The sequence below is a fragment of the Curvibacter lanceolatus ATCC 14669 genome (assembly GCF_000381265.1).
GTDB classification, from domain to species: Bacteria; Pseudomonadota; Gammaproteobacteria; order Burkholderiales; family Burkholderiaceae_C; genus Curvibacter; species Curvibacter lanceolatus.
In genome coordinates this window covers 1-56,101 of record NZ_KB906262.1, presented here as the reverse complement: position 1 = coordinate 56,101, position 56,101 = coordinate 1, and the positions used below count along the sequence as shown (strand labels likewise).

The following is a 56,101-nucleotide window of genomic DNA, read 5'->3' as shown; positions in this document are numbered from 1 at the left end:
ACGATGGTGTCACCCAGATAGTCTTCGGCCAGTGCTTGCGCGTCAAAGGTTTCGAGCTGGCCCGGGCCGGCCGCGAACTCGAGCTTGTCGAGCAGGCGATCGACCTGCAGGCTGGCATCGGGGTTGCGGATCGATTCGGCGACCGGCACCTCGTGGGTGTTGACCAACAGGCGGGTGCGACCGCGGCGCACGGTCTGCAAGGCCTCGGGCGAGGCGGCGACGACGATGTCGCAGGCCAGCACGGCATCGGCCTGCTGGGTGTCGATGCGCACCTGGTTCAGGCGCTCGGGCCGATCGGCCAGGCGCACGAAGGACAGCACCGAGCCGCCCTTTTGCGCAAAGCCCATGAAGTCGAGCACGCTGGCGCTCTTGCCCTCGAGGTGGGCCGCCATGGCGATCACGGCGCCCACGGTGACCACACCGGTGCCGCCCACGCCGGTGACCAGCAGGTCATAGGGAGCATCCCAGACATGGGCCGCGGGCTGGGGCAGTGCGGCCACATGCTGCTCGAAGGCCGCCGAGGCGGCTTGCAAGGCCCCCATCTTGCGCCTGGGCTGAGCGCCGCTGACGCTGACAAAGCTGGGGCAGAAGCCCTTGGCGCAGGAGTAGTCCTTGTTGCAGCTGCTCTGGTCGATGCGGCGCTTGCGCCCCAGCGGGGTTTCGTGCGGCAGCACGGCCACGCAGTTGCTCTGGGCCGAGCAGTCGCCACAGCCTTCACAGACCGCGTCGTAGATGAACAGGCGACGCGACGGATCGACCAGTTGGCCCTTCTTGCGGCGGCGGCGTTTTTCGGCGGCGCAGGTCTGCTCGTAGATCAGCACGGTGACGCCCGGGGCTTCGCGCAGACGGCGCTGCACCGCATCGAGCTGGCTGCGGTCGTGGAACTCAGTGCCGGCCGGAAAGCGCTCGCGCTGTGCGTCGTACTTGGCGATGTCGTCAGACAGCACCACCACCTGCTTCACGCCCTCGCTCTCGACCTGGCGGGCAATGGCATCGACGCTGATCACACCGTCCACGGGCTGCCCCCCGGTCATGGCCACGGCATCGTTGAACAGGATCTTGTAGGTCAGCGTGGCCTGGGCGGCCACGGCCTGGCGGATGGCCAGGTAGCCCGAGTGGTAGTACGTGCCATCGCCCAGGTTCTGGAACACATGCGGCGTGCGGGTGAACATCGAGTGCGAGACCCAGTCCACGCCCTCGCCCCCCATCTGGATCAGGCCGGCGGTGTCGCGCTCCATCCAGTTGGCCATGAAGTGGCAGCCGATGCCGGCCCGCGCGGTCGAGCCCTCGGGCACCACGGTCGAGGTGTTGTGCGGGCAACCCGCACAGAAGTAAGGCAGGCGCTTGACGCTGTCGGCGCTGTTGGCCAGCAGCGGGGCGGGCACGAAGTCGACCACGTGGCGGCGGTGGTCGTTGAAGGTCGTGTTGTCCGGGAAATGCCGCAGCAGCCAGTCGGCCATCAACTCGATCAGGCGCGAGGGGCGCAGCTCGCCCAGGGCCGAGACCAGGGGCCGGCCTTGCGCATCGTGCTTACCGACCAGGGCCGGGCGGGCTTCGGGCGGGGCGTTGTAGAACAGCTCGCGCAGCTGCTGCTCGACCACCGCACCCTTCTCTTCGATCACCAGGATCTCGCGCAGGCCCTGCGCAAAGGCACGCACGCGGGTGGTCTCGATGGGGAAGGACAGACCCACCTTGTACAAACGCACGCCGGCGGTGGCAAGCATGGCGGGGCTGATCTCGAGGCGGCGCAGCACCTCCATGAGGTCGTAGTGGGCCTTGCCGCAGGTGATGATGCCGACCTGGGCATGGGGCGATTCGATGATGTGCCGGTCGATGCTGTTGACCTGGGCAAAGGCGGCCACCGCAGCCAGCTTGTCGGCCAGGCGCGACTCGATGCGCAGCGAGGGCAGATCGGGCCACCGGTAGTGCAGACCGTCGGCGGGTGGCTGGTGGCCGGTGAGAGCACGCACCGCCTCGGCACCCTGCCATTGCGCCACGCGGGCGTTGATCTCGTCGAGGTTGACGGTGGCGCCGCTTTCCACCACCTCGGACAGCGCGGTCAGCCCCACCCAGTTGCCGCTGTAGCGCGACAGGGCCCAGCCATACAGGCCGAACTCCAAGTACTCGGCCACATTGGCCGGCGAGACCACGGGCATGTGAAAGGCCTGCAGCAGCTGATCGCTCTGGTGCGGCATCGAAGACGACACGCAGCCGTGATCGTCCCCCGCCACCACCAACACCCCACCCTGTGGCGACGAGCCATAGGCGTTGCCGTGCTTGAGGGCATCGCCGGCGCGGTCGACGCCGGGGCCCTTGCCGTACCACATGGCGTAGACGGCATCGACGGTGCGCTCGGGGTCGGACTCGACGCGCTGGGTGCCCAGCACCTGGGTGGCGCCCAGTTCTTCGTTGATGGCGGGCACGAAGCGCACCCCATGGTCGGAGAATTTTTTTCCGACCTTCCAGATCGCCTGGTCGAGCATGCCCAGGGGCGAGCCCCGGTAGCCGCTGACAAAGCCCTGGGTGTTCAGGCCCTGGGCCGCGTCACGGCTGCGCTGCATCAGCAGCAGGCGCACCAGGGCCTGGGTGCCGGTGAGAAACACCTGGCCGTGCTCAGCCCACAGGTTGTCGGACAGTTTGAAATCTGGGCGCAGCGCAGGGGCTTGCGGCGCCATCAAGGTGGCTTGTGTCTCCATGTTCTTCTCGCGCCTCGCAGGGCCTTGGGGAAGCCATGAGCTTGCCGCACCGGCGTGAGAATTTGGTTCTTCATTTTTGGGGGAATCCGCTGTTTCGAGATTTCCATTCCTAAAATCAGCCATGAACGAGAATTTCACACTGGATGCTGCCAGCCTGTTGATCCTGCAGGAGCTGCAGCGCGATTCACGCCAGACCGTGCAGCAAATCGCCACCAAGGCCGGGCTGTCGACCACGCCCTGCTGGAAGCGCATCAAGGAGCTGGAGGCGGCCGGGGTGATCCGCGGCTACACCGCGCTGGTGGATCGCAGCAAGGTGGGGCTGAACCTGCTGGTGGTGGTGGAGGTGAACCTGAGCCAGCACACCGAGACCACGGTGCGCCAGTTCGAGCGTGAGGTGGCCGTGTCGCCCCACATCGTGCGCTGCCTGAGCACCACCGGCCAGGCCGACTACATCCTGACCGTGATGGCGCGCGATGTGGCCCATTACGAGCAGCTGTTGCACGGCACCATCTTCCGGCTGCCCGGGGTTTCGCAGGTGCGCTCCAGCATCGTGCTCAACGAGGTCAAATCAGAGGTGCGGTTGCCGGTGGGCGAGGTCTAAGAGACTGTTCACGATCTCCCACGAGCGCGAGATCGTGAACAGGCTCTAACAGCCCGGCGCTTGCGCCACCAGATCACCACCCCGGTCACACTCAATGTGGCCACCACCAGGCCCATGGCCGAGATCAGCACCCGCCCCGGCAGGCCCAGGATGCGGCCCGAATGCAGCGGGAACTGGGCCTGCACGAACAGATCGGCCGCCGTGCCTTTCCAGGGTTCGCGCTGGCCCAGAACGCGGCCGTCGCGGCTGTCGATGTACAGCTCGCGGTGGCCCACGCCACCGCTGCCGTGGCCGTCCTCGGGGCGGAAGAACTGCACCCCATACACGCCATGGAAGCGCGCGTGGTACAGCGCCCCGGCCGGCTCGCGCCAGCCCAGGCGAGCCGCCTCGCGGCGGGCCCGCGCCAGCGCCTCGGCCCAGTCCAGGCGCGGCGTGATGGCCGCCCCCGGGATGGCATCCAGGGGCGAAGGCGTGCGCTGCGACACCAGTGAAATCGCGGGCAGGAACAGCTCGCGGTAGAAGTTGAGCGAGAACGCGGTGAAGGCCAGCGTCAGCAACAGCGCCCAGGTCCAGAGGCTGCCCGCACGGTGCAGGTCGAAGTTGAGCTTGTAGGCGCCAGCGCCCCAGCGCAGCATCCAGGCGGGCTTCCAGCGCAGCCAGAAGCCGGGGGCCGCCCGCACGGGTGCGGCACGCCGACGCGGCGGCAGGGTGAGCACCAGGCCGGTGAAGCAATCCAGCGTCCAGACAGCGGCGATGAGGCCCATCAGCCACACGCCCCAGCGGTCGATGCCCCAGGCGGCGGGCAGGTGCAGGCTGTAGTGCAGCACGTAGAGGAACGAGATCAGGTTCTCCCGCCCCAAAGGCCACAGGGCCCCCCATTGGCGGCGGCCCAGCTCGGCCCCCGACACCGGGTCGACGAAGACCTGGTTGAAATCGGCGGCCACCGGAGCCCCCGTGGCGGGATCGATGCGCGGCTGCACGCCCAGGGCCAGGGCGTGGCCAGGCTCGGCTGCCAGGGGCAGGTAGCTGACTTCGACCTGGGGGTGGCGGGCCTCGACGACCTGGGCCAATGCCAGTGGTGATTGAGGCGAGCCCTCGGCCGTGGCCTGGTTGAACTGAGGGTTCAGCCACTCGTCGAGTTCATGGTCCCAGGAGATGACCGCGCCGGTGACGCCGGCCACGAACAGAAAGCCGGCCATCAACAAGCCGGCCCAACGGTGCAGTCGAACCAGCCAGGCGCGCAGGCTCGGGGCTTGCGCTTGAGCCTGAGCCCTCGGCGCGACGCGCTCAGAAGCGCCACTGGACACTGAGCTTGGCATTGCGAGGCGCCCCATAGAAACCTTGCGCCCAGTACAGGCTGTTGATGTACTTGCGGTCGGTCAGGTTGTCGATGTTGAAGGTGGCGCTCCAATGGGCGTCAAAGTCGTAGCGGGCCATCAGGCCGACCAGGGCATACGCGGCCTGGCGCGTGACGATCTCGCGCCCCTGGGTGTCGGTCATGCCCTGGTCGCGCGAGATCTGGCTTTGCCAGCGCAGGTTGGCCCCCAGCTTCAGGCCGGGCAGTCGGTCCACCTTGTAGACGGTGGACAGGCGCAGGGTCTGGCGTGGCACATAAGTGCGCGCATCGGCCCCGGTGCTGTCGTTGCGGATGCGCATGTGGGTGAAACCGCCACTGAGCTCCCAGGCCGGTGTCAGGCGGCCGCCCACATCGAGTTCGAAGCCGGTCGAGGTGGCGTCCACCGTGCTGTAGACCAGGGTGCTGCCCACATAGGTGGCGGTGGCTTCGGCGGTGTTGTTCTGCTGGGTGCGGAACACCGAGGCCGATGCATTGAGTCGGCGCTCGAACCACTCGCCCTTGGCGCCCACCTCCAGGTTGCGGCCCTCGATGGGCGGCAGGGGTTGCAGGTTGGCGCCCACCTCGGTCTGCGGGTTGAAGATGCCCGCATAGCTGGCGTAGAGGTTGTGCTGGGCATCCAGCGCATAGGTGCCCCCCAGGTAGGGCAAGGCCTTGGTCTTGGCGTACTGGTGTTGCACGCCATAGTTCTGGCCGCTGCTGTCGACCTGGGTCACATTGCCCCCGGTGAACAGCTTGAGCCGGTCGGACAGGTTCCAGCGGGCCGTGCCGTACACGCTTTGGCGCCGGATCACAAAGCTGGCGCTGTTCGAATAGGCGTCGAAACTCGGTTGGGTGTAGTTGCCGGTCCAGTGGCTCAAAGAGGGCAAGGCGGTGCCGATATCAGCGCTGTACCAGGACAGCTGCTGGGTGTCGCTGCGCGCCGTGCTGGCCCCCAGCACCAGTTCGTGACGGCGCCCGGCCAGATCAAACGGGCCGCTCGCATAGACGTCGACCAGGGTCTGCTTCTCGCGGCTGCGGTAATAAGAAGGGTAGCTGTACAGGCCCAGACCGGTGCTGGCATCGGGTGTGCCATAGGCATAGAACAGATCGCCCTCTGAGCGCAACAGGCGCTGACTGAGCACACCCTTGATCTGCCAGCCGCTGTCGAGCTGATGGGCCAGCTCGACAAAGCTGCGGGTGTCGGAGGTATTCCAGTTGCTCCAGTTGGCCGCGGTGCTGGTCGAGACGGGGTACTGGGTGGCGCTGCCGTCGGTGTTGTAGAGCGGCAGGGCCCCCCACATGCTGCCGCGTGGCTGGTTCTTCTGGTAGCTCAGGCCTGCGCTCAGTCGGGTGCCGGGGGCCAGGTCGGCCTCCAGCACGGCCGACAGCACCTGCTTGTGCAGGGAGTAGCGGTCGAGGTAGCTGTTCTTGTCCTGATCGGCCAGCACCAGGCGCCCGCGCAAGGTGCCGGCGGCGTTCAGCGGGCCGGCGATGTCGGCGTCCAGGCGGCGGTTGTTCCAGCTGCCCAGGCTCAGGCCAGCCGAGGCCTGGAAGTCGGTGGTCGGGCGCTTGCGCACGAAGTTGATGGTGGCAGAGGGGTTGCCGGTGGAGGACATCAGCCCGTTGGCGCCTCGCAGCACTTCGACGCGGTCAAACAGCGCGGTGTCCATGTCGCCCTCCTGCCCTCCGTTGGTGAAGGGCAGGCCCAGGCCATCGACCTGGAAGTTGCTGATGTCGAAGCCACGGGCGCTGTAGTAGGTGCGGTCGGTCTCGATGCGCTCGACCTGGATGCCGGTGGCGTTGTCCAGCACCTCGTTGACGTTTTGCAGCGCGAAGTCGTCCATCTGCGAACGCGTGACCACACTGATGGACTGCGGCGTGTCCTTGATCGACAGGTCGAGCCGGGTGGCAGTGCTGGTGGCGCGCGTGGTGTAGGCGCCGGTGCCTTCGGTGCTGGCGTCGGCGCCGGCCGACACCGTCACCTCCTTGAGGCTCTGGCCTGCCGGATCGGCCGCCTGTGCCTGCAGTGCGGGCACGCCCACAGCCATGGCAGCCACCAGGGCACGCAGGCTGAAAGCGGAAGAGGTGGCCGGTTTGAGCGGATGGAGGGGGCGCCGGCGCAGGCGCCTGGCAAGCAGGGAAGAGGATGGTGCGGTCGTCATTCGCCGGATTCTAATGCGAATGATTCTTATTTGTGAATCAAGTTTGCAAAGGTAACGCCCCCCCGACAAGCACCCGCTCAACACAAGATGGACAATGATCGACTTGTCCAGCCTGCGGGCCCGGCGCGCTTTGGTAGCGCAGGCCCCTGCCCCCCCATGACCACCCTCACGCCCGATGTCACCCCCTACCTGGGACAGTTGATCGGCTTTCGCCGCGACCTGCATGCCCACCCCGAACTGAAATACGAAGAGCAGCGCACCGCCGCCCGCGTAGCAGCCTACCTGGAGGCCCTGGGCCTGCCGGTGCACCGTGGCCTGGCCCAGACCGGGGTGGTGGCCACGCTACACGGGCGGGGTCACAGCGCCGCCAACCCGGGGCCGGCGGTGGGGCTGCGCGCCGACATGGACGCGCTGCCGGTACAAGAGATCAACACCTTCGGCCATGCCAGCCAGAACGAAGGCCGCATGCACGCCTGCGGCCACGACGGCCACACCACCATGCTGCTGGGGGCGGCCACCCTGCTGGCCCAAAAACCCGACTTTGACGGCACCGTGCACTTCATCTTCCAGCCCGGCGAAGAAGGCGGCGCCGGCGCCCGGGCCATGATGCAGGAGGGCCTGTTCGAGCGCTTTCCGATGCAGGCGGTGTTTGCGCTGCACAACTGGCCGGCCCTGCCGGCCGGCCAGATGGGCGTGCGGGTGGGGCCCATCATGGCCTCGGCCAACCGATTCGAGGTGCGGGTGAAGGGACGCGGCGGCCACGCCGCCCAGCCGCATGCCGCGCTCGACCCGATTCCGGTGGCCTGTGCCATCGTGGGCCAGTTGCAATTGCTGGTGTCACGCCAGACCGACCCGCTGGACAGCGCCGTGCTCACCATCGGCAAGATCGAAGGCGGCACAGTGGAAAACATCATCCCCGACGAAGCCGCCCTGTACGGCACCTGCCGCACCCTGCAGCCCGAAACGCTGGAGCGCCTGGTGGCCGGCATCGAGCGCATCGCCACCCACGTGGCCGAGGGACACGGCTGTACCGCGCGCGTGATCATCAAGCCCGGCTACCCCTGCACCGTGAACCATGCCCGAGAGGCCCGCTTCATGGGCGAGGTGATGGCCGAGGTGGTGGGCGCACAGCAGGCCCACACCGACGTGCTGCCGGCCATGACGGCCGAGGATTTCGGCTTCATGCTGGAGCAGGTGCCAGGCGCCTACGGCTGGATCGGCAACGCGGCTGCGGGCCAGCCCGGCGTGAACCTGCACGCGGCGCACTACGATTTCAACGACGACATCCTGGGCCTGGGCGCCACCTTCTGGGACCGGCTGGCGCGGCAGTGGTTTGCCCGTGGCATGGGCGCCGCCTGAGGCAGCAGGCCCAGCCTGGCGGCTCAGGCCGCCGCTGACGGCACTTGCGGCTCCAGCGCCTGCCGCCCCAGCAGGGCCAGGCCTTCGGCCACGCCACGCAGGCGCAGGCTCAGCGCCTGGCTGAGCAGCGAGGCCAAGGCCGCCTCGGCCTGGGGCCGGGCCACCACGTCTTTGACCAGCGCCCACAGCGTGAGCACGCCGCGCTCGGTCTCGACCAGCGTCAGGGGGGCCGCCTCGGCCCAATCGCCGCCCCCCTGCAGGGCATCGGCCAGCCCTTGCTGGGTAAGCAAAATGGCCGTGGCGCGGATGGAGCCGTCGTCCACCGTGGCTTTCAGGCGCGGGGCGGAATCCGGGGGGGTGTGGATGCGTGCCCCCGATGGGGTGCTGGGATCTTGCAGATGCGGGATGCGCATGGTGTCTCCGGGTTCAATGCGGCACACGGGCAAGCGCCCGGACCAGCGGAGTGCACCGAAGGCCCAAAACGGTGCGCAACGCCCCCAACCCAATGGGAGAGTCTGCACTTGTTTCGCCTAAAAAACATTGCTTTAAATTTGCACTCATCACAGTCTTCTCAAGCAAGGCACATGCCCGGGTTGTCTCCTGACACAGGATCCGATCATCAACAAGCGCTGAAACCTCTTGCTGATCAGGGTCAAGCACAGGGCTCAAGCTCGGCCTATGCTGCGTTCTTTTCGGTGGCCCGCCACCCAAGGAATGCCCATGGACACTGCTGTCACCGCCACCGCTGCGGCGCTCGCCCCCCAAAGCATCACCACCGAGGTGTTGCAGGAGAAATACTGCCAGGCCGAACTGGGTGAACATTCGGCCGGCCAGGTGTTCGAGCGCGTGGCGCGGGCGGTGGCCTCGGTCGAGCCCACGCCCGAACTGCGCGCCGAGATGGGCGAGAAATTCCGCCTCAACATGCTGGCCGGGGCCATTGGCGCCGGGCGCATCATGGCGTCGGCCGGTGCGGGTCACAACGCCACCTTCATCAACTGCTTTGTGCAGCCGGTGGGCGATGCGGCGGTGGGCTACGACGAAGATGGTGTGCCCGGCATCTACACCGCGCTGTCGCAGGCCAGCGAAACCCTGCGCCGTGGCGGCGGTGTGGGCTACAACTTTTCGGCCATCCGCCCCAAGGGCGCGCTGGTGAAGGGCACGAACTCGGACGCCTCCGGGCCCTGCACCTTCATGGATGTGTTCGATGCCTCGTGCCGCACGGTGATGGCGGCGGGCTCGCGACGCGGCGCGCAGATGGGCATCCTGAACATCGACCACCCCGACGTGCAGGAGTTCATCGAAGCCAAGCGCACCAAGGGGCGCTGGAACAACTTCAATGTGTCGGTGGGAGTGACCAAGGCCTTCATGCAGGCGCTGGCCGCACAAGGCCAGGTGCAACTGGTGCACAAAGCGCGACCGACACGGGCCCTGATCGAGCGGGGCGCCTTCCAGCGCGAAGATGGCCTGTGGGTGTACCAGGAGGTGAGTGCCAGCGCCCTGTGGGACCGGGTGATGCGCTCGGCCTACGACTATGCCGAGCCGGGCATCATCTTTCTGGACCGGGTCAACGAAGACAACAACCTGCGCTACTGCGAAGAGATCGTCGCCACCAACCCCTGCGGCGAACAGCCGCTGTGTGCCTATGGCTGCTGCGACCTGGGGCCGATCATCCTGCCGAGCTTTGTGCAGCAGCCCTTCACACCGGCGGCGCGCTTCGATGAGGCGGGCTTCATCGCCTCGGTGCGGCTGCAGGTGCGCTTTCTGGACAACGTGCTGGATGCCACGCCCTGGCCACTGAAAGAGCAGCAGGAACAAGCCATGGCCAAGCGCCGCATCGGCGTGGGCTTCACCGGCATGGGCAATGCCCTGGCCATGCTGAACCTGCGCTATGACAGCGAAGCCGGTCGACGTGAGGCCGCCCACATCGCCGAACTGATGCGCGATGCGGCCTACGCCGCCTCGATCGACCTGGCCATCGAGCGCGGTCCGTTTCCGGCCCTGCAGGCCGAGGCCTATCTGGCGCCCGGCACCTTTGCCTCGCGCCTGCCCGAGGCCTTGAAGGCGCGCATCCGCGAGCACGGCATCCGCAACAGCCACCTGCTGTCGATCGCCCCCACCGGCACCGTGAGCCTGGCCTTTGCCGACAACGCCAGCAATGGCATCGAGCCGCCGTTCTCGCTGGCCTACACGCGCAACAAGCGCACCCCCGATGGCGGCACCCAGGCCTTTGCCGTGGTGGACCACGGCCTGCGGGTCTTCCTCGGCACGCTGGAGCCGGCCTTCGGCAACGCCGTGCTGGACGCGGTGTGCCGCTACCAGGACGAGTTCAGCCACGAAGGCCAGCGCCTGCGCGTGAGCCAGGTGCTGCCCGACTCGATGGTGACCGCGCTGGCCATGTCCTGCGATGACCACCTGGCCATGATGGGCGCGGTGCAGCCCTTCATCGACACGGCCATCAGCAAGACCGTCAACGTGCCGGCCGACTACCCCTTTGACGATTTCAAGAAGTTGTACCTGCGCGCCCACGCCTATGGCCTGAAAGGCTGCGCCACCTACCGGCCCAACGACACCCTGGGCGCGGTGCTGGAGGTGCCCACCGCCGCCACCGCCAACAACGCCGCCCCTGGGACCAGCCCCGGCCCCGCGCCGGCCCCGCTGGACATGGACCCGCTGCGCATCAGCATCGAAAAACGCCCCGAAGGCGAAACCCCGGCGGTGACCGAGAAGCTGGTCTACCACACCTCCGAAGGCCAGAAATCGCTGTACCTGGTGGTGTCCTTCGTGAGCGTGGAGGGCTTTCTGGAGGGCCAAAGCGTGACCGTGGAGCGGCCACTGGAGGTGTTCATCCCGGCCGGCCAGAACGACGAGGCCCAGCAATGGGTGACCGCCGTGGCCCGCGTGCTGTCGCTGACGGCGCGCGACGGCCGCCTGCCCAAGGCGCTGGCCGATCTGCGCAAGGTGACCTGGGACAAAGGCCTGGTGCGCTCGGGCTACTACCGCAAGGCCGATGGCACCCGGGTGCCGCGCTTTCACAGCTCGGAAGTGGCGGCCATCGCCTATGCGGTGCAGCAGATCCTGTACCGACGCGGCTTTCTGGACGACGAGGGCCGCGTGATCCCGGCGCTGCGCCAGCACGCATCGCGGGCCGCCGCCCCAGGCCAGACCCCGGCGCCGGCCCCGGGCGAGCCCGCCATGCTGCCGCACATGGAGGTCACGCCGGGCAAGCCCTGCCCTGAATGTGGCGCCCATGCGCTGGTCAAGAAAGATGGCTGCGAGTTCTGCACGCACTGCGGCTACCTCGGCTCTTGCGGCTGAGCTGAGCTCAGGGCCGCTCGGCATCTTGCAGGCCAGCTTGGTAGCGGCAGCGCAGCTCGGTGATGCGCACACCCTGCGGCGCGCTTTCCAGCGACTGGGCCTTGGGCTCCAGCCCACCCCAGCGGTTGCGCACCTGGTCGATCTGATAGGTGCGGTCCCAATGCGGGCCCAGGCCACGCGCCATGCAGCGTTGCACGTCGGCATAGCGCAGGGCCAGGTCGCTCTCGGCCTCTTCGGCATGGGCCAGGCCCAGGCTCAGCAACAGCATGGAAAGCAGGAGAAAGGGAAGGATAAAGGGACGCAGAGGGCGCAACAGCATCGGTGGGGAGCAGAGAGGATCAAGCGACAGAAACCCCGTCGCGACACGACGGGGTTGAACCGGATCGACCAGAGACGGATCCGGCCAGGCTCACTGTGAGCGGCGCGGCCCGAGATGGTTCCGAGCTGAACACCTGCCCGGTGAAGACGGCGGACACATCAAGGCCCCGCAGGGCCTTGTGCACCCACACTCACTTGATCGCGGCGCTGCCGGTCACGCTGGCCTTGGCGGCCTTTGCGGTATTGGGGTGCACGGTCTTGTGAGCCGCCTTGGCATGCAGCGTGGTGGGCTGCTTGGCCTTGGCGGCCGGTGTTGCCGCGGCGGTGGTTGGGCTCGTCTTGTCTGCTGCCGGCGGGGTGGCGGCCGGGCCCACGGTGCTGACCACCGCGGGCTTGACCTCCACCGGCTTCACGCCGGGCGCCGAGGCCGCAACCGCCGGCGTGACCGGGGCGGCTGCAGCGGGCATGGCAGGGGTGGCGGCCGGTGCCTGCGCCCAGGCCCCCAGAGACACACAGGCCGACAGCATGGTGGCGGGAAGGATGGCAAACAGCTTGTTCATAGCTAAACCCTTTTCTCTCGTTGAGCCCCAGGCAAAAGGCCTGGTTGCTACCTTCAACGCCCTGGTTTCGACCGTCGATGACGTCTTGCGCGCCAAGTTGTAACGCCTGGTTTCCCGCACCCGCAGCTCAGGCCGGCAGCGGCTGGCGAAACCCCACGTTCAGCAGGTTCCAGGCCACGATGGTGGAGATCGCAAAGCCCAGCTCGGCGATCTCGGCGGGCGAGAACTGCTGGCTCAGGCGGGCAAATTCTTCATCGCTGGCGTCGCCGTTCGGGGTGGCGTTGATGAGTTCGGCCCAGCGCAGGGCGGCCCGTTCGCGCTCGCTGAAAAACGGCGCCTCGCGCCAGCCGGCCACGGCATTGAGCTCACGTGGCGACAGGCCCTGGCGCAGCAGATCCTGGCCATGCATGTCGATGCAAAAGGCACAGCCATTGAGTTGCGAGACACGCAGCCAGACCAGATCGATCAGGCGCTCGCCCAGGGCCCCCTTCTTGAGGGTCTGAGACAAGTCGAGCAGGTTTTGAAACGCCTTGGGAGCCAATTGGATGTAGGGGACGCGGGCAGCAGAGGTGTGCATAGCATGGGCTTTCTATTCAGATGGGAGGCCACCCGATGCGGCCTCGCTCCTGTTAGACGCTGGCCGACGCCACGTTGTGACAACGCGCCTCAAGCCTGCAGGGCGATGCCCGCCAACTTGTCGGGGTTGCGCACCACATACACCGCCACGATGCGTTCGCCCTCGATCACAAAGGCCTGGGCCGATTCGAGTTGACCACCCACATAGCGCAACAGCCCTGGCTCGCCATTGACCAGCACCTGCCGGTAGCGGACCTGATCACCCAACCGCAGCGCCACGGCCCAGTACAGGTTGGTGACGCGGAATGCGCCCCGCAGCACATGGCCCACCGACGCCACCCGGCCGCCCCCGTCGCCCATCAGTTCCACATCGTCGGCCAGCAGGGCCTGCAAGCTCGCGCGGTCGCCCTGCTGGGCCGCCTGCATGAAGCGCGCCAGCAAGGCACGGTGGCGCTCACGCGGGACCGGAAACCGGGGGGCGGGTTGCGCCCCCTGCGGCTTCACCCGCAGGCTGGCGCGGTGCACCAACTGCCGGCAGGCCGCCTCGCTCTTGCCCAGGGCTGCCGCGATGTCGGCGTAGTCGTGGTCGAACACCTGGCGCAGCAAAAAGGCGGCCCGCTCTTCAGGCGACAGCTGCTCCAGCACCCGCAGCAAGGCCACCGACAGATCGTCGGCCAACTCGGCCGCCGCCTCGGGGCTGTGGTCGTCCACCGCCACCAGGGGCTCGGGCAGCCAGAACCCCACATAGGCCTCGCGCTCGGCCTTGGCCGCACGCAGGCGGTCGATGGACAGTCGGGTCACCACCGTCACCAGCCAGGCCTCGCCCGATTGAAGGGCGGCACGATCGCTGCGATGCCAGCGCAGCCAGGCCTCCTGCAGCACATCGTCGGCGTCGGCACGCGTGCCCAGCATGCGGTAGGCCATGCCAAACAGGCGCGGCCGCAAGGCCACAAAGGTGTCGGTATCGGCGTCAGACACAGGATAGGGGGTGGGGCTGGAGGTCAGGCTGGTCATGGTAGCCACTAGACGGCCCAGCCTCTGGCTTTGTGACAGATCGGCCCGACCCTACAGGCCCATGGTGACGAGGCGATGCAGCAAACAGCCCAGAAACGAAAAAGCCCTTGAAGATCAAGGGCTTGAACGTGTTTGGTGCGGCTGGCGGGGATCGAACCCACGACCCTTGGCTTCGGAGGCCAATACTCTATCCACTGAGCTACAGCCGCGTGCCTGACAGCAGGCAAACGATCCGCGGATTATGGCACGGGCCGGGGGCCTTGCGACACAAAGGAGAGAGGGGTGTCAAGAGAGGAGCTAGGCTCCTCTGGTGACGTCAGGTGGCAGGGTGTGCAAAGCCCAGGCCGGCCAGGTAGGTGTCCATGGCCTGCTCGCCGATGCTCACCACGTCAAACTCTTCGGGCGACAACAGCCAGTTCTGGATCAAGCCATCGAGCAGCGCATGCAGGCCGATGACGGCCGCCTGCACCGGCAGGCGCAATGTCACGCCGCGCAATTGGGCTGCGGCCTGCAGGCTGCGGGTCATTTCGCCCAGGCAGTCGTGGCGGGCCTCGAGATGCCGCCCCTTGATGGCCAGGGCCTCGCCCACGTATTCGACCTTGTAGCTGGCCACTTCGAAGACCCGCTGAGTGGTGGGGTCTTGCGTCATCTTGCGCAGCACATCCAGGGTGGCACGGCGCATGTCGTCCAGGGGGTCGCGTCCGGGATCGCGCCCCATCTGCTGCAGGGCCTCCTCCATGGGCAGGGTGACGCGGTCCATCATGGCGTTGAACAGGTCGGCCTTGTCCTTGAAGTGCCAGTAGATGGCGCCACGCGTGGTGCCCGCAGCCACGGCGATGTCGTTCAGCGAGGACCGCGAAACCCCTTTTTCGGAGAACACGCGCTCGGCCGCATCCAGCAGGCTGTGCCGGGTGGCGAGGGCATCTTCTTTGGTTCGGCGGGCCATGGCGTCTCCTGTTGTGGGTATGAATTGCAGCCCACATCATACATTCACGAATGTATGTATACTGCCCTTTCGTTTTTTACACGAACAAGACACAGTACAGGTTGACCCTAGCAAGTCTTACCCGATACCAACACACTCACACCGGAAAACGGACATGACCGAATCCCAACCTGCGGCAGCGGCCGCACTGCAGCGCCGGCCCTTGCTGAGCCGTCTGCCTCTCTTCATGACTGTGGGCACGCTCAGTGCCGTTCTTGCCGCTTGTGGCCCTTCGGGTGCGCCGGGCGGCGCGGGTGGCCCCGGCGGCGGCATGCCGCCCACCGAAGTGGGTGTGGTCACGGTCACCCCGGGCGTGGTCGGTTTGCAGACCGAATTGCCAGGCCGCCTGGAGGCCTCGCGCGTGGCGCAGGTGCGGGCGCGTGCTGCTGGCATCGTGCAAGAGCGTCTGTTCCGCGAAGGCAGCGATGTGAAGGCCGGCCAGCCCCTGTTCCAGATCGATGCGGCGCCCTACAAGGCGACCTATGACAGCGCGCAGGCCTCTGTGGCCAAGGCCGAGGCCACGCTGATGCAGGCCAGCGCCCAACTGACCCGTTACAAGCCGCTGGTGGAGGCCAATGCCATCAGCAAACAGGATTACGTGAACGCCGAGGCGTCGCAGAAACAGGCCGAAGCCGATCTGGCCTCGGCCAAGGCGGCGCTGCAGACGGCCAAGATCAACCTGGGCTACACCACGGTGACGGCCCCGATTTCGGGCCGCATCGGCCGTGAGCTGGTGACCGTGGGCGCCCTGGTGGGCCAAAGCGAAGCCACCCAGATGGCGCTGGTGCAGCAGATCGACCCGCTGTATGTGAACTTCACGCAGTCGGCGGCCGAGGTGATGAAGCTGCGCGATGCGCTGGCCAATGGCCAGCTCAAGCGGGCGCCGGGCGCCGAGGCGGCCAGCGTGCGCCTGGTGAAGGACGACGGCAGCGAGTTCCCCAAGGCCGGCAAGCTGTTGTTCTCGGACCTGACGGTGGACAGCACCAGCGGCCAGATCACCCTGCGCGCCGAGGTGCCGAACCCCGGCGGCCAATTGCTGCCGGGCCTGTATGTGCGGGTGCGCCTGGAACAGGCCCAGGCCAGCGATGCCATCACCCTGCCGCAGCAGGCCGTGACGCGCAGCGAAAAAGGCGATGTGGTGATGGTGGTCAGCCCAGAAGGCAAGGTCAGCCCGCGCCCCGTCAAGGTGGCTGCCGGCAAGGGCAACCAGTGGGTGATCCTGGACGGTCTGAAGGCCGGCGAACAGGTGATGGTGGACGGCTTCCAGAAGCTGCGTGGCGATGCCCCCGTGAAGGCCGTGCCCTGGCAGGCGCCGGGCAGCGCGGCACCGGCTGCCGCCGCCCCTGCGGCTGCCCCGGCCGCCAAGTCCTGAGGAGCCTGATCCATGGCGAAATTCTTCATTGACAGGCCCATCTTTGCCTGGGTGATCGCGCTGTTCATCCTGGTGCTGGGCGGGGTGTCCATCACCCAGCTACCCATCTCTCAATACCCACCGGTGGCCCCGCCTGCGGTGGTGATCAGCACCAGCTACCCGGGCGCCTCGGCCCAGACGCTGGAAGACAGCGTGATCAGTGTGATCGAGCGTGAAATGAACGGCTCACCGGGCCTGCTCTACATGGAGTCGGTCAGCCAGGCCGACGGCTCCGGCACCATCACGCTGAGCTTTGACCCCTCGACCAGCCCCGATCTGGCCCAGGTGGACGTGCAGAACCGCCTCTCGCGCGCCACCCCGCGCCTGCCGGCGGCGGTGACGCAGCAGGGCGTGCGCGTGGACAAGTCGCGCAGCAACTTCCTGCTGTTCATCATGCTGTCCTCGGACAATGGTGCGCTGGACCCGATCGCGCTGGGCGACTACGCCTCGCGCAACGTGATCCCTGAAATCCAGCGTCTGCCTGGCATCGGCCAGGCCCAATTGTTCGGCACCGAGCGCGCCATGCGGGTGTGGATCGACCCGGCCAAGCTGACCGGCTACAGCCTGTCGCCCGCCGACGTGAATGCGGCCATCGCGGCGCAGAACGCCCAGGTGTCTTCGGGCGCCATCGGCGACTTGCCCAACATCACCGGCCAGGGCATTGCCGCCACGGTGGTGGTGAAGGGCCAACTGGCCTCGGTGGAGCAGTTCGGCCGCATCGTGCTGCGCGCCAATGCCGATGGCTCGACCGTGCGCCTCAAGGACGTGGCCCGCATCGAGCTGGGTGCCCAGACCTACGCCACCTCGGCCCGTCTGAACGGCAAGCCGGCCACCGGCATCGGTGTCCAGCTGACCCCCTCGGGCAACGCCCTGGCCTCGGCCAAGGCGGTGAAGGCCAAGATGGAAGACCTGCAGCGCTACTTCCCGGCCGGCGTGTCCTACGCGATTCCGTACGACAGCTCGGGCTTCGTGAAGATCTCGCTGTCGCAAGTGGCCGAGACCCTGGTGGAGGCCGTGGTGCTGGTGTTCCTGGTGATGTTCCTGTTCCTGCAGAACTGGCGCTACACCCTGATCCCGACCATCGTGGTGCCAGTGGCCCTGCTGGGCACCTTTGCCACGCTGCTGGCGCTGGGCTTCTCGATCAACGTGCTGACCATGTTCGGCATGGTGCTGGTGATCGGCATCGTGGTGGACGACGCCATCGTGGTGGTGGAGAACGTCGAACGCATCATGAGCGAGGAAGGCCTGCCCCCGCTGCAGGCCACGCGCAAGGCCATGGGCCAGATCTCGGGCGCCATCATCGGCGTGACCGTGGTGTTGATCTCGGTGTTCGTGCCGCTGGCCTTCTTCAGTGGCTCGGTGGGCAACATCTACCGCCAGTTCTCGGCCGTGATGGTGTCGTCGATTGCCTTCTCGGCCTTCCTGGCGCTGTCGCTCACGCCGGCGCTGTGCGCCACCCTGCTCAAGCCGGTCGAGGCCGGGCATCACCATGAGAAGAAGGGCTTCTTCGGCTGGTTCAACCGCAGCTTCAGCCGTGCCGCCAAAGGCTATGAAGGCTGGGTGGCCAAGCTGCTCAAGCGGGCCGGCCGCTTCATGCTGATCTATGTCGCCATCGGCGCCGCTGCGGTGGTGGTCTACCTGCGCCTGCCCACCTCCTTCCTGCCCAATGAAGACCAGGGCACGATGCTGGTGAACGTGCAACTGCCCCCGGGCGCCACCGTGGAGCGCACCCGCAACGTGATGGAACAGGTGGAAGGCTTCATCCTGAAGCAGCCTGAGGTCAAGAGCATGGTCGGCGTGCTGGGCTTCAGCTTCTCGGGCCAAGGCCAGAACGCCGCCCTGGCGTTCGTGACCCTGAAGCCCTGGGATGAACGCCATGGCGAAGAGCACTCGGCCCAGGCCTTGGCCGGCCGCGCCTTCGGGGCGCTGATGGGCATCCGCGATGCCTTCATCTTCCCGCTCAGCCCGCCGCCGATTCCCGAACTGGGCAATGCCACCGGCTTCACGTTCCGCCTGCAGGACCGCGCCGGCAAGGGCCACAAGGCCCTGATCGATGCGCGCAACCAGCTGCTGGGCATGGCCAGCAAGAGCCCGGTGCTGACCCAGGTGCGCCCCGACGGCCTGGAAGATGCGCCCCAGCTGCAGATCGACATCGACCGCGACAAGGCCCAGGCCCTGGGCGTGCCGTTCAACGCGATCAACACCGCCTTGTCCACCGCGCTGGGTTCCACCTACGTGAACGACTTCCCCAACTCGGGCCGTCTGCAGCGGGTGGTGGTGCAAGCCGATGCGCCAGCGCGCATGCAGCCTGAAAACATCCTGCAACTGCGCGTGCCCAACAGCGCGGGTCAGTTGGTGCCCTTGTCGACCTTTGCCAGCACCCGCTGGGAGAACGGTGCCATGCAGACCGTGCGCTACAACGGCTACCCGGCCGTGCGCATCAGCGGTGGCACCGCCCCGGGGCGCAGCACCGGTGAGGCCATGGCCGAGATGGAGAAGCTGGCCGCGCAACTGCCCGCAGGCTTCGGCTACGAATGGACCGGCCAATCGCGCGAGGAAAAGCTGGCGGGTTCGCAGGCCGTGATCCTGTACGGCTTTGCCGTGCTGGCCGTGTTCCTGTGCCTGGCGGCCTTGTACGAGAGCTGGTCGATCCCGCTGTCGGTGATCCTGGTGGTGCCGCTGGGCGTGCTGGGCGTGCTGCTGGCCACCTGGCTGCGGGCGTACTCGAACGACGTGTACTTCCAGGTCGGTCTGATCACGATCATCGGCCTGTCGGCCAAGAACGCGATTCTGATCATCGAGTTTGCCAAGGACCTGCAGGCGCAGGGCCGTGGCGTGATCGAGTCGGCCCTGGCGGCAGCGCACCTGCGCTTCCGCCCCATCGTGATGACCTCACTGGCCTTCATGCTGGGCGTGGTGCCGCTGGCCATCGCCACGGGCGCCGGCTCGGCCAGCCAGCGTGCCATTGGCACCGGCGTGGTCGGCGGCATGATCACCGGCACCGCCTTGGCGGTGTTCTTTGTCCCCATCTTCTTTGTGGTGGTGCGCAAGCTGTTCAAGGGCAGCGAGCGCCAGCGCCAGATCTATGCTGAACATGCCCGACAGGCCGGTGTGGCCGAAGCCGCAGGAGGCCAAGACCATGCGTAAAACCCCCCTCTGGCGAATCCGCCTGCCGCTGGCGCCCGTGGCGCTGGCCCTGAGCGCCCTGCTGGGCGGCTGCAGCATGATCCCGGCCTACCAGCGTCCGGCCGCCCCAGTGGCCGAGCAGTTCCCGGCGCTGAAGGCCAATGTGGCCCAGGCCGCCGGCAACAAGGCCGCGGCCGACCTGGCCTGGCAGGATTACTTCAGCGACCCGGCGCTGCGCCGCCTGATCGCCCTGGCGCTGGACAACAACCGCGACCTGCGCGTGTCGGTGCTCAACATCGAACAGGCCCGCGCCGCGCTGCAGATTGCACGGGCCAACCAGTTGCCTGCGGTCAACGGCGTGATCTCGGGCTCGCGCACCCCCAACACCAGCGGCGGCACCACCAGTGTCTACAGCGGTGGTCTGCTGGTGTCGTCCTGGGAGATCGACTTCTTCGGCCGCCTGCAGGCGCTGAAGGAACAGGCCCAAGCCCAGTACCTGGCCACGGGCGAAGCCCGCAAGGCGGCCCAGATCAGCCTGGTGGCCACCGTGGCCAACGCCTGGCTGGCCCTGGTGGCCGACGAAGAGCTGCTCGACCTGTCGGGCCGCACCCTGGCCACGCGAGAGGACTCGCTCAAGCTGACCCGGCTGCGCTTTGACCAGGGCTCGGCCTCCGAGCTGGACCTGCGCCAGGCCGAATCGCTGGTGGAAAGTGCCCGCGCCACGCTGGCCCAGCAAGTGCGCCAGCGCGCCCAGGACGAAAACGCCCTGGTGCTGGTGCTGGGCCAGGGCCTGCCCGACGATGCCCGCCAGGCGCTGCGCCAGGCCCGCCTGAGCCAGGCAACGCTGCCCGAGGTGCCGGTGGGTCTGCCGTCTGAGCTGCTGATCAAGCGCCCCGACATCCGCCAGGCCGAACAGTCGCTGATCGCCGCCAACGCCAACATCGGCGCGGCACGGGCCGCGTTCTTCCCGACCATCAGCCTGACCACCGGCATCGGCAGCGCCAGCAGCGCCTTGTCGGGCCTGTTCAAGAGCGGCTCCTGGGGCTACACCCTGTCGCCCCAGTTGTCGGTGCCGATCTTCAACGCCGGCCGCACCCAGGCGGGTGTGGAGACCGCCCAGGCGGCCCGCGACATTGCCGTGGCGCAGTATGAAAAGGCCATCCAGAGCGCCTTCCGCGAGGTGGCCGACGCCCTGGCCGGGCGCGACACCCTGGGCGACCAGTTGCAGGCCCAGCAGGCCCTGGTGAAAGCCACGGCGCGCCAGACCGAGCTGTCGGACCTGCGCTACCGCAACGGCGTGGCCAGCTACCTCGATCTGCTCGATGCACAGCGCTCGCTGTTCACCGCCCAGCAGGCCCTGGTGCAAACCCGCCTGAGCCAGCTGCAGACCCAGGTCACGCTGTACAAGGTGCTGGGCGGCGGCTGGACCGAGGCCGTGGCCGCAGCCCCGCAAAAGCCTGCCAACTGACCCCCTGCAGCAGCGGACACGCCCGCCCTGCCCCCCCCCCAGAAAGGCCCCGACACGGGGCCTTTCTTTTTGTGGCCCGGATCCAGGGCCTGGCAACAACTGCCGACAAAGCCGCAGGCCAGGCTTTCACTTGTTGCATTTACGAGCGCTGACCCCGATGGATGATGCGGCGACCCCGTTCGCCCCCTCGCCCCCCGAAGGACAGCCATGCCCGAAACACCCCCCACGGCCCACCGACAGCCTGCGCCCAACAGCGCCCTGCTGCAGACCAGGCGGCCCGCACTCCCGCTGGCACTGTGCCTGGCCTTGAGCACCCTGCTGAGCGCCTGCGAGCGCACCAGCCAGGCGCCTCAGCACGGCGCCATGCCCCCACCCGAAGTGGGTGTGGTGGTGGTCGAGCCCGGGCCCGTGGGCTTGCAGACCGAGTTGCCGGGGCGCATCGAGCCGTACCGGGTGGCACAGATCGGGGCACGGGTGGCGGGCATCCTGCAAAAGCGCCTGTTTGAAGAAGGCAGCGAGGTGCAAGCCGGACAGGCGCTCTACCAGATCGACCCCGAACCTTTTCAACTGGCCCGCGACAGCGCGCAGGCGAATGTGCTGAAGGCCGAAGCCGCACTGGCCCAGGCCCAGGACGTGCTGCAACGCTACGGGCCCCTGGCCGAGGACGGCGCCGTGAGCCAGCAGGCCCTGGTCGCCGCGCGGCTGGCCGTGCAACAGGCCACGGCCGACCTGGCCAGCGCCCGCGCCAGCGGGCAGACGGCGCGGCTGAACCTGGGCTACGCCCAGGTCAGCAGCCCGATTGCGGGCCGAGTGGGCCAGACCCTGGTGACCGAAGGTGCGCTGGTGGGCCAGGGCCAGGTCACGCCCCTGACCACGGTGCAACAGCTCGACCCGGTGTACGTCAACTTCACCCAGTCGGCCGACGAGGTGCTGCGCCTGCAACGCAGCCTGGCCCAGGGGCAGCTCAAGCGCGTGCGCGGCACCCAGGCGGCCAGCGTGCGCATCGTGCTGCCGGACGGCAGCGAGTACCCCCGCGCAGGCAAGCTGTTCTTCTCGGGTGTGACGGTGGACGCCAATACCGGCCAGGTGACGCTGCGCGCCGAGGTGCCCAACCCCGAGCGCCTGCTGATGCCCGGGCTGTATGCCCGCGTCAGACTGGAGCAGGCCCAGGCCAGCGAGGGCCTGCTGCTACCGCAACAGGCCGTGAAACGCACCCAGACCGGCAACACGGTGATGGTGGTCGCCCCCGATGGGGGGGTGAGCGTGCGCGCCGTGCAGATCGCCCAGGCCGTGTCGGGCCAATGGGTGGTGTTGAGCGGCTTGAAGGCCGGAGAACAGGTGATGGTGGACGGCTTCCAGAAACTGCGCGGCAACGCCCCCGTGAAGCCCGTGCCCTGGAAAAGCACCCCTGAGGCCACGCCCACCCCGGGCACGCCGGGCACCACGGGCACCAAGCCCTGAGGACGCGGCGCCATGTCCAACTTCTTCATCAGCCGCCCCATCTTCGCCTGGGTGATCGCGTTGTTCGTGGTCGTGCTCGGCTGTGTCTCCCTGACCCAACTGCCGATTGCCCAGTACCCCACGGTGGCCCCCCCCACCATCGTGCTCAACGCCAGCTACCCGGGGGCGTCGGCCGAAACGCTCAAGAACAGCGTGATCAGCGTGATCGAGCAGCAAATGAACGGCGCCACCGGCCTCATGTACATGGAGTCGGTGGCCCAGGCCGATGGCACGGGCACCCTCACCCTGAGTTTTGAGCCCGGCACCGACCCGGCCATGGCCCAGGTGGACGTGCAAAACCGCTTGAGCCGAGCCACGCCACGCCTGCCCGCGGCAGTGAATCAGCAAGGGGTGGTGGTGTCCAAGGCCTCGAACAACTTCCTGCTGTTTGCCTTGCTGTCTTCGGACGACCCGGCCTTCGGGCCGGTCGAGATCGGCGACTACGTGGCCCGCAACGTGGTGCCCGAGATCCAGCGCCTGCCCGGCGTCGGGCAGGTGCAGCAGTTCGGTGCCGAGCACGCCATGCGCATCTGGCTGAACCCCGCCAAGCTGGTCAGCTACAAGCTGTCGCCGGCCGACGTGAACGCAGCCATCGCGGCGCAGAACGCGCAGGTGGCCTCGGGCGTGATCGGCGACCTGCCCCAGTTGCCCACCCAGGAGATCTCGGCCACCGTGGTGGTGAGCGGTCAACTGGCCTCGGTGGAAGACTTTGGCCGCATCGTGCTGCGCGCCAACCCCGATGGCTCGACCGTGCGCCTGCGCGATGTGGCCCGGGTGGAACTGGGGGGCTCCAGCTACGCCACCTCGGCGCGGCTCAACGGCGTGCCCGCCTCGGGCCTGGGGGTGCAGCTGTCGAGCACCGGCAACGCGCTGGCCACGGCCACCGCGGTGCGTCAGAAGATGGGCCAGCTGGAGCGCTACTTTCCCAAGGGCATGAAGTGGGCCATCCCCTACGACACCTCCAACTTCGTGCGCATCTCCATCAGCCAGGTGACCGAGACCTTGTTCGAGGCCCTGGTGCTGGTGTTCGTGGTGATGTTCCTGTTTCTGCAGAACGTGCGCTACACCATCATCCCCGCCATCGTGGTGCCGGTGGCCCTGCTGGGGGGCTTCACCACGATGCTGGTGATGGGCCTGTCCATCAATGTGCTGACCATGTTTGCGATGGTGCTGGTGATCGGCATCGTGGTGGACGATGCCATCGTGGTGGTCGAGGCGGTGGAGCGCATCATGGCCGACGAAGGCTTGCCGCCCATGGAAGCCACCCGCAAGGCCATGGGCCAGATCTCGGGGGCCATCGTGGGCATCACCGTGGTGCTGATCTCGGTGTTCGTGCCCCTGGCCTTTTTTGCCGGTGCGGTGGGCAACATCTACCGCCAGTTCTCGGTGGTCATGGTGTCTTCAATCGCCTGCTCGGCCTTTCTGGCGCTGACGCTGACCCCTGCGCTGTGCGCTTCGATGCTCAAGCCGATTCCTGCTGGCACCCTGCATGAGCGCAAGGGGTTCTTCGGCTGGTTCAACCGCGGCTTTTCACGCACCGCTTCGGGGTATGAAAGCACAGTGGCGCGCCTGCTCCAGCGCAGCGCGCGGTACCTGGTGCTTTATGGGGCGCTGATTGGCGCGGCACTGCTGGTTTTTGAACGCCTGCCCACGGCCTTTTTGCCCGACGAGGACCAGGGCAGCATCCTGATCAATGCCCAACTGCCGGCGGGCGCGTCGCAAAACCGCACGCTGGAGGTGATGCAGGATGTGGAGCGCTACGTGCTCGCACAACCGGAGGTGAAGAGCATGGTGAGCGTGTTGGGCTACAGCTTTTCGGGCAGCGGACAGAACGCCGGCCTGGCCTTTGTGACGCTCAAGGACTGGTCTGAGCGCAAGGGCCCCGAGCATTCGGCCCAGGCCGTGGTGGGGCGGGCCTTCGGGGCCCTGATGCAGATCCGCGACGCCTTCATCCTGCCCCTGAACCCGGCGCCGATTCCGGAGCTGGGCAACTCCACAGGCTTCACCTTCCGGCTGCAGGACCGCAGCGGCAAGGGACACGAGGCCTTGATGGCGGCACGGGCCCAATTGCAGGCGGCGGCGGCCAAAAGCCCGCTGTTGTCGCAGGTTCGGGTGGACGGGCTGGACGACGCGCCTCAATTGCACCTGCAGATCGACCGTGACAAGGCCCAGGCCCAGGGCGTGAGCTTTTCAGCCATCAACACCGCCTTGTCGGCCCTGCTGGGCAGCAGCTATGTGAACGACTTCCCAAGCCAGGCCCGCATGCAGCGCGTGGTGGTGCAAGCTGACGCCGCGCACCGCATGCAGGGTGAAGACCTGCTTCAGTTCCAGGTGCCCAGCAACACGGGCGCGCTGGTACCTTTGTCCACCTTTGCCAGCACACACTGGCAAAACGGCCCCATGCAGGCCGTGCGCTACAACGGCTACGACGCCGTGCGCTTCAGCGGCAGTGCGGCCCCGGGCCACAGCAGCGGGGAAGCCATGGCCGAGATGGAGCGCCTGGCGGGCGAGTTGCCGGAGGGCTTTGGCTACGAATGGACAGGCCAGTCGCTGCAAGAGAGCCTGGCCGGGTCGCAGTCGACGGTGCTGTATGGCTTTGCCCTGCTGTCGGTGTTTCTGTGCCTGGCCGCCCTGTATGAAAGCTGGACGATTCCGTTGTCGGTGATCCTGGTGGTCCCCTTGGGCTTGCTGGGGGTGGTGTTGGCCACGCTGCTGCGCGCCTATTCGAACGACGTCTACTTTCAGGTGGGCCTGATCACCATCATCGGTCTGTCGGCCAAGAACGCCATCATGATCGTGGAGTACGCCAAGGACACCCAGGCAGCTGGCAAGGGCCTGCTCGAAGCCACGCTGGAGGCCGTGCGCCTGCGCTTTCGCCCCATCATCATGACCTCGCTGGCCTTTGGGCTGGGGGTGCTGCCCTTGGCCATTGCGAACGGCGCCAGTGCCGCCAGCCAACGCGCCATCGGCACAGGGGTGCTGGGTGGCATCCTGGTCGGCACCACCCTGGCGGTGTTTTTTGTGCCGCTCTTCTTCGTGGTGGTGCGCACGCTGTTCAAACCACGGCCTGCCCCGTCGGCGGCCAACCCATCCTCTGGAGTCACGCATGACTGAGCCCTTGAATCGCTCCGGCCCAGCGGGCTCTGTGGCGCGCACGCGGCTGCATCTGCTGGCCTTGCCCTGGTTGCTGGCCGCGTGCAGCCAGTTGCCCGACTACCAGCGCCCCGCCTTGCCCTTGCCGGCCCGATGGCCGGGCACGGGTGCGGGCACGGGCCCTGCAGAGCCCATCCGCACCGGCGATTGGGCCGACTATTTCAACGATGCGCGGCTCAAGCCCCTGATTGAACAAGCCTTGGGGAACAACCGCGACCTGCGGGCAACGGCACTCCGGGTCGAGCAGGCCCGGACCCAGTTCCAGATCAGCCGCGCCAGCCAATGGCCCGCCTTGAACGGCGTGGCAGGCGGGTCACGCGGGCCCGTCGCGACGGCAGCGGGCACGGTGCAAGCCAACACATACTCGGTCGGCCTGACCGTGACCGCCTTCGAGCTGGACTTCTTCGGGCGGGTGGCGAGCTTGAAGGAGCAGGCCCTGGCCCAGTACCTGGGCAGTGCCCAGGCCTATGACAGCGCCCGTCTGAGCCTGATCACCAGCGTGGCCACGGGCTGGCTGACCCTGCTGGCCGATGAGGCCCAGCTGGCCTTGCTGCGCGAGACCTTGCTCAACCTGGAAGCCACGCTGCAGCTGACGCGACGGGCCGTGGCCCGGGGAACCCTGGCACAGCAGAGCCTGCTGCAGGCCGAGAGCCAGACCCAGGCGGCACGCGCCGCAGCAGCCCAGGGAGAGCTGCAACGCCAACGCGATGAAAACGCGCTGCAACTGCTGTTGGGCCTGCCCAACGCGGTGCCCTTGCACGACAGCGTGGACGCCAGCACGCTGGATGTGGCGCCCTGGGCCGACCTGGCGCCGGGCCTGCCCTCGGAACTGCTGCTGCGCCGGCCCGACATCGCCCAGGCCGAACAGGCACTGATCGCGGCCAACGCCAACGTGGGCGCAGCCCGGGCCGCCCTGTTTCCCCGCATCAGCCTGACCGCCGGGGTCAGCAGCCTGAGCCCGCAACTGTCGGGGCTGTTCAAGAGCGGCTCCCAGGGCTTCACGCTGACGCCCCAGGCGAGCCTGCCGTTGCTCGATGCCGGGCAGAACCAGGCCCAGGTGGAGGCCGCCAAGCTGGGGCGCGACATCGCCACCGCCCAGTACGAAAAGACCATCCAGACGGCCTTCCGTGAAGTGGCAGACGCCCTGGCTGAGCGCGAGGCGGCAGTGCAACAGCTCGATGCCAGCGAGCGCCAGACTGCCGCAGGCCAGGCCCAGTTGCGTCTGGCCCAACGCAGCCTGGAGATGGGCGTGAGCAGCCGGCTCGACTGGCTGGCCAGCGAGCGCAACTGGCTGAACCTGAAGCAACAGCGCGTGCAGGCCCAACTCAATCGGCTGCAGAACCAGGTGTCGATCTACCAGGTGCTCGGTGGGCATTGGCGCGCCGGCCGTGACGCATCGAATCCCGCATGAGCATGCGGGCTGAGATCAAAAAAAACGGGACGGCACCTTTCGGCGCCATCCCGTCGCAATGGAGCACCCGAGCCCGCGCCAGTGCGCGGGTGGCGCCCCCCCTCATTCAACCGAAGGACCGGCAGCGCCATCGCCCCAGGGCGGTAGCAGGCCGAATCCATCAGGTCCACGCCTGGAGCGTAAACGGTGGATGTGACGGGCGCATGACCTCCACGGCCGCCGCACGGAGACCTGCCCGGAACGGGCGAATGGCTTGGCTCGCACACAACACCCTCAGGACAAGCCCCTGGTCTGGCCAGGGTGACCCGTCGCTATAATCAAAAGTTTAGTTCCCAGCCTTACCACAACATTGAGGACGCCATGAGCGACATCCACGAAGACGCACACACCGGCCCGATCAAGAACCCCAAGCAACTGCTGGTGGCGGTTATTTTTTCGTTTGTCATCCCGGTGTTTTTGATCATCGGTCTGGTCGCTTATGTCACCTCGGGCAACAAGCCGGCAGTGGGTTCCGGCAATGAAGAGCGTGCTCTGGCCGAGCGCATTCAAAAAGTGGGCGCAGTGGACATCCGTGATGCCAACCGCCCTCTGCGCTCTGGCGAAGAAGTGTTCAAGGCCCAGTGCTCGGCCTGCCATGCCACCGGCGCCGCCGGTTCGCCCAAGTTCGGCGATGCTGCGGCCTGGGCCCCGCGCATCAAGACCGGCTTCGAATCGCTGGTGACCTCGGCCCTGAAGGGCAAGGGAGCCATGGGTGCCCAGGGCGGTGGTGATTTCACCGATGTTGAAGTGGCACGCGGCGTGGCTTACATGGCCAACAACGGTGGCGCCAACTTCCCCGAGCCCAAGGCACCTGCCGCTGAAGAAGCCAAGTAAGGCCTCTTAAGGTCTCTCTATACAGCCCCCTGGGCTGCCCGCTGAAAAGCCGGTCTCATGGACCGGCTTTTTCGTTTCTGCCTCGGCTGCCGTGCTCAGGGCACCGCACTGTGGGCGGCCGGGCTCAAGACATAGCCGAAGCGCGCGGGCAGGCTCTCAAAGGCCACCTCCAACGGAGTCCACAAGCCCGTCTCCACGGCTTGGGCGACATGGCCCACATCGAGGGTGTGCACCAGGCCGAAGCCCAGGTCGGTTTCCAGGTAGACCCGGCCCTGCTCGTCGAGCAGACAGTGTTTGACTTGTGCCTCTCGGCCGGTATGGCTGCTGACCTTCAAGGCGTCGTCGATGCGCCAGACCCAAGGGGTGGCTTCGAGCTCGACATAGACCCGTTGAGGGCCGTTCTGGAAATACCAGCAGCCCTGGGCATCGGGCTCGTAGTTGCGCTGGATGAAGTCAATGAGTTTGTCGTGTCGCAACACCGAACCTCGAGCCCCGGGCTGGCCACTTGCGAAGTTGCCCAGGGCCTGGGCCCGATCGTCTCGCATGTACCACTGGCCGCGTGCGTCCAGGCCCAGCCAGCCATAGCAGTCGGGCACGTTGGGCCACTTGGCCATGGCCTGTCGAACAATGTCATCCATCGCGTGTCCTGTTTCAGATGTGGGTGGCCAGCCAGCCTCCGACGGCCTCCGGCATGCCCCGTACATGGCCTGGCAATCGCCCATGCGGGAAACCGACATGGCCCCCATGAGCCGGTTGCCACAGGGTGACCTGCTCGCCCACCTCGGCCTGGCTCGGCAGGCACCAGGCCGGCACGAAAGGATCGTTGCGGGCATTGACCACCAGAGCGGGCACACGGATGCTCGCCAGATGGGGTTTGGCCGACGCTCGAGCCCAATAGTCTTCGGTGCTGCGAAACCCATGCAGCGGGGCGGTGAACACATTGTCGAACTCATACAGGTCACGCGCGCTGGCCAGGGCCTGTGGGTCGAACAGGCCCGGGTACTGCGACAGCTTCTGCATGGCCTTGGGCTTCATGGTGTTGAGGAACATGCGCGTATACACCAGCCGGTTGAAGCCCCGCCCGATGGCCCACCCACCTGCGGCGAGATCGATCGGCGAGCAGACCGCCGCCACGCCCCGCACCACCCGGGCCGCCGTGTGGCCGGCCTCCTCGGCCCAGCGCAGCAAGGCATTGCCCCCGAGCGAGATGCCTACTGCGATCAGAGGCCCAGCGTGCGCCATTTTCAAGCCCGACAGCACCCAGCCGATCTCTTCATGGTCACCCGAATGGTAGGCCCGAGGCGCCCGGTTGATCTCGCCGCTGCAACCTCTGAAATGGGGCACGGCATAGGCCCAGCCTTGCTCACGGGCGTAATCGGCGAATGCCTCGGCATAGTGGCTTTGGGAGGATCCTTCCAGACCATGGAACAACACCAGCATGGGGGTGGTAGCCGTGGCCTCCTGAACGGGGGATGTCTGCAGGAAATCGACGTCGATGAAGTCGGCATCCGGCGTGTCCCAACGCTCCCGCCGGTAGCGGGGCGGGTGACCGAAGACGCGGCGGGAAAAGAGCGCCGGCCAGATGGTTTGCAGGTTGCCGCCAGGCACCCAGGCGGGAGCGACGTAATTCATCAACACGGTTTGGGTGCGCTTTCCCTCAATGCAGGACGGCCGGGCCATCCGTCAATGGCAAGGGCTTGTGCGGCGTGCCGGGGCTGGCGTGGTGGGCCACCATGCGCCATCCCTGAGCGGTCTTGTGATAGACGTTGGTGGCGATCACCCAGGCCTCGTGCCGGCCGGCCGGGGTGTCGATTTCAATGCGTTCGATCACGCTGTGAACCGAGCTGGCCAGGGCCTCCACGCATTGCACATGCTCCAGGTGAACGGGCACGGCCCCATGCGACAGCAAGGCTTCAAAAGCGGCGCGGATGGCTCCGGCACCAATCAGCCGGGCCCCGCCTGGATGCACGCAGACGATGTCGTCCTCATCGGCCCAGCACGCCATCAACTGAGCGACATCCCCTTTTTGCAAGGCGTCGTAAAACGCCACTTCGACTTCAGCGGCAGAGCCGCCTACGGTGATGGCCTGAAGTTTGGCTTTGGGCATGGCGATGGGTGGGGTGTCGCTGGGGGTCTTTATTCTGCCGTGCTTTGCCCGGTCGAGGCGCCCCATCAGGGGGTAGCCCCAAAAACAAAACCCCGTGCAGTTGAGGGCACGGGGTTGATGCGGAGTCCGCGCCATGCACCAGGGCATGGGCGAAAGCCGGGGCGCTTCAGCGCTTTTGGCGGAACTTGCGCAGTGCGGCAATCTGAGCAGCCATGACGGCCAACTCGGACTGGGCACGGGCCAAGTCGATGTCGCTCTTGGCGTTCTTGATGGCCTCTTCGGCCGCTGCGCGGGCCTGGTTGGCCTTTTCTTCGTCGAGATCCTTGCCGCGGATGGCGGTGTCGGACAGAACGGTCACGCAGTTCGGCTGCACTTCAAGAATGCCACCGGCCACGAACACGAATTCTTCACCGCCGTCAGCCGTCTCGATGCGCACCGAGCCGGGTTTGATACGGGTGATGAGGGGCGTGTGGCCCGGCAGAATACCGAGTTCGCCAGCTTCACCAGGCAAGGCCACAAATTTGGCTTCGCCCGAGAAGATCGACTCTTCGGCACTCACAACGTCAACATGAATGGTTGCCATGGCAATCCTTTTCTGGAGGCTTGACTGCACCGGAGAGTGGCTTTTTCAAGCCAGCCCCTCCGATGACAGAAGGCCTTAGATCTTCTTGGCCTTTTCGAAGGCTTCGTCGATGGTGCCAACCATGTAGAAGGCCTGCTCGGGCAGGTGGTCGCACTCGCCGGCCACGATCATCTTGAAACCACGGATGGTTTCAGACAGGGGCACGTACTTGCCGGGCGAGCCGGTGAACACTTCGGCCACGTGGAAAGGCTGCGACAGGAAACGTTGGATCTTACGAGCACGGGCCACCACCAGCTTGTCTTCCGGTGCCAGTTCGTCCATGCCCAGAATCGCGATGATGTCGCGCAGTTCCTTGTAGCGCTGCAGGGTACCCTGCACGGCACGGGCCGTGTTGTAGTGGTCTTCACCCACCACGTTCGGGTCCAGCTGGCGGCTGGTCGAATCGAGCGGATCCACAGCGGGGTAGATACCCAGGGCAGCAATGTCACGGCTCAGCACCACAGTGGAATCCAAGTGGGCGAAGGTGGTGGCAGGCGACGGGTCGGTCAAGTCATCGGCAGGCACGTAAACGGCCTGGATGGAGGTGATCGAGCCCACCTTGGTCGAGGTGATACGCTCTTGCAGACGGCCCATTTCTTCGGCCAGCGTCGGCTGGTAGCCCACGGCGGAAGGCATGCGGCCCAGCAGAGCGGACACTTCGGTACCGGCCAGCGTGTAGCGGTAGATGTTGTCCACGAAGAACAGCACGTCACGACCTTCGTCGCGGAACGATTCAGCGATGGTCAGACCGGTCAGGGCCACGCGCAGACGGTTGCCCGGGGGCTCGTTCATCTGGCCGTAAACCATGGCCACCTTGGACTCGCCGAGGTTCTCCAGGTTCACCACGCCGGAATCGGCCATTTCGTGATAGAAGTCGTTCCCTTCGCGAGTACGCTCACCCACACCAGCGAACACCGACAGACCCGAGTGAGCCTTGGCGATGTTGTTGATGAGTTCCATCATGTTCACGGTCTTGCCCACACCGGCGCCACCGAACAGACCCACCTTGCCGCCCTTGGCGAACGGGCAGACCAAGTCGATCACCTTGATGCCGGTTTCCAGCAGTTCCTGCGAAGGCGACAGCTCGTCATAAGCCGGGGCCTTGCGGTGGATCGAGGCGGTCAGCTCTTGGCTGACAGGACCGCGTTCGTCGATGGGCGCGCCCAGCACGTCCATGATGCGACCCAGGGTGGCCTTGCCCACGGGCACCGTGATGGGTGCGTGGGTGTTGGACACGATCAGGCCACGCCGCAGGCCGTCGGACGAACCCAGCGCAATGGTACGCACCACGCCGTCGCCCAGCTGCTGCTGAACTTCCAGGGTCAGTGTGGATCCTTCGAGCTTCAGAGCGTCGTAGATCTTGGGCATCTGGTCACGCGGAAACTCCACGTCAACCACAGCGCCAATACACTGAACAATTTTTCCTTGAACTTGAGCCATTTTTTGCTCCAAAAATTTTTAAACCGTGACGACGACGAGGGTCAAACCGCAGCCGCGCCGGAGACGATTTCCGAAAGTTCTTTCGTGATCGCTGCCTGACGGGTCTTGTTGTAGACCAGCTTCAATTCGCCGATGACACTGCCCGCGTTGTCGGTCGCGGCCTTCATGGCCACCATGCGCGCCGACTGTTCGGATGCCATGTTTTCTGCCACGGCCTGGTAGATCAGGGATTCAACGTAGCGAACCAGCAGATCGTCGATGACGGCCTGAGCATCGGGCTCGTAGATGTAGTCCCAGCCATGTTCGGTCTTCTCGGCCTGCATCTGGTCGGCAGACAGGGGCAGCAACTGCTCCAGCACCGACTCTTGCTTCATGGTGTTGATGAACTTGGTGTAACCCAGGTAGACCGCATTGATGCGACCTTCTGCGTATGCGTCCAAGAGCACCTTCACGGGGCCGATCAACTTGTCCAGATGCGGGGTATCGCCCAGACCCGTGACGTGCGAAACCACTTTCGCGCCGACACGGTTCAGGAAACCCAGACCCTTGTTACCGATAGCGACGGCCTCGACCGACACGCCTGCACCTTGCAGTTCGCGCAGCTTGGTCGTCACGGCACGCAACACGTTGGTGTTCATGCCACCGCACAAGCCCTTGTCGGTCGTGACCACGATCACCCCGGCGGTCTTCGCATCGTTCGTCTTCATGAACGCATGCGTGTACTCGGGGTTGGCCTGACCCAGGTTGGCGGCAACGTTGCGGATCTTTTCGCTGTAAGGACGGGCAGCACGCATCCGGTCCTGCGCCTTGCGCATCTTGGATGCGGCCACCATTTCCATGGCCTTGGTGATCTTCTTGGTGTTCTCCACCGATTTGATCTTGCCGCGTATTTCCTTGCCTGCTGCCATATGTGCTCCTAAAGCGTTTGTTGGGTGCTTGGAGAGCTACTTAAGCAAACGACTTCTTGAACGCACCAATGGCGGCGGTCATTTCAGCTTCGGCGTCCTTGTCCATGGCCTTGTCCTTCTCGAGCTTGGCGAGCAGGGCGGCATGGCTGGTCTTCAGGAACTGATGCAGGCCGTGTTCGAAGGCCAGAACCTTCTTGACGTCGATGTCATCCAGGAAACCCTTGTTGACCGCGAACAGCGTGGCACCCATCAGCGAGATGGACAGCGGGCTGTACTGAGCCTGCTTGAGCAATTCGGTCACGCGGGCACCGCGATCGAGCTGCTTGCGGGTGGCTTCGTCCAGGTCGGAAGCGAACTGCGCGAAGGCAGCCAGTTCACGGTACTGGGCCAAGTCGGTACGGATACCACCGGACAGGTTCTTGATCAGCTTGGTCTGGGCAGCACCACCGACGCGCGACACCGAAATACCGGCGTTGATGGCGGGGCGGATACCGGCGTTGAACAGGCTGGTTTCCAGGAAGATCTGGCCGTCGGTGATCGAGATCACGTTGGTCGGAACGAAGGCAGACACGTCACCGGCTTGGGTTTCAATCACGGGGAGAGCGGTCAGCGAACCGGTCTTGCCCTTGACTTCGCCCTTGGTGAAGGCTTCCACGTAGTCGGCGTTCACGCGAGCGGCGCGTTCGAGCAGACGGCTGTGGAGATAGAACACGTCGCCAGGGAAAGCTTCACGGCCTGGGGGGCGGCGCAGCAGCAGCGAAACCTGACGGTAAGCCACAGCTTGCTTCGACAGATCGTCATAAACGATCAGCGCGTCTTCACCGCGGTCGCGGAAATATTCGCCCATGGTGCAGCCCGAGTAGGCCGACACGTACTGCATGGCAGCCGATTCAGAAGCCGAGGCAGCCACCACGATGGTGTAGTCCATGGCGCCAGCTTGCTCGAGGGAGCGCACGACGTTCTTGATGGACGAAGCCTTCTGACCAATCGCGACGTACACGCAGGTGACGCCTTGGCCCTTCTGGTTGATGATGGCGTCGATGGCCACAGCGGTCTTGCCGGTCTGGCGGTCACCAATGATCAGCTCGCGCTGACCACGGCCCACGGGCACCATCGAGTCGATGGACTTCAGACCGGTTTGCAGCGGCTGACCCACGGATTCACGGGCGATCACACCAGGTGCCACCTTTTCGATCACGTCGGTCATCTTGGCGTTGATCGGACCCTTGCCGTCGATAGGCTGGCCCAGGGCGTTCACCACGCGGCCAATCAGTTCGGGGCCGACGGGCACTTCCAGAATGCGGCCCGTGCACTTCACGGTGTCGCCTTCAGAGATGTGCTCGTACTCGCCCAGAATCACGGCGCCGACAGAGTCGCGCTCCAGGTTCAGGGCCAGGCCATACGAAGGCACGCCTTCAGCATTGGCCGGGAATTCGAGCATTTCGCCCTGCATCACGTCAGACAGGCCATGCACGCGAACGATACCGTCGGTCACGGACACCACGGTGCCCTGGTTGCGGATGTCAGCGCTGCCAGCCAGCCCTTCGATGCGGCTCTTGATCAATTCAGAAATTTCTGCGGGATTGAGTTGCATGACTCTTTCCTTCTTTCTTTGTTTAGCCGAGGCACAAGGCCGCGGTTACGCGGCCAGGGCCGCTTTCATTTGTTCGAGGCGCGCTTTGACCGAGGTGTCGAGCACTTCGTCACCCACTGCCACGCGGACACCACCAATCAAGGTGCTGTCGGTTTCGACGGTCAGGTTGAGCTTGCGGCCAAAACGCTTTTCGAGCGAGGCGGCGAGGTCTGCCAGGGCAGCACCATCGATCGGGAATGCGCTGTACACAACGGCATCCGACGAACCGCTCTGGGCATTGACCAGCTTGCGGAACTGGGCAGCGACTTCGGGCAGCGCCTGCAGACGACCGTTGTCGATCACCGTGCGCAGGAAGTTCTTGCCCTGATCGGGCAGAACGTACTTGGTCAGGCCGGCCACCAGGTCAAAGACCTGCTGGGCACTGACCTTCGGGCTCTCGGCAAACTGCTTGAGCTGGGCGTCGGCTGCAATCGCAGCCAGCTCGTCCAGCCAGCCGGCCGTGGCGTTGAGGTCAACGCCGGCGGTCGAGGTGCTGGCCTTGAACAAGGCCTCGGCGTAAGGACGGGCAATGGTGGCGAGTTCAGCCATGGTTGCTCCTTACAGCTCAGTCTTCAGGCGATTCAGCAGATCGGCGTGAACGCCGGCATCGACTTCCTTGCGCAGGATTTGCTCGGCACCCTTGACGGCCAGCACGGCGACCTGCTCACGCAGGGCCTCGCGGGCCTTGACCGATTGCTGCTCGGCCTCAGCCTTGGCAGCGGCAACGATCTTGTTGCCTTCTTCGGTGGCACGGGCCTTGGCCTCGTCGATGATGGCCTGAGCACGACGCTCGGCATCAGCCAGACGCGATGCAGTTTCGGTGCTGGCGGCGGCCAATTCCTTCTTCACGCGCTGGTCAGCAGCGGCGAGTTCGGTTTTGGCACGGTCGGCAGCAGCGAGACCATCGGCGATTTTCTGGGCACGTTCATCCAGCGCTTTCGCGATCGGGGGCCACACGAATTTCATCGTGAACCACACCAAGATCAGGAATACGATGGCCTGAATGAACAGGGTCGCATTGATACTCACGGCAACACCTTTCTAGAGTGGCGTTGAACGGGAATTACTTGGGCAGGTTGGCCAAGAAGGTCGAAGCAAACGGGTTGGCGAAGGCGAACAGCAGAGCGATAGCCACACCGATCAGGAAGGCGGCGTCGATCAGACCGGCCAAGATGAACATCTTGGTTTGCAGTTCGTTGATCAGCTCAGGTTGGCGAGCCGACGATTCGAGGAACTTGCCACCCATCAGGGCGATGCCGATAGAAGCGCCGATAGCGCCCAGACCAACGATCAGACCACAAGCCAGAGCGACGAGACCGAGAATGTTTTCCATGATGACTCCTAATTAAGAAACGGATGGTTGAGGAAAGAAAAAACGAAACGAAATCAGAGGGCGCCTGGTGAGCGCTTAGTGGGCGTTGTGCGCCTGACCCAGGTAGATCAGTGCGAGCATCATGAAAATGAAGGCTTGCAGCGTGATCACGAGGATGTGGAACAGCGTCCAGATGGTGCCGGCGATGATGTGGCCGACAGGCAGCAGAACACCAGAGAGCGACAGCGCAGCGGCGCCACCCATCAAGGCGATCAACATGAACACCAGTTCGCCAGCGTACATGTTGCCGAACAGTCGCATGCCGTGGGACACGGTGTTGGCGACGTATTCGATGATTTGCATCAAGAGGTTGATCACGCCCAGAACCAGGGCAAAGATAGGATTCTTGCTGGTGCCGAAAGGAGCAGACACCAGTTCGTGAGCCCAGCCGCCGGCGCCCTTGATCTTGATGCTGTACCAGAAGCGCAGCAGCAGGACGGCAAAAGCCAGGCCCAGGGTGGTGGAGAGGTCAGCGGTCGGAACGACGCGCAGGAATGCGTGATGGGCTTCACCGCCATTGGCTTCGTAGGCCTTGCCCCAGAGTGCGGGCAGCAAATCGACAGGCAGCATGTCCATGAAGTTCATCAGGAAGATCCAGACGAACACAGTCAGGCCCAGGGGAGCGATGAACTTGCGGCTTTCGGCACTGTGGATGTTGGCCTTGGCCTGGTTGTCGACCATTTCAACCAAAATTTCCACAGCGGCCTGGAAGCGGCCAGGCACACCCGAAGTGGCCTTGCGTGCAGCGGTCCAGAGCAAGACCAGTGCCACGACACCCAGCAGACCGGCGACGACCAACGAGTCAAAGTTGATGACCGAAAAATCAACAATAGCCTTCTGCTGGACGTTCTGCAGATGCTGCAAGTGGTGAACGATGTACTCACTTGCTGTCGGACCGTGTTCTGCTGCGCTCATCTTTCAACTCTTTCTTTTGACTCTTCAAACGAAGAATCAAGTCGGTTTAACAGACCTGGTCTGCACCCACAGTGCAAGCCAGTACATTTTCAGCGTGACAACCATGCCGGCCAGCAAAGCCAGCCAAACCACCTCGGGCAACACCCAAGGCGCAGCAGCCAGCAAGGCCACCGTCAGCACGATCTTCACGAGCTCCCACCCAAACAACCCGGTGACCGCAGTACCCGGATTGCCAGACGACATGTGCTTGCGCACCCCTCGGGCGAACAGTGCGGCAGGAATCACCACCGCCATCGCACCGTAGGCAGCAGTCCAACCGGCTGCTGGCCGCCCTGTCAGGCCCCAGGCGGCCATGGCCACCAGACACCCGACCAGAGCCTGAACCACCAGAACACGCACCAAGGAAACGGGCGCAATTCTTGCACGAAGCTGCTGCGCCTCTTCGGCAGTCAGCGGCTTGAAATCAGACTCTTCCGCCTCATCTTCAGGAACTGGCGCGATTGTGTTCATTCTTGGTTACGCCAGGGTTACACGCCTGAATTTCAGCAAAGCCATTGATTATAAGTAAAAACCCGCAACGTCAACGCTTGTAAAGCACTCCACTCGGGAAAGGCCCTAGGTCAAAGGTGTTTTGACTTGGAATGAGCGAATGGACGGGCTTGGCAAGGCACGTCAGCACGGCACCCAGGCCAGCGGGGATAATTTGACCATGCAAGCACTACCCGACACCCTCTGCTACCTCAACGGCGACTATACCGCCCTCCAAGATGCCCGCATCAGCGTGCTTGATCGGGGCTTCATTTTTGGCGATGGCATCTACGAGGTCATCCCGGTCTACCAGGGCCGCCTGTTCCGCTTCAATGAACACCTGGCCCGGCTGACCCGCTCGCTGGCCGAGGTGCAGATTGCCAACCCCCACACACCCGAGCAGTGGCGCCAGATTGCAGACACACTGATCGAGCGCAATGCCGCCAAGGCCACGGGCGAGGAGACCGTCTACATCCAGGTGTCCCGAGGCGTGGCCCCGCGCGATCACGCCATGCCCCAAGGCATCACCCCCACGGTGTTTGCCATGATCAACCCCTTGAAGTCCCAGTCCGCAAGCGCCCGCGAGCAAGGCGTGGCCTGCGTCACGGCCGAAGATTTCCGCTGGAAGAAGGGGCACATCAAAAGCACCAGCCTGCTCAGCGCCGTGCTGGCCCGCCAGATCAGCGTCGAAGCCGGTGCCACGGAGACCATCCTGTTACGAGACGGTTACCTCACCGAGGCCTCCTCCAGCAATGTGTGGGTGGTGAAGGACGGACGGGTACTGGGCGCCCCACGCGACGGCCTGGTGCTGGAAGGCATCCGTTACGGCCTGATCGAAACGCTGTGCAAAGAAGCCGGCATCCCCTTTGAATTGCGCCGCATCAGCGAGGCCGAATTGCGCCATGCCGACGAGGTGCTGCTGTCGTCCGCCACCAAGGAGGTTCTGCCCGTGTCACGCCTTGACGGCCAAGCGGTGGGCAGCGGTCACCCCGGGCCGGTGTATGCCCAGCTCTATGCCGGCTACCAACGCGCCAAGCAAGGCGCGCCCGCGCCGGTCAGCAACACAGCGCCAACGGCAGCGGTCACGCCCCCTCCTGCACAAGAATCGCTGATCGAATTTCCCAGCCTGTTTCCGATCAAGGTGATGGGCCCGAAGGTGGAAGGGTTTGTGGAGACCATGACGGCCATCGCCACCGAGCACGACCCCAGCTTTGAGGTGACGAACGTTCAGCTGCGCGACAGTTCGGGCGGCAAGTACCTCAGCGTGACCCTGACGGTGACGGCCACCAGCCGCGAGCAGCTGGACAACCTGTACCGCGCCCTGACCGCCCACCCGCTGGCCAAGTACGTGCTCTGAGGCCCCATGCAGTTGCGTACCCTGGGGCATGTGCCCTACGAGCCCACGCTGGAGGCCATGCGCGTCTTCACGGACGGCCGCACCGAGCAAACGCCTGATGAGCTGTGGCTGTGCGAACACCCCCCGGTATTCACCCAGGGGCTGGCGGGCCTGGACAGCCACCTGCTGGCCCCGGGCGACATCCCGGTGGTGGCCACCAACCGCGGGGGCCAGGTCACCTTTCACGGGCCGGGGCAGGTGGTGGCCTACCCACTGATCGACCTCAGACGGGCGGGCTACTACGTCAAGGAGTATGTCTATCGCATCGAAGAGGCGGTGCTGCGCACCTTGATCCACTTTGGCGTGACCGGGCATCGGGTGGCCGGTGCGCCGGGCATCTACGTGCGCCTGGATGACCCGTTCAGCCATGCGGCCCTGAGCGGCCCCATGCCGGAGCACGACCCCTTCCGGGGATTGGGCAAGATCGCCGCGCTCGGGATCAAGGTGAGCCGTCACTGCACTTACCACGGTGTGGCGCTCAATGTGGCGATGGACCTGTCGCCCTATCAACGCATCAACCCTTGTGGCTATGCGGGTCTGCAAACCGTGGACCTTTCTACAATCGGGGTTCAATCCACTTGGGAAGACGCAGCAGCGGTCCTGGGCCAGAAGCTCCAGACCTTCCTCGCGCCGTAATCAGATGAGCACCAACGAAGTCGTTCGAGAAGCACAGGGCGTAGACGCCTACAACCCGCTGGCCAAGCAAAAAGCGGCGGCCAAGCTGTCCCGCATCCCTGTCAAGGTCGAGCAGGCTGAAGTGCTGAAAAAGCCGGAATGGATCCGCGTCAAGGCCGGCTCGCCCACCACCCGCTTCTACGAAATCAAGCAGATCCTGCGCGAAAACAAGCTCAATACCGTGTGCGAGGAGGCCTCATGCCCCAACATCGGTGAGTGCTTTGGCAAGGGCACGGCCACCTTCATGATCATGGGCGACAAGTGCACACGGCGTTGCCCGTTCTGCGATGTCGGCCATGGCCGGCCCGATCCGCTGGACACCAGCGAACCCGAAAACCTGGCCAAGACGATTGCCCGTCTGAAGCTCAAGTACGTGGTGATCACCAGCGTGGACCGCGACGATCTGCGCGACGGGGGCAGCGGTCACTTTGTGGAGTGCATCCGCCAGACCCGGGCGCTGTCGCCCACCACCCAGATCGAGATCCTTGTGCCGGACTTCCGCGGGCGCGACGACCGTGCGCTTGAAATCCTCAAGGCAGCACCACCGGATGTGATGAACCACAACCTGGAGACCGTGCCGCGCCTGTACAAAGAGGCCCGCCCGGGCTCGGATTACGCCTTCAGCCTGAACCTGCTGAAGAAGTTCAAGGCCCTGCACCCGAACGTGCCCACCAAGAGCGGCCTGATGGTGGGCCTGGGTGAGACCGACGAAGAAATTTTGCAGGTGATGCGCGACATGCGCGAACACGGCATCGACATGCTCACCATCGGCCAGTACCTGGCGCCGACGAACAGCCACCTTCCGGTGCGCCGCTACGTGCACCCGGACACCTTCAAGATGTTCGAGACCGAAGCCTACAAGATGGGCTTCAGCCATGCGGCCGTGGGGGCCATGGTCCGGTCCAGCTACCACGCAGACCAGCAAGCCGGGCACGTGCTCGAATCCAAGGCCTGAGCCACCAAGCCATCCTGCCAACCCTCGCAGCATCGTCGAGGGCTTGGCAGGACCTCAGGCTGTCGGCACCGCACCACACCGCATTGCAGTGCCCAGCAGGTCAGCTTGGTATCAGGCGTGACGGCTCATCGTCGTTGAGCACGGCCTGGGCCCAGCCCGCCAACTTGCGGGTGTCGCTGCGCAAGACCTCCTGCTTGATGGCCAGAATCTGAGAGGGGTGCATGGAGAAGCTGCGCAGACCCAGGCCCAGCAGCAAACGAGTGGCACTGACATCGCCCGCCATCTCACCGCACACACTCACATCCTTGCCCTGAGCCCGGCACTCGGCAATCGTTTCGGCCACCAGCTTGAGCACCGCCGGGTGCAAGGGATCGTAGAGGTGCGCCACGGACTCATCGGCCCGGTCGATGGCCAGCGTGTACTGGATCAGGTCGTTGGTTCCGATCGACAGAAAGTCGAAGTGCTTGAGGAACATGCGCACCGACAACGCTGCGGCCGGGATCTCGATCATGGCCCCGAGTTGAATCGGGCCATGGGCCACGCCCAGGTTGTCGAGCTCCGCACGGGCATGATCGACTTGCGCCAGGGCCTGGCGGATCTCCGAACCATGGGCCAGCATCGGTATCAGCAACTTCACCTTGCCATGCACGGCGGCACGCAGGATGGCGCGCAACTGGGTGCGGAACATGGCGGGGTCGGCCAGGCTCCAGCGGATGGCACGCAGGCCCAGTGCCGGGTTCAGATGGGCATCATCACGGTGGGCGTAATCCAGAGGCTTGTCAGCCCCCACATCCACCGTGCGGATGGTGACGGGAAGCCCTTGCATGCCCTCGACGGCGCGCCGGTAGGCCTGGTACTGCTCTTCTTCGCCGGGCAGCTTGCCCTGCCGCCCCATGAACAGGAATTCGCTGCGGAACAGGCCCACACCCAGCGCGCCGGCAGCCAGCGCGGCTGGGGCGTCATCCGGCATCTCGATGTTGGCCAGGAGCTCGACCTTTTCGCCATCCATCGTGACGGCCGGGGTGTGCCGCAGGCGGGACAGACGCTGACGCTCCAGCTCGCCCTGGCGCTGTTTGAAACCATATTCAGCCAGGATGATGGGCGAAGGGTCAACGATCATCACGCCGGCATCGCCATCGATGATCACCCAGTCATCCTGGCGCACCAATTGGCTGGCACTGCGGGCCCCCACCACGGCGGGGATGTCCATGCTGCGCGCGACGATGGCCGTGTGAGAGGTCTTGCCCCCCACATCGGTGACAAAACCCGCGAACACGCTTTGCTTGAACTGCAGCATGTCCGCCGGTGAAAGATCATGGGCCACCAGCACCAGAGGCACATCAACGGTGTCGTCGAGCAGCAACTCCTGCTGGCTGCGGCGCGGCGAAGGGGGCGGAGGTGAGACCGGTGACGCCGCCCCTTTCATGTGCCGCAGGATGCGCTCGGCCACCTGCTCCAGATCGGCCTTGCGCTCACGCAGGTATTCATCCTCCATTTCGTCGAACTGGCGGCCGATCACTTCGAGCTGAGTGGTCAAGGCCCATTCGGCGTTGTAGAGGCGTTCGGTCACCCAATGCTTCACGCCCGAGGTGAGCGCCTCGTCCTGAAGCAGCATCAGGTGCACGTCCAGCAAGGCGGTCAGCTCTTGCGGAGCGTCGTTGGGCCCCATCTGTGACAGCCCCTACTGCAGCCGCTGCAGTTCATCGACCACCGCATTGCGGGCCACTCGGATGCGGTCAATTTCTTCAGGTATCCGAGAAGCGTCGATGAAGTAATGGGCCACATCGATGCGGCTGGACGCCACCAGCACGGCCCGCCCGATGGCAATGCCACGGGCTACAGCCAGGCCATGGACGGTGAATGTCATGGATGCCTCCGTTGCTGGAGAAGTGAGTCCGGGTGATGCCCCAGGGAGCTCACTCGCCTTCCCCGAATTTGTCGGCCATCAACGCCAGCAAGGCGTCCATCGCTTCTTGCTCGCGCGGCCCCTCGGTCTCGAGGCTGACCGTGCTGCCCAGGCCGGCGGCCAGCATCATGACGCCCATGATGCTCTTGGCATTGACGCGGCGCTCGCCCTTGGAAATCCAGACCTCGCAGGGGAAACTGCCCGCGAGCTTGGTGAGCTTGGCCGAGGCCCGGGCATGCAGGCCGAGCTTATTGCTGATGGTCGTGGTGGATTTGATCATTTCTTCTCCTCGCCTGGTTCTGGGGCGCAGTGATGGCCACTTGCAGGACGCCCTGCGTGCCTCCCACCACGGCCCGGGACACCAAGGCATCCAGGGATTCATGCCGATACGTCACCGTGCGCAGCAGCATGGGTAAATTGACACCGGCCACAAGCCGGGAATGCACGCCATCCACCAGCCGCTGGGCCACGTTGCAAGGTGTGGCGCCGAACACGTCGGTCAGCACCAGGGTGTCTCGGGCGGACAGTTCAGTCATCGCGATGCGCGCCGTGGCCAAGGTCTCTTCCGGGGAGATGTTGGGTTGCACGTCAACGGCAACGATGTCACGTTCGCAGTCTGGAAACACATGCAGCGCACATTGACGCAAGGCGTGGGCCAGCGGTGCGTGGGCGATGATCAGGATACTGTTGCTCATGGGGAAATTGGTTGCCGTGCATTATGGCTTTTCAGGGCCAGGAAGTAGGCGTAACTCAGGACACTCAGGGCCAGGAATACCCCCATGGCGGCGCGAAATGCGTCCACCGCCGACAAGCCCAGCGAAGAGAACAAGTCCACCCCCAGCCCAATGCCCCATTGCAGGACAAACACGCCCGCAAAAACCACCAGGTTGTAGGCGGACAAGGCCCGCCCCGCCAAGGCCGGCGCGAACGCCATGGCCACGGCGGGCTGGGCCAGCGAGATCACTGTCGAGGTGACGCAGAACAAGGCCCAGGCGGCAGCCCCGGCATGCTCGCCGAGCCACAGAATGCCCGACAAGGTCAACAGGCTGACCGGCAGTCCGAAGGTGATGATCCGGTCCACTGACAGCCCCCGCGAAAACAGCCAGGGGGTCAACATGCCCCACGACCAGAAGGTGCAGAGCATGCACAAGTTGATGGCAAACAAGCCCGTGGCCGCTTCGGCCGCACTGTAGCCCGCCACCCGCACCATCCATGGGCCCGCCCACAGCGTCTGAACCGCCACCATGCCGCCGTAACTGAAGAAGCCAATGGGCGACATGCGGCGAAAGTAGGGGTGGGCCCAGACCTCTGCGTACCCCTTTGGGGCGACAAGGGGTTCAGCCCCCTCCACCACGGAGCTGGTGACCTGAGCAGAGCGCCAATGCGGCACCAACCAGGCGATCAGGGCCATGCCCAGAGCCGTCAGCACGGCAAGGCCCCAGAACAGGGGCCGCCAACCGATCTGCGGCAGCAGCCATTGAACGGGCAAGGTGGACGCCACCATGCCGAACGACCCCGTCATCAGCATCCAGGAGTTGGCCCGCAGCTGGGTTTGGGGCGCCATCCAGCGGCGAAAGCCTGTCAACGGCGCCATCAGACAGGCACTGACACCTACGCCACACAGCACACGCGCCGCCATCAGGCCTGTGAAACTGGTGGCCATGGAAAAGGCCACGCAACCCAAGACGGCTATGGAGAGAAAGCACAAGATGACTTTGCGTGGGCCATGGCGATCGAGCCAGGTGCCCAGAGGAAGCTGAGTCACAGAGAAGCCCAGAAAGTAGCCGCCAGCCAACAGCCCCAGGTCCCGCGCCTGCAAGCCCAGCTCCTGCGTGAGCACAGGCGACAGGGTGGCCGTGACCGCCCGAATCAGGGCCGAGAAAAAATAGGCGAACGCGAACGCCAGAAAGATGGCGATCAAGCGACCGCGGTTGAGTGCAGTGTTCAAGACCAGCTCACTCGAAATGCAGCCCGGCGAGAAGTGCCTCTGCCCCTTCGGCTTCAGGCACCGGGGCATAGATCGCGGCCTGATACAGGAAAGCCCCACTCGACGAGGCCCGGGCAAACCAGGCCAGATCGACCTCCAGCGCGGCCCCATCGGGCGATTGCCCTCGCACGTGCAGGCGCGTTGACTGCGGCACCTCCAACGCCCCCGGGGGCACAAACCCCCGACCGGTTGCACCGACATCGGATCGCAGATGTGCCAGAGTGATCTGACGCCACTGAGCCAGCCCCTCACCCACCGACATGTTCTTGGGCAGCGCCACAGAGGCGATGGTCCACATCGTCCCTCGTGCTTCGCAGCCCACGAGACTCATGTCAACGGCTTGGTCGGGCCAAGGCACCTGGCGATTGGCACGCTCTGCCTTGCAAGGCAGACTCGCCTGCAGGGACTGGTCGTCGATGCGCACATTGCGCCAATTGAGGGCTGGGCTGCAGGCCAGCAACAACATCAGCATGCCCAGGGACCAAATCGACTTCAGTGAACTCATGTCATCATTATCAGCCGCACCACCAGCTTGGTGCACCGCTCAGCAAAGCAGTGTCTGCAATGCACTCTTTTGACGCTCAGGAGATCGACTCATGGCCCACTTCTTACTTGTTCACGGCGCATGGCACGGCGCCTGGTGCTGGCAGCGCGTGACGGAAGCCCTCATTCGCAACGGACACCGGGCGCACGCCGTCACCTTGACGGGGCTTGGAGAGCGGGCCCATCTGATGTCACCCGCCATCACCCTTGAGACCCACATCAGCGATGTGGTGAATGCGATGGAATCCGAAGAACTGCAAAACGTGGTGTTGGTTGTGCACTCCTACGCAGGCATGCTGGGGACGGCCGTGGCGGATCGCCTGCCGCATCGGCTGCAGCATCTGGTGTATGTCGATGCCGTCATCCCCAAGGTGGGCGAAAGCTGGAGTTCAACCCATGCCAGCGCCACCCGGCAAGCCCGCCTGGTGGCCGCACAAGGAAACCCGGACTACAGCTTTCCGGCGCCTGACCCGGCCGTTTTCGGCTTGGCGGATACCGACCACGAGTGGGTCAAGCGGCGCCAAACGCCGCATCCAGGGCACACATACGAAGCGCCTTTGCAATTCGATCCGAAGCGGGTGGCACAAACTCCGAGAACCTTCATCAACTGCACCCGCCCCACACTGGCCACCATCGACGTGATTCGAACCCGCGTCCAGGACCCGCGCTTTTGGGATGGCGCCTGGCTACCGGGTTCACGCCGTGTCGATATGGCCACAGGCCACGACCCCATGATCAGTGCCCCAGTGGAGTTAACGGCTGTGCTGCAAGATTGCATCCGTCCTGAGGCTTGACGGACACGGTGCCAAATGGCACAAACCAAATGATCAGAATCAGTGGTACTGTCACACAGGTGGCTGAATGTGCTGTGGGAGTTTTGAGCTCCCCGGGCTGGTCATCTGCAGCCCAAGTTTCCTGATCAACGCCGTCCAGCCGTGGCCGATCCAACCGCCCGTTTTCAATGGAACCCGTCAAAAGCAGCGCCCCCTCAGCCAACTCAGGCGCGACGCCACCTCCGCGGCCCGAATACTTGCTGGCGGGATCCATTGGTGCGGAGTTGTCTGGTCCGCTGCTGGAAATGGAGCACATCGTCCAGCAACTGCTGACCACCGGAAAATTGTCCCGCCCTCAAGTCAATGCACTGATGAGTTCCCTGGGCACCGCCCGGCGCATTGCGGCCCAGAGCCAGTTGCTGGACCACCTGGCCCACAACCCCATACGGCAATCCCATGAGCACGTTGCGCTTGATGCGCGCCTGCGCCAGGCCCTTGCGGACAATGCGGGCATGCTGCAAGGCCGTGCGGTGGATCTGGTGCATCGCTTGCAGGCGGTGGAAGTGGTGCTGGATCCCAGCCTTCTGGAAACGGTGCTGCACGCGGCACTGTCCTGGATGGCGCGGCCTGGCTACCGGCTCAGCATCACGCTTGAAATGCAGAGCATGCCCGAGCATGCCCTGTTGAGCTTCAAAGCGCGCCCCACGGTATCGGACACGAACCCTGAGCATCCCCATGCATCTGCACCTTATCGCCTGAGTTGGTGGCTGTTGGTGGAAGCCGCCTCTTTGGCTCGGATCCCCATTCAGCACGCCGAGTCGGCACAGAACCTCAGTCTGACACTGGAGTTCCAGCGAACGGTAAAGCAGTTGGAGAAGTCAAACCCCCTGGACCTGAGCAGTGGAGCGGACTCCTGGGCCAGCAGCCACTCCAAGTTGCCGACCGGCCAGCACATTCTTTTGGTGACGGCTGATGCCGGCCTGGTGGAGGTCATGACCCCTCTGTGCCGATCCAGCCACGTGATTCTCGACCGTGTCAGCTCTCCCGAACAGGCCCGAGCCCGCTGCGAGATCGAACGCCCTCATATGCTGATATTCGACCAGCGCTTGAATGGCGTCGGCCTTGAAAGCGTCAGACGGGAGTTGCTTGCGGTAGACCCGCAAATACCCGTGCTGGAAGTGACCGACGACCAGCACTCCCTCACCATGACCAGTTGGGTGGATGACGCCATCGAGCGCATCAATCGCGACAATCTGACTAGCAAGCTGCCTTCTGTTCTGGCCAGATTGCTCAGCAAGAGCGCTTGATGCGCCTTGCGCCACCGCTCAGGGTCGGAGAGCCCCCAGGGCCTTTTCAATCACGGCACTGCCTGCGGCCAAGGGGTTGCTGCGGAATTCCCGCTCCTTCTCACCGATCACCAAGTACAGGCCATCCAGCGCTCTTGCCGTGACATAGGTGTCGAGCTGCGCATCTTCCTGTTTCAGCAAGCCGACGCTGGCGGCCTTGCTCGCCACTTGCTTGTATTTCTCTGCAACGCCCACCCTCGCAGTCACCTTGCTCACGTCGGGCAGAAAGCGTTGGCTGAGCGGCTCGCGAGTCTTGGCCTCAAAGAACTGCGTCACAGAGTTGTCGCCACCACTCAGAATGCTTTTGGCGTCGGTGATGGTGAGCGACTGAATGGTGTCATGCAGCAATCCCTTGGCCAAGGGAATGGCCTGTTCAGCCGCACGGTTCATGGCCGTGACCAACTCGTCGAGTTGATGACCCTGACCAAACCGGCGCAACATGCCCGCAACTTCATCCAGTGGTTTTGGCAAACCGATGCGAACTTTCGGATTGTTCATGAATCCATCCTCCTGCCCAAGCAGACTGATGGCCGCGCTCGCACCCTTTTCCAAGGTGGCTTTCAGACCTGCCGTGGCATCCGCATTGCTCAAGGCCGAAAGATTGATGGCTTGCGCCCAAGCAGGCATGCCCGCTAACGCCAAAGCAAGCAGGGCGGAAGCGTTGGAATTAAACTGTCGACGATGCATGGAGTCCATCCTTAATATGAAAAAGGCCATTCTTTTGACGGCTGGCGCCCTCGCCTTGGTGGTAGCCGCTGGTGCTGCCTGGTGGAGTGCCAAGCCGGTTCCGGCGCCCGAATCTACTTTTGTGCTGCTGGATGGTAGTAGCAAGAGTTCGGCATCCCTCAAGGGGCAGGTCACTCTCGTGAACTTTTGGGCAACGAGTTGCACCACCTGTGTGGCAGAGATGCCCAAGGTGATCGCGACCTATCAGAAATACCATGCAAAAGGTTTCAATACGATGGCCGTGGCCATGAGTTACGACCCGCCAGCCTACGTCGTGAACTTTGCGCAAACACGGCAACTGCCATTTCAGGTGGCGATCGACAACACTGGGTCAGTGGCCAAGGCTTGGGGCGATGTGCAACTGACGCCTACGACCTATCTCGTCAACAAGCAGGGACAAATCGTCAAACGCTACATCGGTGAACCCGATTTCAACGAACTGCAGCAGTTGATTGAAAAGTTGTTGATCGAGACCTGAAGCGTGCATTTCCGCCGGCCATTGCTCGCATGGAGCGCCCGGAAGAACGTCGAAGGGAGAAGGCTCAGCCGCCCCTCAAGCCATAATGCGAGCAACAAAGCTTGTTGATGCGCCTGCCGTGAATCGCCCCGATATCCAGATCATCGTTCCCGAAACACCAACTCATGTCGAATGGGCCCGCGACATCTTTCGCGAGTATGCAGCGAGCTTGGCCGTTGATCTTTGCTTTCAGAATTTTGAGCAAGAACTTCAAAACCTCCCTGGTGAGTACGCTGCGCCTCGCGGAATCCTCATGCTCGCGCTGGTGGAAGGGTCGATTGCAGGTTGTTGCGCTCTTCGCCCCCTGGATGCCGCTGACTACCCCAACGCAGCAGAGATGAAGCGACTCTACGTGCGCAAAGCTTTTCGCAGATTTGGCCTAGGGCGAACGTTGGCTGAATCCATCATGGATTGCGCTCGCCAGTTGGGCTATGCCAGCGTTCTGCTGGACACTCTGGACGACATGGAGTCTGCACGAGCGCTTTACGCAGAACTCGGCTTCGCCGAAATTCCGCCCTACTATCACAACCCGATCGCTGGATCACATTACCTCAAGGCCGATCTTTGAGGGCAAGGCATACAAAAAAGGCGTCCATCCCAGGATAGACGCCTTTTTCATTGCAAACGCATCAGCGATGCAAGGTGCTCAATTCAGCCTTTTGCCTGTGACAGCAAGGTCTGAGCGTCGCTGACTTCGAATTTACCGGGCGCTTCGATGTTCAGAGTTTGGACCTTTCCGTCCTTGACCAGCATCGAATAGCGATTGCTGCGGAGCCCCATACCACGGCCCGTCAAGTCCAAGGTCAAACCGGTGGCCTTGGCGAAGTCTGCGCTGCCGTCGGCCAGCATGCGAACCTTGCCGGCCACCTTCTGATCGCGTGCCCATGCCCCCATGACGAAGGCATCGTTGACACTGAGGCACCAGATTTCATCAACTCCTGCTGCCTTGAAAGCATCCGCCGACTCCACGTAACCAGGTACATGTTTGGCCGAGCATGTCGGCGTGAATGCACCAGGAAGCGCAAACAACGCAATGGTCTTGCCTGCCACCGCCTTGGCCACTTCGACCGGGTTCGGACCGATGCTGCAGCCTTCGCCTTCGACCTCCGAGTACTCCATCAAGGTGGTGGACGGCAGGGTATCGCCAACTTTGATCATGCTTGCTCCTTAAGCTCTGGGGGGGAGGCCATGAAATCACGGCCCAAAAAGAAAAACGACCCACATTGTGGGTCGTTTCTCAAACTCTCACCGTAGAAGTCAAAGAAGACTTAAACGATGCCAGCCTTTTCAACCAGACGGGTCGCAACCCAGTTCTTGGTCTTGGAGATGGGGCGGCTTTCAGTGATCTCGATCACGTCACCCAGTTGATAGGTGCCCGCTTCATCATGAGCATGGTACTTGCTCGACTTGCCCACGATCTTGCCGTAGAGCTCGTGCTTCACACGACGCTCGACCAGCACGGTCACGGTCTTGGCACGCTTTGCGCTGACAACCTTGCCAATCAAGGTGCGCTTGAGGGATTTTTTAGCTTCCGTCATGTTGGCTCCTTACTTGGCGGCTTGCTTTTCAGCAAGAATGGTCTTGGCGCGAGCAATGTCACGACGGGTCGTGCGCAGGGTCGCAGTGTTGTTCAGTTGTTGCGTGGCTTTTTGCATACGCAGACCGAAGTGGGCCTTTTGCAAGGACTTCACTTCAGCTTCGAGGCCGGCAACGTCTTTTTGGCGCAGTTCAGCAGCTTTCGTCATTTCGATTTCTCCTGAATTACTGGCCGAGCATGCGAGCCACGAACGTGGTGCGCAAGGGCAGCTTTGCAGCGGCCAGACGGAACGCTTCGCGAGCGAGCTCTTCAGGCACGCCAACGATTTCGTACAGCACCTTGCCGGGCTGGATTTCAGCCACGTAGTACTCCGGGTTACCCTTACCGTTACCCATACGCACTTCAGCAGGCTTCTGAGAGATCGGTTTGTCGGGGAACACGCGGATCCAGATGCGGCCGCCACGCTTCACGTGACGAGAGATTGCACGACGTGCAGCCTCGATCTGGCGGGCCGTCAGGCGGCCACGGTCCGTGGATTTCAGGCCGAAGTCACCGAAAGCCACCGAGTTACCTCGGGTGGCAATACCGGTGTTGCGACCCTTTTGCTCCTTGCGATATTTGCGGCGAGCAGGTTGCAGCATATTTATTCTCCTTTACCGTCCGCTGCTGTAGCGGGCGCGGTGACCTTGCGGACGCGCTTAACGGCAGATTTAGCATCAGCACCACCGGCTTCAGCGGGCTTGTCGCTGCCGTCAGCCGGAGCAGTGTTGCCACCGACCGGACGACGGGGACCACGACGGTCAGCACCAGGACGGTCGCCTGGGCGGCCATCACGACGCGGGCCACGTGGGCGACGCTCTTCTTCAGCACGAGGCTCAGTCACGGCGGGCAGATCATTGCGGCCCAGCGTGTCACCCTTGTACACCCACACCTTGACGCCGATGACGCCATAGGTGGTCTTGGCTTCAGAGAAGCCATAGTCGATGTCAGCACGCAGGGTGTGAAGAGGCACGCGACCTTCGCGGTACCACTCGCATCGAGCGATTTCGATACCGTTCAGACGGCCCGACGACATGATCTTGATGCCCAGGGCACCCAGACGCATGGCGTTCTGCATGGCACGCTTCATGGCACGACGGAACATGATGCGCTTTTCGAGCTGTTGGGTGATCGAGTCGGCGATCAGCTTGGCATCGATTTCAGGCTTGCGCACTTCTTCGATGTTCACTGCAACCGGCACGCCCAGACGGGTAGCGAGTTCCTTCTTGAGGTTCTCGATGTCTTCGCCCTTCTTGCCGATCACGACGCCCGGACGAGCCGAGAAAATCGTGATGCGTGCGTTCTTGGCAGGACGCTCGATCAGAATGCGCGAAACGGCTGCGTTCTTCAGCTTGGCCTTCAGGTACTCGCGAACCTTGATGTCTTCAGCCAGCATGCCGGCGAAGTCACGGTTGCTCGCGTACCAGCGGCTGGCCCAATTACGGCTGACCGCCAGGCGGAAGCCAGTAGGATGGATTTTCTGTCCCATATTTCTGACCAGCCTTTCAGTTGCCAACCGTCACGTACACGTGGCACGTGGGCTTGCTGATGCGGTTGCCACGACCCTTGGCGCGAGCAGTGAAACGCTTCAGCGTGGCACCTTGCTCTACGTAGATCGTCTTGACGCGGAGTTCGTCAATGTCGGCGCCGTCATTGTGTTCGGCGTTGGCGATGGCAGATTCAAGAACCTTCTTGACAATGCCAGCGGCCTTCTTTTGCGTGAACGTCAGGATGTTCAGAGCCTGATCCACCTTCTTGCCGCGGATCAGGTCGGCCACCAGACGGCCCTTATCGACCGACAGACGAACGCCCCGGAGGACTGCACGTGTTTCCATGGTCATTCCTTATTTCTTCTGGACTTTTTTGTCCGCGGGGTGACCCTTGAAGGTGCGCGTCAGGGCGAATTCACCCAGCTTGTGGCCCACCATCTGGTCGGTAACGTACACCGGCACGTGTTGCTTGCCGTTGTGCACAGCAATGGTCAGACCGATGAACTCGGGCAGAACCATGGAACGACGCGACCAGGTCTTGATTGGCTTCTTGTCCTTGGTAGCAACGGCTTTTTCAACCTTTGCAACCAGGTGATGGTCAACAAACGGACCCTTTTTAAGAGAGCGAGTCATTTGTTACCCCTTACTTTTTACGGCGCGACACGATCATGACCTGAGTGCGCTTGTTGTTACGGGTACGGTAACCCTTGGTCAGATTGCCCCAAGGATCGACAGCATGACGGCCTTCGCCGGTACGACCTTCACCACCACCGTGCGGGTGGTCGATCGGGTTCATTGCCACACCGCGAACGGTCGGGCGAATACCCATCCAACGCTTCACACCGGCCTTGCCCAGTTGGCGCAGGCTATGTTCTTCGTTGGCGACTTCGCCGATGGTGGCACGGCATTCGATGTGAATCTTGCGAACTTCACCCGAGCGCAGGCGAACCTGAGCGTAAACACCTTCGCGAGCCAGCAGCGTGGCAGACGAGCCAGCCGAGCGAGCGATCTGCGCGCCCTTGCCGGGTTGCAGTTCGATGGCGTGAATGGTCGAACCCACCGGGATGTTGCGGATCGGCAGCGCATTGCCAGCACGGATCGGAGCTTCCGAACCGCTCAGCAAGGTTGCACCGGCCTCAACGCCACGGGGAGCGATGATGTAACGACGCTCGCCGTCGGCATAGCACACCAGAGCGATGTGGGCCGTACGGTTCGGATCGTATTCAACGCGCTCAACCTTGGCAGGAATGCCATCCTTGTTGCGCAGGAAGTCGACAACACGGTAATGGTGCTTGTGACCGCCGCCCTTGTGACGGGTGGTGATGTGACCATTGTTGTTGCGACCAGCCTTCTGGAACTGAGGTTCCAGCAAAGCGGCGTGCGGAGCACCCTTGTACAGGTGATCACGCGTCACCTTCACCACGGCACGTTGGCCAGGCGAGGTGGGTTTCATCTTGATGACAGCCATGATTACGCAGCCTCCCCAGAGAGGTTGAGCTCTTGACCGGGCTTCAGGGTCACATAGGCCTTGCGAACATTGTCGCGACGGCCGATCGACTTGCCAAAACGCTTGGTCTTGCCTTTGGTGTTCACCACAGACACGCCCTTGACCTCAACCTTGAACATCAATTCCACAGCGGCCTTGATTTCGGGCTTGGTAGCGTCCTGCAGCACTTTGAACGTCACAGCATTGGACTTCTCCGCAACCAAGGTGGCCTTTTCAGACACGATGGGAGCGACGAGAACTTGCATCAGACGGCCTTCGTCAAACTTCACGGTGCTCATGCGAACATCTCCTTGAGTTTGTCGATTGCGCCCTTGGTGACGAGCACTTTCTTGTAATGAACCAGCGACAGCGGATCAGCGTAACGGGCTTCAACGACGAGCACGTTCGGCAGATTGCGCGAAGCGAGGTACAGGTTTTCGTCAACTTCGTCGGCAATCACCATCACCGATTCAAGGTTCATCGCCTTGAACTTGGCAGCGAGCAGCTTGGTCTTGGGAGCGTCCACCTTGAGGGTGTCCACCACAGCCAGACGGCCTTCACGCACCAGTTGCGAGAAAATCGAAGCCATACCAGCGCGGTACATCTTCTTGTTGATCTTCTGGCTGAAGTTTTCGTTCGGCAGGTTCGGGAAAATCCGACCGCCCCCACGCCACAGAGGCGAGGAAGTCATACCAGCACGAGCGCGACCAGTACCCTTTTGCTTGAAAGGCTTCTTGGTCGAGTGCTTGACCTGCTCACGGTCCTTCTGGGCACGGGTGCCTTGACGGGCGTTGGCTTGGTAAGCCACAACGATCTGGTGAACCAGGTCTTCGTTGTAGTCACGGCCGAACACGGTCTCAGGGGCTTCGTACTTCGAAGCAGCCTGGCCTTGATCATTCAGGAGTTCGAGCTGCATCAGTTCGCCCCTTTGGAAGCTTTGGCCTTGATCGCCGGACGCACCGTCACGAAGCCACCCTTGGAGCCCGGAACAGCGCCCTTGATCAAGAGCAGTTGGCGTGCTTCGTCAATGCGAATCACGTCGAGATTTTGAGTGGTAACCAGATCGACGCCGAGGTGACCCGACATGCGCTTGCCCGGGAACACGCGACCCGGATCTTGCGCCATCGAGATGGAGCCCGGAACGTTGTGCGAACGGCTGTTACCGTGAGAAGCGCGTTGCGAACCGAAATGGTGACGCTTGATGGTACCGGCGAAGCCCTTACCAATGGTCGTGCCTTGCACGTCCACCTTCTGGCCCACAGCGAACACAGCGGTCACAGGCACGGTTGCACCAGCTTGATACTGGGATGCAGTATCAGCGGTCACGCGGAATTCCTGGATGATTTCACCGGCTTCAACACCTGCCTTGGCAAGGTGACCGGCAACGGGCTTGGTCACGCGCGATGCTTTGCGCGAGCCGAACGTCACCTGCAGGGCGACGTAGCCGTCTTTCTCTTGGGATTTGACCTGGGTCACGCGGTTGTTGGACACATCCACCACCGTGACAGGGATTGCATCCCCATCATCGGTGAACAGACGCATCATGCCCACCTTGCGGCCCAGCAACCCGAGGGAGTTGCTCAGACTCATGTAGTTCTCCAAAACTTCCACCGCCACGACTTCAATTGGCCGCGACGCTTGTGTGTGAAAGAGAGTTGATAAATTCTCGACAACAAATGTAGTCGAGCCCAAAAGTATAACGCGAACTTGTCTTTAGGACAAGTCCGCATTATTTGGTCAGTCATCTACCCGCATTGCTGCGGGCGGATACCGACATGCAACGCCAGCAGGGCTGGGCTTATTGCAGCTTGATTTCGACGTCGACGCCAGCCGGCAGGTCGAGCTTCATCAGAGCGTCAACCGTCTTGTCCGTCGGGTCCACGATGTCCATCAGACGTTGGTGGGTACGGATTTCGAACTGGTCACGGCTGGTCTTGTTGACGTGCGGCGAACGCAGGATGTCGAAACGCTTCATGCGGGTCGGCAGGGGCACCGGGCCCTTGACGATCGCGCCGGTGCGCTTGGCGGTGTCAACGATTTCAGCGGCCGATTGGTCGATCAACTTGTAGTCGAAAGCCTTCAGACGGATGCGGATCTTTTGCTTGGTAGACATGGTAATTCTCCTTATGTTCTTATCAAGAATTACTCGATGATGGTGGCAACCACACCGGCGCCCACAGTCTTGCCACCTTCACGGATGGCGAAACGCAGACCTTCTTCCATGGCGATGGGGTTGATCAGCTTCACAGTGATCGACACGTTGTCGCCAGGCATGACCATTTCCTTGTCCTTCGGCAGCTCGATGGCGCCGGTCACGTCGGTCGTGCGGAAGTAGAACTGAGGACGGTAGTTGTTGAAGAACGGGGTGTGACGGCCGCCTTCATCCTTCGACAGAACGTAGATTTCTGCGGTGAAGTGGGTGTGCGGCTTGACGCTGCCCGGCTTGCACAGCACTTGGCCGCGCTCGACGTCTTCACGCTTGGTACCGCGCAGCAAGATGCCGACGTTGTCGCCAGCCTGACCTTGGTCCAGCAGCTTGCGGAACATTTCCACGCCAGTGCAGGTGGTCTTGACGGTGGGCTTGATACCCACGATTTCGATTTCTTCGCCGACCTTGATGATGCCGCGCTCAACACGACCGGTCACCACAGTGCCACGACCCGAGATCGAGAACACGTCTTCCACAGGCATCAGGAAAGCACCGTCCACAGCGCGCTCAGGCGTGGGGATGTAGGTGTCCAGAGCTTCGGCCAGCTTCATGATGGCTTGCTCGCCCAGTTCGCCCTTGTCGCCGTCCAGCGCCAGACGTGCCGAACCCTTGATGATCGGGGTGTCGTCGCCAGGGAATTCGTACTTGGACAGCAGCTCGCGCACTTCCATTTCGACCAGTTCCAGCAGTTCAGCGTCGTCCACCAGGTCAGCCTTGTTCAGGAAGACGATGATGTAAGGCACGCCCACTTGGCGGGACAGCAGGATGTGTTCACGGGTTTGGGGCATCGGGCCGTCAGCAGCCGAGCACACCAAGATAGCGCCGTCCATCTGGGCAGCGCCGGTGATCATGTTCTTCACATAGTCAGCGTGGCCGGGGCAGTCCACGTGAGCGTAGTGGCGGTTGGCGGTTTCGTATTCAACGTGGGCGGTGTTGATCGTGATGCCGCGGGCCTTTTCTTCGGGCGCTGCGTCGATCTGGTCGTAAGCCTTGGCTTCGCCGCCGAACTTGGCTGCCAGAACGGTAGCGATCGCAGCCGTCAGGGTGGTCTTGCCGTGGTCAACGTGACCGATGGTGCCGACGTTCACGTGCGGCTTGGTACGTTCAAACTTGCCTTTTGCCATTTT

56 protein-coding genes, 1 tRNA gene and 2 pseudogenes (1 of these 59 cut by a window edge) are annotated in these 56,101 nt (G+C 64.0%); 18 read left to right on the top strand and 41 right to left on the bottom strand.

Features of this window, described 5'->3' with window-relative positions; translation table 11 throughout:
- On the bottom strand, positions 1-2,696 hold the 5' portion of the coding sequence (locus F624_RS0117810; protein WP_019575691.1) for an indolepyruvate ferredoxin oxidoreductase family protein. 913 nt of this gene lie to the left of the window's left edge; the window shows 2,696 of its 3,609 coding nt (coding positions 1-2,696); its start codon is at positions 2,694-2,696; the stop codon falls past the left edge of the window.
- Between the two features lie 121 nt (positions 2,697-2,817).
- Here F624_RS0117810 and F624_RS0117805 point away from each other — a divergent pair, with 121 nt between their 5' ends.
- A complete protein-coding gene (locus F624_RS0117805) occupies positions 2,818-3,297 on the top strand; it encodes an Lrp/AsnC family transcriptional regulator (RefSeq protein WP_019575690.1) in 480 nt (159 codons plus the stop codon).
- A gap of 8 nt (positions 3,298-3,305) precedes the next feature.
- Here the strand turns inward: F624_RS0117805 and F624_RS0117800 are convergent, their stop codons facing one another.
- Both F624_RS0117800 and F624_RS0117795 read right to left on the bottom strand, forming a co-directional pair.
- On the bottom strand, positions 3,306-4,616 hold the full coding sequence (locus F624_RS0117800; protein WP_084679559.1) for a PepSY domain-containing protein: 1,311 nt from the start codon (positions 4,614-4,616) through the stop codon (positions 3,306-3,308).
- Entirely contained in the window at positions 4,585-6,795 is a 2,211-nt protein-coding gene (locus F624_RS0117795; protein WP_019575688.1) for a TonB-dependent siderophore receptor, read from the bottom strand. Before F624_RS0117795 ends, F624_RS0117800 begins: the two co-directional genes overlap by 32 nt.
- Before the next feature lie 156 nt (positions 6,796-6,951).
- Here F624_RS0117795 and F624_RS0117790 point away from each other — a divergent pair, with 156 nt between their 5' ends.
- Positions 6,952-8,154, top strand: coding sequence for a M20 aminoacylase family protein (locus F624_RS0117790; RefSeq protein ID WP_019575687.1), 1,203 nt, complete (start codon positions 6,952-6,954; stop codon positions 8,152-8,154).
- A 23-nt stretch (positions 8,155-8,177) separates the two neighbouring features.
- Here F624_RS0117790 and F624_RS0117785 read toward each other — a convergent pair whose 3' ends face one another.
- Positions 8,178-8,567, bottom strand: a complete 390-nt coding sequence (locus F624_RS0117785; RefSeq protein ID WP_019575686.1) for a hypothetical protein — start codon at positions 8,565-8,567, stop codon at positions 8,178-8,180.
- Between the two features lie 307 nt (positions 8,568-8,874).
- Between F624_RS0117785 and F624_RS0117780 the strand changes: the two genes are divergently transcribed.
- On the top strand, positions 8,875-11,469 hold the full coding sequence (locus F624_RS0117780; protein ID WP_019575685.1) for an adenosylcobalamin-dependent ribonucleoside-diphosphate reductase: 2,595 nt from the start codon (positions 8,875-8,877) through the stop codon (positions 11,467-11,469).
- A 7-nt stretch (positions 11,470-11,476) separates the two neighbouring features.
- Here F624_RS0117780 and F624_RS0117775 read toward each other — a convergent pair whose 3' ends face one another.
- The 6 genes from F624_RS0117775 to F624_RS0117750 form a co-directional block, all read right to left on the bottom strand.
- Positions 11,477-11,737, bottom strand: a complete 261-nt coding sequence (locus F624_RS0117775; protein WP_019575684.1) for a hypothetical protein — start codon at positions 11,735-11,737, stop codon at positions 11,477-11,479.
- A 241-nt stretch (positions 11,738-11,978) separates the two neighbouring features.
- Complete coding sequence (locus F624_RS33505; protein ID WP_019575683.1) at positions 11,979-12,347, bottom strand: hypothetical protein; 369 nt, start codon at positions 12,345-12,347, stop codon at positions 11,979-11,981.
- 127 nt (positions 12,348-12,474) lie between these two features.
- A complete protein-coding gene (locus tag F624_RS0117765) occupies positions 12,475-12,924 on the bottom strand; it encodes a carboxymuconolactone decarboxylase family protein (RefSeq protein WP_019575682.1) in 450 nt (149 codons plus the stop codon).
- A gap of 89 nt (positions 12,925-13,013) precedes the next feature.
- A complete protein-coding gene (locus tag F624_RS0117760) occupies positions 13,014-13,928 on the bottom strand; it encodes an RNA polymerase sigma-70 factor (protein WP_420536280.1) in 915 nt (304 codons plus the stop codon).
- A gap of 142 nt (positions 13,929-14,070) precedes the next feature.
- Positions 14,071-14,146, bottom strand: a tRNA-Arg gene (locus tag F624_RS0117755).
- 107 nt (positions 14,147-14,253) lie between these two features.
- Positions 14,254-14,883 (bottom strand): TetR family transcriptional regulator, encoded by a 630-nt coding sequence (locus F624_RS0117750; RefSeq protein WP_019575680.1) that lies wholly within the window; start codon positions 14,881-14,883, stop codon positions 14,254-14,256.
- Between the two features lie 154 nt (positions 14,884-15,037).
- On the opposite strand from F624_RS0117750, the gene F624_RS0117745 reads away from it, so the two are divergent.
- The 7 genes from F624_RS0117745 (at position 15,038) to F624_RS0117715 (ending at position 27,864) form a co-directional block, all read left to right on the top strand.
- Positions 15,038-16,294, top strand: coding sequence for an efflux RND transporter periplasmic adaptor subunit (locus F624_RS0117745; protein ID WP_019575679.1), 1,257 nt, complete (start codon positions 15,038-15,040; stop codon positions 16,292-16,294).
- 12 nt (positions 16,295-16,306) lie between these two features.
- Positions 16,307-19,480 (top strand): efflux RND transporter permease subunit, encoded by a 3,174-nt coding sequence (locus tag F624_RS0117740; RefSeq protein ID WP_019575678.1) that lies wholly within the window; start codon positions 16,307-16,309, stop codon positions 19,478-19,480.
- The gene (locus F624_RS0117735) at positions 19,473-20,927 is read left to right on the top strand and encodes an efflux transporter outer membrane subunit (RefSeq protein WP_043426217.1); all 1,455 of its coding nucleotides are present in this window, start codon (positions 19,473-19,475) and stop codon (positions 20,925-20,927) included. Before F624_RS0117740 ends, F624_RS0117735 begins: the two co-directional genes overlap by 8 nt.
- 207 nt (positions 20,928-21,134) lie before the next feature.
- Positions 21,135-22,388: an efflux RND transporter periplasmic adaptor subunit gene (locus tag F624_RS0117730; protein WP_019575676.1), complete on the top strand. Its 1,254-nt coding sequence runs from the start codon at positions 21,135-21,137 to the stop codon at positions 22,386-22,388.
- 12 nt (positions 22,389-22,400) lie between these two features.
- Positions 22,401-25,541 carry an efflux RND transporter permease subunit gene (locus F624_RS0117725; protein ID WP_019575675.1) on the top strand — a complete coding sequence of 1,047 codons (3,141 nt, stop codon included), beginning with the start codon at positions 22,401-22,403 and terminating at the stop codon, positions 25,539-25,541.
- Positions 25,534-26,991, top strand: a complete 1,458-nt coding sequence (locus F624_RS0117720) for an efflux transporter outer membrane subunit (protein ID WP_084679553.1) — start codon at positions 25,534-25,536, stop codon at positions 26,989-26,991. The genes F624_RS0117725 and F624_RS0117720 overlap by 8 nt, the downstream gene beginning before the upstream one ends.
- 360 nt (positions 26,992-27,351) lie before the next feature.
- A complete protein-coding gene (locus F624_RS0117715) occupies positions 27,352-27,864 on the top strand; it encodes a c-type cytochrome (protein WP_019575673.1) in 513 nt (170 codons plus the stop codon).
- A gap of 95 nt (positions 27,865-27,959) precedes the next feature.
- On the opposite strand, the gene F624_RS0117710 is transcribed toward F624_RS0117715, so the two are convergent.
- The 12 genes from F624_RS0117710 to F624_RS0117655 all read right to left on the bottom strand — a co-directional run bounded on the left by F624_RS0117710 (position 27,960) and on the right by F624_RS0117655 (position 37,371).
- Complete coding sequence (locus F624_RS0117710) at positions 27,960-28,502, bottom strand: DUF2946 family protein (RefSeq protein WP_019575672.1); 543 nt, start codon at positions 28,500-28,502, stop codon at positions 27,960-27,962.
- Between the two features lie 13 nt (positions 28,503-28,515).
- The gene (locus tag F624_RS0117705; protein ID WP_084679558.1) at positions 28,516-29,496 is read right to left on the bottom strand and encodes a YheT family hydrolase; all 981 of its coding nucleotides are present in this window, start codon (positions 29,494-29,496) and stop codon (positions 28,516-28,518) included.
- A 25-nt stretch (positions 29,497-29,521) separates the two neighbouring features.
- Entirely contained in the window at positions 29,522-29,971 is a 450-nt protein-coding gene (locus tag F624_RS0117700) for a YybH family protein (RefSeq protein ID WP_031255418.1), read from the bottom strand.
- A gap of 166 nt (positions 29,972-30,137) precedes the next feature.
- Positions 30,138-30,554 (bottom strand): F0F1 ATP synthase subunit epsilon, encoded by a 417-nt coding sequence (locus F624_RS0117695; protein ID WP_027476182.1) that lies wholly within the window; start codon positions 30,552-30,554, stop codon positions 30,138-30,140.
- A 75-nt stretch (positions 30,555-30,629) separates the two neighbouring features.
- Positions 30,630-32,033, bottom strand: coding sequence for a F0F1 ATP synthase subunit beta (gene atpD / locus F624_RS0117690; RefSeq protein ID WP_027476183.1), 1,404 nt, complete (start codon positions 32,031-32,033; stop codon positions 30,630-30,632).
- Positions 32,034-32,074: 41 nt separating this feature from the next.
- Positions 32,075-32,941, bottom strand: coding sequence for a F0F1 ATP synthase subunit gamma (gene atpG / locus F624_RS0117685; RefSeq protein WP_019575667.1), 867 nt, complete (start codon positions 32,939-32,941; stop codon positions 32,075-32,077).
- Positions 32,942-32,981: 40 nt separating this feature from the next.
- Entirely contained in the window at positions 32,982-34,535 is a 1,554-nt protein-coding gene (gene atpA / locus F624_RS0117680) for a F0F1 ATP synthase subunit alpha (RefSeq protein WP_019575666.1), read from the bottom strand.
- Positions 34,536-34,580: 45 nt separating this feature from the next.
- Entirely contained in the window at positions 34,581-35,123 is a 543-nt protein-coding gene (locus F624_RS0117675; protein WP_019575665.1) for a F0F1 ATP synthase subunit delta, read from the bottom strand.
- A 9-nt stretch (positions 35,124-35,132) separates the two neighbouring features.
- Entirely contained in the window at positions 35,133-35,603 is a 471-nt protein-coding gene (locus F624_RS0117670) for a F0F1 ATP synthase subunit B (RefSeq protein WP_019575664.1), read from the bottom strand.
- Between the two features lie 34 nt (positions 35,604-35,637).
- Entirely contained in the window at positions 35,638-35,907 is a 270-nt protein-coding gene (gene atpE / locus F624_RS0117665; RefSeq protein WP_007847749.1) for a F0F1 ATP synthase subunit C, read from the bottom strand.
- 75 nt (positions 35,908-35,982) lie between these two features.
- Positions 35,983-36,861 carry a F0F1 ATP synthase subunit A gene (atpB, locus tag F624_RS0117660; protein WP_031255417.1) on the bottom strand — a complete coding sequence of 293 codons (879 nt, stop codon included), beginning with the start codon at positions 36,859-36,861 and terminating at the stop codon, positions 35,983-35,985.
- 36 nt (positions 36,862-36,897) lie between these two features.
- Positions 36,898-37,371: an ATP synthase subunit I gene (locus F624_RS0117655; RefSeq protein WP_019575662.1), complete on the bottom strand. Its 474-nt coding sequence runs from the start codon at positions 37,369-37,371 to the stop codon at positions 36,898-36,900.
- 199 nt (positions 37,372-37,570) lie between these two features.
- Between F624_RS0117655 and F624_RS0117650 the strand changes: the two are divergent.
- The 4 genes and pseudogenes from F624_RS0117650 to lipA all read left to right on the top strand — a co-directional run.
- Positions 37,571-38,428, top strand: a pseudogene (locus F624_RS0117650) (D-amino acid aminotransferase); the annotation flags it as partial.
- A 69-nt stretch (positions 38,429-38,497) separates the two neighbouring features.
- The gene (locus tag F624_RS35875) at positions 38,498-38,746 is read left to right on the top strand and encodes a YbeD family protein (protein ID WP_281170943.1); all 249 of its coding nucleotides are present in this window, start codon (positions 38,498-38,500) and stop codon (positions 38,744-38,746) included.
- A gap of 6 nt (positions 38,747-38,752) precedes the next feature.
- Positions 38,753-39,421, top strand: coding sequence for a lipoyl(octanoyl) transferase LipB (gene lipB / locus F624_RS0117645; RefSeq protein WP_019575660.1), 669 nt, complete (start codon positions 38,753-38,755; stop codon positions 39,419-39,421).
- A 4-nt stretch (positions 39,422-39,425) separates the two neighbouring features.
- Positions 39,426-40,415 carry a lipoyl synthase gene (gene lipA / locus F624_RS0117640; RefSeq protein ID WP_019575659.1) on the top strand — a complete coding sequence of 330 codons (990 nt, stop codon included), beginning with the start codon at positions 39,426-39,428 and terminating at the stop codon, positions 40,413-40,415.
- Positions 40,416-40,515: 100 nt separating this feature from the next.
- Here lipA and ptsP read toward each other — a convergent pair.
- The 5 genes and pseudogenes from ptsP to F624_RS34905 all read right to left on the bottom strand — a co-directional run bounded on the left by ptsP (position 40,516) and on the right by F624_RS34905 (position 44,813).
- Positions 40,516-42,282: pseudogene (gene ptsP / locus F624_RS32620) on the bottom strand (phosphoenolpyruvate--protein phosphotransferase).
- Between the two features lie 49 nt (positions 42,283-42,331).
- Positions 42,332-42,601, bottom strand: coding sequence for an HPr family phosphocarrier protein (locus F624_RS0117630; protein ID WP_019575656.1), 270 nt, complete (start codon positions 42,599-42,601; stop codon positions 42,332-42,334).
- Entirely contained in the window at positions 42,570-43,016 is a 447-nt protein-coding gene (locus F624_RS0117625; protein ID WP_019575655.1) for a PTS sugar transporter subunit IIA, read from the bottom strand. Before F624_RS0117625 ends, F624_RS0117630 begins: the two co-directional genes overlap by 32 nt.
- Positions 43,013-44,275, bottom strand: a complete 1,263-nt coding sequence (locus F624_RS0117620; protein ID WP_420536281.1) for an MFS transporter — start codon at positions 44,273-44,275, stop codon at positions 43,013-43,015. Before F624_RS0117620 ends, F624_RS0117625 begins: the two co-directional genes overlap by 4 nt.
- A gap of 1 nt (position 44,276) precedes the next feature.
- Positions 44,277-44,813: a hypothetical protein gene (locus tag F624_RS34905; protein WP_019575653.1), complete on the bottom strand. Its 537-nt coding sequence runs from the start codon at positions 44,811-44,813 to the stop codon at positions 44,277-44,279.
- Between the two features lie 91 nt (positions 44,814-44,904).
- Here F624_RS34905 and F624_RS0117610 point away from each other — a divergent pair, with 91 nt between their 5' ends.
- Entirely contained in the window at positions 44,905-45,645 is a 741-nt protein-coding gene (locus F624_RS0117610) for an alpha/beta fold hydrolase (RefSeq protein WP_031255411.1), read from the top strand.
- Between the two features lie 236 nt (positions 45,646-45,881).
- Positions 45,882-46,931, top strand: a complete 1,050-nt coding sequence (locus tag F624_RS0117605) for a hypothetical protein (protein ID WP_031255409.1) — start codon at positions 45,882-45,884, stop codon at positions 46,929-46,931.
- An 18-nt stretch (positions 46,932-46,949) separates the two neighbouring features.
- On the opposite strand, the gene F624_RS0117600 is transcribed toward F624_RS0117605, so the two are convergent.
- Entirely contained in the window at positions 46,950-47,657 is a 708-nt protein-coding gene (locus tag F624_RS0117600) for a DUF4197 domain-containing protein (protein ID WP_031255407.1), read from the bottom strand.
- Positions 47,658-47,673: 16 nt separating this feature from the next.
- Between F624_RS0117600 and F624_RS0117595 the strand changes: the two genes are divergently transcribed.
- Both F624_RS0117595 and F624_RS0117590 read left to right on the top strand, forming a co-directional pair.
- Positions 47,674-48,174, top strand: coding sequence for a TlpA family protein disulfide reductase (locus tag F624_RS0117595; RefSeq protein ID WP_031255405.1), 501 nt, complete (start codon positions 47,674-47,676; stop codon positions 48,172-48,174).
- Positions 48,175-48,292: 118 nt separating this feature from the next.
- Entirely contained in the window at positions 48,293-48,781 is a 489-nt protein-coding gene (locus F624_RS0117590) for a GNAT family N-acetyltransferase (protein WP_019575648.1), read from the top strand.
- An 83-nt stretch (positions 48,782-48,864) separates the two neighbouring features.
- Here F624_RS0117590 and F624_RS0117585 read toward each other — a convergent pair whose 3' ends face one another.
- From F624_RS0117585 to tuf, 13 genes are all read right to left on the bottom strand, one after another.
- Positions 48,865-49,371 carry a peroxiredoxin gene (locus tag F624_RS0117585; RefSeq protein WP_019575647.1) on the bottom strand — a complete coding sequence of 169 codons (507 nt, stop codon included), beginning with the start codon at positions 49,369-49,371 and terminating at the stop codon, positions 48,865-48,867.
- Positions 49,372-49,481: 110 nt separating this feature from the next.
- On the bottom strand, positions 49,482-49,751 hold the full coding sequence (gene rpsQ / locus F624_RS0117580; protein WP_019575646.1) for a 30S ribosomal protein S17: 270 nt from the start codon (positions 49,749-49,751) through the stop codon (positions 49,482-49,484).
- 9 nt (positions 49,752-49,760) lie between these two features.
- Positions 49,761-49,958 carry a 50S ribosomal protein L29 gene (rpmC, locus tag F624_RS0117575; RefSeq protein ID WP_019575645.1) on the bottom strand — a complete coding sequence of 66 codons (198 nt, stop codon included), beginning with the start codon at positions 49,956-49,958 and terminating at the stop codon, positions 49,761-49,763.
- A 16-nt stretch (positions 49,959-49,974) separates the two neighbouring features.
- On the bottom strand, positions 49,975-50,391 hold the full coding sequence (rplP, locus tag F624_RS0117570; RefSeq protein ID WP_019575644.1) for a 50S ribosomal protein L16: 417 nt from the start codon (positions 50,389-50,391) through the stop codon (positions 49,975-49,977).
- Positions 50,392-50,393: 2 nt separating this feature from the next.
- A complete protein-coding gene (gene rpsC, locus F624_RS0117565; protein ID WP_019575643.1) occupies positions 50,394-51,278 on the bottom strand; it encodes a 30S ribosomal protein S3 in 885 nt (294 codons plus the stop codon).
- Between the two features lie 16 nt (positions 51,279-51,294).
- Positions 51,295-51,624 (bottom strand): 50S ribosomal protein L22, encoded by a 330-nt coding sequence (gene rplV / locus F624_RS0117560; RefSeq protein WP_019575642.1) that lies wholly within the window; start codon positions 51,622-51,624, stop codon positions 51,295-51,297.
- Between the two features lie 9 nt (positions 51,625-51,633).
- Complete coding sequence (rpsS, locus tag F624_RS0117555; RefSeq protein WP_027476201.1) at positions 51,634-51,912, bottom strand: 30S ribosomal protein S19; 279 nt, start codon at positions 51,910-51,912, stop codon at positions 51,634-51,636.
- 10 nt (positions 51,913-51,922) lie between these two features.
- A complete protein-coding gene (gene rplB / locus F624_RS0117550; protein ID WP_019575640.1) occupies positions 51,923-52,747 on the bottom strand; it encodes a 50S ribosomal protein L2 in 825 nt (274 codons plus the stop codon).
- A 2-nt stretch (positions 52,748-52,749) separates the two neighbouring features.
- Positions 52,750-53,064 (bottom strand): 50S ribosomal protein L23, encoded by a 315-nt coding sequence (gene rplW / locus F624_RS0117545; RefSeq protein WP_019575639.1) that lies wholly within the window; start codon positions 53,062-53,064, stop codon positions 52,750-52,752.
- Positions 53,061-53,681 (bottom strand): 50S ribosomal protein L4, encoded by a 621-nt coding sequence (gene rplD, locus F624_RS0117540; RefSeq protein WP_019575638.1) that lies wholly within the window; start codon positions 53,679-53,681, stop codon positions 53,061-53,063. Before rplD ends, rplW begins: the two co-directional genes overlap by 4 nt.
- Positions 53,681-54,355, bottom strand: a complete 675-nt coding sequence (gene rplC, locus F624_RS0117535; RefSeq protein WP_027476202.1) for a 50S ribosomal protein L3 — start codon at positions 54,353-54,355, stop codon at positions 53,681-53,683. The genes rplD and rplC overlap by 1 nt, the downstream gene beginning before the upstream one ends.
- 208 nt (positions 54,356-54,563) lie before the next feature.
- The gene (gene rpsJ / locus F624_RS0117530; RefSeq protein WP_019575636.1) at positions 54,564-54,878 is read right to left on the bottom strand and encodes a 30S ribosomal protein S10; all 315 of its coding nucleotides are present in this window, start codon (positions 54,876-54,878) and stop codon (positions 54,564-54,566) included.
- Positions 54,879-54,907: 29 nt separating this feature from the next.
- Positions 54,908-56,098: an elongation factor Tu gene (gene tuf / locus F624_RS0117525; protein ID WP_019577995.1), complete on the bottom strand. Its 1,191-nt coding sequence runs from the start codon at positions 56,096-56,098 to the stop codon at positions 54,908-54,910.
- Positions 56,099-56,101 lie beyond the last annotated feature (3 nt).

Coding starts and splice junctions, on each gene's coding strand:
- F624_RS0117735 (WP_043426217.1), top strand. CDS start 19,473: ATGCGTAAAACCCCCCTCTGGCGAATCCGCCTGCCGCTGGCGCCCGTG.
- F624_RS0117630 (WP_019575656.1), bottom strand. CDS start 42,601: ATGATCAAATCCACCACGACCATCAGCAATAAGCTCGGCCTGCATGCC.
- rpsC (WP_019575643.1), bottom strand. CDS start 51,278: ATGGGACAGAAAATCCATCCTACTGGCTTCCGCCTGGCGGTCAGCCGT.
- F624_RS0117585 (WP_019575647.1), bottom strand. CDS start 49,371: ATGATCAAAGTTGGCGATACCCTGCCGTCCACCACCTTGATGGAGTAC.
- F624_RS0117745 (WP_019575679.1), top strand. CDS start 15,038: ATGACCGAATCCCAACCTGCGGCAGCGGCCGCACTGCAGCGCCGGCCC.
- atpE (WP_007847749.1), bottom strand. CDS start 35,907: ATGGAAAACATTCTCGGTCTCGTCGCTCTGGCTTGTGGTCTGATCGTT.
- F624_RS0117775 (WP_019575684.1), bottom strand. CDS start 11,737: ATGCTGTTGCTGAGCCTGGGCCTGGCCCATGCCGAAGAGGCCGAGAGC.
- atpA (WP_019575666.1), bottom strand. CDS start 34,535: ATGCAACTCAATCCCGCAGAAATTTCTGAATTGATCAAGAGCCGCATC.
- rpsJ (WP_019575636.1), bottom strand. CDS start 54,878: ATGTCTACCAAGCAAAAGATCCGCATCCGTCTGAAGGCTTTCGACTAC.
- F624_RS0117765 (WP_019575682.1), bottom strand. CDS start 12,924: ATGCACACCTCTGCTGCCCGCGTCCCCTACATCCAATTGGCTCCCAAG.
- atpG (WP_019575667.1), bottom strand. CDS start 32,941: ATGGCAGCAGGCAAGGAAATACGCGGCAAGATCAAATCGGTGGAGAAC.
- rplB (WP_019575640.1), bottom strand. CDS start 52,747: ATGGCTGTCATCAAGATGAAACCCACCTCGCCTGGCCAACGTGCCGTG.
- F624_RS0117780 (WP_019575685.1), top strand. CDS start 8,875: ATGGACACTGCTGTCACCGCCACCGCTGCGGCGCTCGCCCCCCAAAGC.
- F624_RS0117710 (WP_019575672.1), bottom strand. CDS start 28,502: ATGGATGACATTGTTCGACAGGCCATGGCCAAGTGGCCCAACGTGCCC.
- F624_RS0117720 (WP_084679553.1), top strand. CDS start 25,534: ATGACTGAGCCCTTGAATCGCTCCGGCCCAGCGGGCTCTGTGGCGCGC.
- rplP (WP_019575644.1), bottom strand. CDS start 50,391: ATGCTGCAACCTGCTCGCCGCAAATATCGCAAGGAGCAAAAGGGTCGC.
- F624_RS0117595 (WP_031255405.1), top strand. CDS start 47,674: ATGAAAAAGGCCATTCTTTTGACGGCTGGCGCCCTCGCCTTGGTGGTA.
- rplC (WP_027476202.1), bottom strand. CDS start 54,355: ATGAGTCTGAGCAACTCCCTCGGGTTGCTGGGCCGCAAGGTGGGCATG.
- F624_RS0117610 (WP_031255411.1), top strand. CDS start 44,905: ATGGCCCACTTCTTACTTGTTCACGGCGCATGGCACGGCGCCTGGTGC.
- rplV (WP_019575642.1), bottom strand. CDS start 51,624: ATGGAAACACGTGCAGTCCTCCGGGGCGTTCGTCTGTCGGTCGATAAG.
- F624_RS0117715 (WP_019575673.1), top strand. CDS start 27,352: ATGAGCGACATCCACGAAGACGCACACACCGGCCCGATCAAGAACCCC.
- F624_RS0117785 (WP_019575686.1), bottom strand. CDS start 8,567: ATGCGCATCCCGCATCTGCAAGATCCCAGCACCCCATCGGGGGCACGC.
- F624_RS34905 (WP_019575653.1), bottom strand. CDS start 44,813: ATGAGTTCACTGAAGTCGATTTGGTCCCTGGGCATGCTGATGTTGTTG.
- lipB (WP_019575660.1), top strand. CDS start 38,753: ATGCAGTTGCGTACCCTGGGGCATGTGCCCTACGAGCCCACGCTGGAG.
- F624_RS0117695 (WP_027476182.1), bottom strand. CDS start 30,554: ATGGCAACCATTCATGTTGACGTTGTGAGTGCCGAAGAGTCGATCTTC.
- F624_RS33505 (WP_019575683.1), bottom strand. CDS start 12,347: ATGAACAAGCTGTTTGCCATCCTTCCCGCCACCATGCTGTCGGCCTGT.
- F624_RS0117800 (WP_084679559.1), bottom strand. CDS start 4,616: ATGCCAAGCTCAGTGTCCAGTGGCGCTTCTGAGCGCGTCGCGCCGAGG.
- F624_RS0117705 (WP_084679558.1), bottom strand. CDS start 29,496: ATGAATTACGTCGCTCCCGCCTGGGTGCCTGGCGGCAACCTGCAAACC.
- F624_RS0117805 (WP_019575690.1), top strand. CDS start 2,818: ATGAACGAGAATTTCACACTGGATGCTGCCAGCCTGTTGATCCTGCAG.
- atpB (WP_031255417.1), bottom strand. CDS start 36,861: ATGAGCGCAGCAGAACACGGTCCGACAGCAAGTGAGTACATCGTTCAC.
- F624_RS0117725 (WP_019575675.1), top strand. CDS start 22,401: ATGTCCAACTTCTTCATCAGCCGCCCCATCTTCGCCTGGGTGATCGCG.
- rpsS (WP_027476201.1), bottom strand. CDS start 51,912: ATGACTCGCTCTCTTAAAAAGGGTCCGTTTGTTGACCATCACCTGGTT.
- F624_RS0117740 (WP_019575678.1), top strand. CDS start 16,307: ATGGCGAAATTCTTCATTGACAGGCCCATCTTTGCCTGGGTGATCGCG.
- rplD (WP_019575638.1), bottom strand. CDS start 53,681: ATGCAGCTCGAACTCCTGAATGATCAAGGCCAGGCTGCTTCGAAGTAC.
- rplW (WP_019575639.1), bottom strand. CDS start 53,064: ATGAGCACCGTGAAGTTTGACGAAGGCCGTCTGATGCAAGTTCTCGTC.
- F624_RS0117790 (WP_019575687.1), top strand. CDS start 6,952: ATGACCACCCTCACGCCCGATGTCACCCCCTACCTGGGACAGTTGATC.
- rpmC (WP_019575645.1), bottom strand. CDS start 49,958: ATGACGAAAGCTGCTGAACTGCGCCAAAAAGACGTTGCCGGCCTCGAA.
- F624_RS0117730 (WP_019575676.1), top strand. CDS start 21,135: ATGCCCGAAACACCCCCCACGGCCCACCGACAGCCTGCGCCCAACAGC.
- F624_RS0117675 (WP_019575665.1), bottom strand. CDS start 35,123: ATGGCTGAACTCGCCACCATTGCCCGTCCTTACGCCGAGGCCTTGTTC.
- F624_RS0117655 (WP_019575662.1), bottom strand. CDS start 37,371: ATGAACACAATCGCGCCAGTTCCTGAAGATGAGGCGGAAGAGTCTGAT.
- tuf (WP_019577995.1), bottom strand. CDS start 56,098: ATGGCAAAAGGCAAGTTTGAACGTACCAAGCCGCACGTGAACGTCGGC.
- F624_RS0117750 (WP_019575680.1), bottom strand. CDS start 14,883: ATGGCCCGCCGAACCAAAGAAGATGCCCTCGCCACCCGGCACAGCCTG.
- F624_RS0117700 (WP_031255418.1), bottom strand. CDS start 29,971: ATGCCCAAAGCCAAACTTCAGGCCATCACCGTAGGCGGCTCTGCCGCT.
- lipA (WP_019575659.1), top strand. CDS start 39,426: ATGAGCACCAACGAAGTCGTTCGAGAAGCACAGGGCGTAGACGCCTAC.
- F624_RS0117625 (WP_019575655.1), bottom strand. CDS start 43,016: ATGAGCAACAGTATCCTGATCATCGCCCACGCACCGCTGGCCCACGCC.
- atpD (WP_027476183.1), bottom strand. CDS start 32,033: ATGGCTCAAGTTCAAGGAAAAATTGTTCAGTGTATTGGCGCTGTGGTT.
- F624_RS0117795 (WP_019575688.1), bottom strand. CDS start 6,795: ATGACGACCGCACCATCCTCTTCCCTGCTTGCCAGGCGCCTGCGCCGG.
- F624_RS0117600 (WP_031255407.1), bottom strand. CDS start 47,657: ATGCATCGTCGACAGTTTAATTCCAACGCTTCCGCCCTGCTTGCTTTG.
- rpsQ (WP_019575646.1), bottom strand. CDS start 49,751: ATGACGGAAGCTAAAAAATCCCTCAAGCGCACCTTGATTGGCAAGGTT.